At 70.2% G+C, this 54,970-nt stretch carries 54 protein-coding genes (1 of these 54 cut by a window edge); 30 read left to right on the top strand and 24 right to left on the bottom strand.

Translation table 11 applies throughout. The features are described 5' to 3' along the window. Positions 1–899 carry the 3' portion of a TRAP transporter large permease gene (locus DXK32_RS18780; RefSeq protein WP_059399705.1) on the top strand. The gene continues 385 nt to the left of window position 1, outside the view, so 899 of the gene's 1,284 nt are visible here — the last part of the coding sequence; its start codon lies beyond the left edge, outside the window; it ends in the stop codon at positions 897–899. Between the two features lie 72 nt (positions 900–971). Here DXK32_RS18780 and mgrA read toward each other — a convergent pair whose 3' ends face one another. Together mgrA and DXK32_RS18770 are read right to left on the bottom strand one after the other, a co-directional pair. Next, positions 972–2,012, bottom strand: a complete 1,041-nt coding sequence (gene mgrA / locus DXK32_RS18775) for an L-glyceraldehyde 3-phosphate reductase (protein ID WP_114859917.1) — start codon at positions 2,010–2,012, stop codon at positions 972–974. Between the two features lie 94 nt (positions 2,013–2,106). After that, entirely contained in the window at positions 2,107–2,913 is an 807-nt protein-coding gene (locus tag DXK32_RS18770) for a GntR family transcriptional regulator (protein ID WP_247877229.1), read from the bottom strand. A 260-nt stretch (positions 2,914–3,173) separates the two neighbouring features. On the opposite strand from DXK32_RS18770, the gene DXK32_RS18765 reads away from it, so the two are divergent. The 3 genes from DXK32_RS18765 to DXK32_RS18755 all read left to right on the top strand — a co-directional run bounded on the left by DXK32_RS18765 (position 3,174) and on the right by DXK32_RS18755 (position 6,919). Further along, positions 3,174–3,608, top strand: a complete 435-nt coding sequence (locus DXK32_RS18765; protein ID WP_014199988.1) for a methylglyoxal synthase — start codon at positions 3,174–3,176, stop codon at positions 3,606–3,608. A gap of 195 nt (positions 3,609–3,803) precedes the next feature. Continuing rightward, entirely contained in the window at positions 3,804–5,207 is a 1,404-nt protein-coding gene (gene uxaC, locus DXK32_RS18760) for a glucuronate isomerase (RefSeq protein WP_114859915.1), read from the top strand. 173 nt (positions 5,208–5,380) lie between these two features. Further along, positions 5,381–6,919: a UxaA family hydrolase gene (locus DXK32_RS18755; RefSeq protein WP_114859914.1), complete on the top strand. Its 1,539-nt coding sequence runs from the start codon at positions 5,381–5,383 to the stop codon at positions 6,917–6,919. A gap of 128 nt (positions 6,920–7,047) precedes the next feature. On the opposite strand, the gene gcvA (DXK32_RS18750) is transcribed toward DXK32_RS18755, so the two are convergent. Further along, positions 7,048–7,962, bottom strand: a complete 915-nt coding sequence (gene gcvA / locus DXK32_RS18750; protein WP_114859913.1) for a transcriptional regulator GcvA — start codon at positions 7,960–7,962, stop codon at positions 7,048–7,050. Positions 7,963–8,084: 122 nt separating this feature from the next. Between gcvA (DXK32_RS18750) and DXK32_RS18745 the strand changes: the two genes are divergently transcribed. From DXK32_RS18745 to DXK32_RS18705, 9 genes are all read left to right on the top strand, one after another. Beyond that, complete coding sequence (locus DXK32_RS18745; protein ID WP_247877228.1) at positions 8,085–8,837, top strand: TSUP family transporter; 753 nt, start codon at positions 8,085–8,087, stop codon at positions 8,835–8,837. 501 nt (positions 8,838–9,338) lie between these two features. Continuing rightward, positions 9,339–10,310 carry a Bug family tripartite tricarboxylate transporter substrate binding protein gene (locus DXK32_RS18740; RefSeq protein WP_114859911.1) on the top strand — a complete coding sequence of 324 codons (972 nt, stop codon included), beginning with the start codon at positions 9,339–9,341 and terminating at the stop codon, positions 10,308–10,310. Positions 10,311–10,371: 61 nt separating this feature from the next. Continuing rightward, positions 10,372–11,349: a Bug family tripartite tricarboxylate transporter substrate binding protein gene (locus tag DXK32_RS18735; protein WP_114859910.1), complete on the top strand. Its 978-nt coding sequence runs from the start codon at positions 10,372–10,374 to the stop codon at positions 11,347–11,349. 69 nt (positions 11,350–11,418) lie between these two features. After that, entirely contained in the window at positions 11,419–11,907 is a 489-nt protein-coding gene (locus DXK32_RS18730) for a tripartite tricarboxylate transporter TctB family protein (protein WP_114859909.1), read from the top strand. A 27-nt stretch (positions 11,908–11,934) separates the two neighbouring features. Beyond that, on the top strand, positions 11,935–13,479 hold the full coding sequence (locus tag DXK32_RS18725) for a tripartite tricarboxylate transporter permease (protein ID WP_114859908.1): 1,545 nt from the start codon (positions 11,935–11,937) through the stop codon (positions 13,477–13,479). A gap of 27 nt (positions 13,480–13,506) precedes the next feature. Next, positions 13,507–14,178 (top strand): TerC family protein, encoded by a 672-nt coding sequence (locus tag DXK32_RS18720; protein WP_114859907.1) that lies wholly within the window; start codon positions 13,507–13,509, stop codon positions 14,176–14,178. Positions 14,179–14,191: 13 nt separating this feature from the next. Then, entirely contained in the window at positions 14,192–15,070 is an 879-nt protein-coding gene (locus tag DXK32_RS18715; protein ID WP_114859906.1) for a universal stress protein, read from the top strand. Positions 15,071–15,108: 38 nt separating this feature from the next. After that, positions 15,109–15,783: a response regulator transcription factor gene (locus DXK32_RS18710; protein WP_114859905.1), complete on the top strand. Its 675-nt coding sequence runs from the start codon at positions 15,109–15,111 to the stop codon at positions 15,781–15,783. Further along, positions 15,770–18,295 (top strand): sensor histidine kinase, encoded by a 2,526-nt coding sequence (locus DXK32_RS18705; protein WP_114859904.1) that lies wholly within the window; start codon positions 15,770–15,772, stop codon positions 18,293–18,295. Before DXK32_RS18710 ends, DXK32_RS18705 begins: the two co-directional genes overlap by 14 nt. A 70-nt stretch (positions 18,296–18,365) precedes the next feature. On the opposite strand, the gene DXK32_RS18700 is transcribed toward DXK32_RS18705, so the two are convergent. Then, positions 18,366–18,941, bottom strand: coding sequence for a hypothetical protein (locus DXK32_RS18700; protein WP_114859903.1), 576 nt, complete (start codon positions 18,939–18,941; stop codon positions 18,366–18,368). A 597-nt stretch (positions 18,942–19,538) separates the two neighbouring features. On the opposite strand from DXK32_RS18700, the gene DXK32_RS18695 reads away from it, so the two are divergent. The 5 genes from DXK32_RS18695 to DXK32_RS18675 all read left to right on the top strand — a co-directional run bounded on the left by DXK32_RS18695 (position 19,539) and on the right by DXK32_RS18675 (position 24,654). Beyond that, entirely contained in the window at positions 19,539–19,946 is a 408-nt protein-coding gene (locus tag DXK32_RS18695; RefSeq protein ID WP_114859902.1) for a glycine-rich domain-containing protein, read from the top strand. A gap of 158 nt (positions 19,947–20,104) precedes the next feature. Further along, positions 20,105–21,160: a helix-turn-helix transcriptional regulator gene (locus DXK32_RS18690; RefSeq protein WP_114859901.1), complete on the top strand. Its 1,056-nt coding sequence runs from the start codon at positions 20,105–20,107 to the stop codon at positions 21,158–21,160. A gap of 181 nt (positions 21,161–21,341) precedes the next feature. Then, a complete protein-coding gene (locus DXK32_RS18685) occupies positions 21,342–22,898 on the top strand; it encodes an ABC transporter substrate-binding protein (RefSeq protein ID WP_114859900.1) in 1,557 nt (518 codons plus the stop codon). Then, a complete protein-coding gene (locus DXK32_RS18680) occupies positions 22,895–23,845 on the top strand; it encodes an ABC transporter permease (RefSeq protein ID WP_114859899.1) in 951 nt (316 codons plus the stop codon). The genes DXK32_RS18685 and DXK32_RS18680 overlap by 4 nt, the downstream gene beginning before the upstream one ends. Further along, complete coding sequence (locus DXK32_RS18675; protein WP_114859898.1) at positions 23,842–24,654, top strand: ABC transporter permease; 813 nt, start codon at positions 23,842–23,844, stop codon at positions 24,652–24,654. The genes DXK32_RS18680 and DXK32_RS18675 overlap by 4 nt, the downstream gene beginning before the upstream one ends. Positions 24,655–24,662: 8 nt before the next feature. On the opposite strand, the gene arsB is transcribed toward DXK32_RS18675, so the two are convergent. Together arsB and arsC are read right to left on the bottom strand one after the other, a co-directional pair. Then, positions 24,663–25,745: an ACR3 family arsenite efflux transporter gene (arsB, locus tag DXK32_RS18670; RefSeq protein ID WP_247877227.1), complete on the bottom strand. Its 1,083-nt coding sequence runs from the start codon at positions 25,743–25,745 to the stop codon at positions 24,663–24,665. After that, positions 25,742–26,194 carry an arsenate reductase (glutaredoxin) gene (gene arsC / locus DXK32_RS18665; RefSeq protein WP_114859896.1) on the bottom strand — a complete coding sequence of 151 codons (453 nt, stop codon included), beginning with the start codon at positions 26,192–26,194 and terminating at the stop codon, positions 25,742–25,744. The genes arsB and arsC overlap by 4 nt, the downstream gene beginning before the upstream one ends. A gap of 125 nt (positions 26,195–26,319) precedes the next feature. Between arsC and DXK32_RS18660 the strand changes: the two genes are divergently transcribed. After that, on the top strand, positions 26,320–26,655 hold the full coding sequence (locus DXK32_RS18660; protein ID WP_114859895.1) for an ArsR/SmtB family transcription factor: 336 nt from the start codon (positions 26,320–26,322) through the stop codon (positions 26,653–26,655). Between the two features lie 7 nt (positions 26,656–26,662). Here the strand turns inward: DXK32_RS18660 and DXK32_RS18655 are convergent, their stop codons facing one another. The 10 genes from DXK32_RS18655 to DXK32_RS18610 all read right to left on the bottom strand — a co-directional run bounded on the left by DXK32_RS18655 (position 26,663) and on the right by DXK32_RS18610 (position 36,363). Continuing rightward, positions 26,663–27,442 carry a GntR family transcriptional regulator gene (locus DXK32_RS18655; RefSeq protein WP_114859894.1) on the bottom strand — a complete coding sequence of 260 codons (780 nt, stop codon included), beginning with the start codon at positions 27,440–27,442 and terminating at the stop codon, positions 26,663–26,665. A gap of 81 nt (positions 27,443–27,523) precedes the next feature. Next, positions 27,524–28,795, bottom strand: a complete 1,272-nt coding sequence (locus tag DXK32_RS18650) for a TRAP transporter large permease (protein WP_114859893.1) — start codon at positions 28,793–28,795, stop codon at positions 27,524–27,526. A 29-nt stretch (positions 28,796–28,824) separates the two neighbouring features. Next, positions 28,825–29,427 carry a TRAP transporter small permease gene (locus DXK32_RS18645; protein ID WP_114859892.1) on the bottom strand — a complete coding sequence of 201 codons (603 nt, stop codon included), beginning with the start codon at positions 29,425–29,427 and terminating at the stop codon, positions 28,825–28,827. Between the two features lie 14 nt (positions 29,428–29,441). After that, the gene (locus DXK32_RS18640) at positions 29,442–30,830 is read right to left on the bottom strand and encodes an amidase (protein ID WP_114859891.1); all 1,389 of its coding nucleotides are present in this window, start codon (positions 30,828–30,830) and stop codon (positions 29,442–29,444) included. Beyond that, on the bottom strand, positions 30,827–31,036 hold the full coding sequence (locus DXK32_RS18635; protein WP_114859890.1) for a hypothetical protein: 210 nt from the start codon (positions 31,034–31,036) through the stop codon (positions 30,827–30,829). Before DXK32_RS18635 ends, DXK32_RS18640 begins: the two co-directional genes overlap by 4 nt. A 75-nt stretch (positions 31,037–31,111) precedes the next feature. Continuing rightward, positions 31,112–31,876, bottom strand: a complete 765-nt coding sequence (locus DXK32_RS18630; protein ID WP_114859889.1) for a GntR family transcriptional regulator — start codon at positions 31,874–31,876, stop codon at positions 31,112–31,114. Continuing rightward, positions 31,873–33,078 (bottom strand): CaiB/BaiF CoA transferase family protein, encoded by a 1,206-nt coding sequence (locus tag DXK32_RS18625; protein ID WP_114859888.1) that lies wholly within the window; start codon positions 33,076–33,078, stop codon positions 31,873–31,875. The genes DXK32_RS18630 and DXK32_RS18625 overlap by 4 nt, the downstream gene beginning before the upstream one ends. 100 nt (positions 33,079–33,178) lie before the next feature. Further along, complete coding sequence (locus DXK32_RS18620; protein ID WP_051140958.1) at positions 33,179–34,354, bottom strand: acyl-CoA dehydrogenase family protein; 1,176 nt, start codon at positions 34,352–34,354, stop codon at positions 33,179–33,181. 23 nt (positions 34,355–34,377) lie between these two features. Beyond that, complete coding sequence (locus DXK32_RS18615; protein WP_114859887.1) at positions 34,378–35,784, bottom strand: MmgE/PrpD family protein; 1,407 nt, start codon at positions 35,782–35,784, stop codon at positions 34,378–34,380. Positions 35,785–35,865: 81 nt separating this feature from the next. Continuing rightward, positions 35,866–36,363, bottom strand: a complete 498-nt coding sequence (locus DXK32_RS18610; RefSeq protein WP_114859886.1) for a MaoC family dehydratase — start codon at positions 36,361–36,363, stop codon at positions 35,866–35,868. A 135-nt stretch (positions 36,364–36,498) separates the two neighbouring features. Here DXK32_RS18610 and DXK32_RS18605 point away from each other — a divergent pair, with 135 nt between their 5' ends. The 3 genes from DXK32_RS18605 (at position 36,499) to dctP (ending at position 39,791) form a co-directional block, all read left to right on the top strand. Further along, positions 36,499–37,395 (top strand): HpcH/HpaI aldolase/citrate lyase family protein, encoded by an 897-nt coding sequence (locus DXK32_RS18605; protein WP_114859885.1) that lies wholly within the window; start codon positions 36,499–36,501, stop codon positions 37,393–37,395. Positions 37,396–37,449: 54 nt separating this feature from the next. Next, a complete protein-coding gene (locus tag DXK32_RS18600) occupies positions 37,450–38,652 on the top strand; it encodes an MFS transporter (protein ID WP_114859884.1) in 1,203 nt (400 codons plus the stop codon). Between the two features lie 107 nt (positions 38,653–38,759). Continuing rightward, positions 38,760–39,791 (top strand): TRAP transporter substrate-binding protein DctP, encoded by a 1,032-nt coding sequence (gene dctP / locus DXK32_RS18595; protein WP_114859883.1) that lies wholly within the window; start codon positions 38,760–38,762, stop codon positions 39,789–39,791. A gap of 79 nt (positions 39,792–39,870) precedes the next feature. Here the strand turns inward: dctP and DXK32_RS18590 are convergent, their stop codons facing one another. The 4 genes from DXK32_RS18590 to DXK32_RS18580 all read right to left on the bottom strand — a co-directional run bounded on the left by DXK32_RS18590 (position 39,871) and on the right by DXK32_RS18580 (position 44,810). Continuing rightward, positions 39,871–40,572 (bottom strand): SDR family oxidoreductase, encoded by a 702-nt coding sequence (locus DXK32_RS18590; protein ID WP_205215763.1) that lies wholly within the window; start codon positions 40,570–40,572, stop codon positions 39,871–39,873. 138 nt (positions 40,573–40,710) lie between these two features. Continuing rightward, positions 40,711–40,836: a hypothetical protein gene (locus DXK32_RS33520; protein ID WP_257722163.1), complete on the bottom strand. Its 126-nt coding sequence runs from the start codon at positions 40,834–40,836 to the stop codon at positions 40,711–40,713. A gap of 207 nt (positions 40,837–41,043) precedes the next feature. Then, complete coding sequence (locus tag DXK32_RS18585) at positions 41,044–42,174, bottom strand: glycosyltransferase family 9 protein (RefSeq protein ID WP_114859928.1); 1,131 nt, start codon at positions 42,172–42,174, stop codon at positions 41,044–41,046. Then, on the bottom strand, positions 42,171–44,810 hold the full coding sequence (locus tag DXK32_RS18580; RefSeq protein ID WP_114859881.1) for a tetratricopeptide repeat protein: 2,640 nt from the start codon (positions 44,808–44,810) through the stop codon (positions 42,171–42,173). The genes DXK32_RS18585 and DXK32_RS18580 overlap by 4 nt, the downstream gene beginning before the upstream one ends. A gap of 269 nt (positions 44,811–45,079) precedes the next feature. Between DXK32_RS18580 and DXK32_RS18575 the strand changes: the two genes are divergently transcribed. Genes DXK32_RS18575 through DXK32_RS18565 form a run of 3 tightly spaced genes read left to right on the top strand, consistent with a single transcriptional unit; the run spans position 45,080 to position 46,544 of the window. Next, positions 45,080–45,652 (top strand): RNA polymerase sigma factor, encoded by a 573-nt coding sequence (locus DXK32_RS18575; RefSeq protein WP_114859880.1) that lies wholly within the window; start codon positions 45,080–45,082, stop codon positions 45,650–45,652. After that, positions 45,649–46,080 (top strand): hypothetical protein, encoded by a 432-nt coding sequence (locus tag DXK32_RS18570; RefSeq protein WP_114859879.1) that lies wholly within the window; start codon positions 45,649–45,651, stop codon positions 46,078–46,080. The genes DXK32_RS18575 and DXK32_RS18570 overlap by 4 nt, the downstream gene beginning before the upstream one ends. Continuing rightward, positions 46,077–46,544: a periplasmic heavy metal sensor gene (locus DXK32_RS18565; RefSeq protein ID WP_114859878.1), complete on the top strand. Its 468-nt coding sequence runs from the start codon at positions 46,077–46,079 to the stop codon at positions 46,542–46,544. Before DXK32_RS18570 ends, DXK32_RS18565 begins: the two co-directional genes overlap by 4 nt. Here the strand turns inward: DXK32_RS18565 and DXK32_RS18560 are convergent. Further along, positions 46,541–47,083, bottom strand: coding sequence for an ankyrin repeat domain-containing protein (locus DXK32_RS18560; protein ID WP_114859877.1), 543 nt, complete (start codon positions 47,081–47,083; stop codon positions 46,541–46,543). The two genes, DXK32_RS18565 and DXK32_RS18560, sit on opposite strands and share 4 nt — an antisense overlap. A gap of 29 nt (positions 47,084–47,112) precedes the next feature. After that, on the bottom strand, positions 47,113–48,033 hold the full coding sequence (gene gcvA / locus DXK32_RS18555) for a transcriptional regulator GcvA (RefSeq protein WP_114859876.1): 921 nt from the start codon (positions 48,031–48,033) through the stop codon (positions 47,113–47,115). A gap of 117 nt (positions 48,034–48,150) precedes the next feature. On the opposite strand from gcvA (DXK32_RS18555), the gene DXK32_RS18550 reads away from it, so the two are divergent. Next, positions 48,151–48,375, top strand: a complete 225-nt coding sequence (locus tag DXK32_RS18550; RefSeq protein WP_114859927.1) for a DUF1127 domain-containing protein — start codon at positions 48,151–48,153, stop codon at positions 48,373–48,375. Between the two features lie 7 nt (positions 48,376–48,382). Here the strand turns inward: DXK32_RS18550 and DXK32_RS18545 are convergent, their stop codons facing one another. Next, entirely contained in the window at positions 48,383–48,766 is a 384-nt protein-coding gene (locus tag DXK32_RS18545) for a hypothetical protein (RefSeq protein ID WP_114859875.1), read from the bottom strand. A 191-nt stretch (positions 48,767–48,957) separates the two neighbouring features. On the opposite strand from DXK32_RS18545, the gene DXK32_RS18540 reads away from it, so the two are divergent. Genes DXK32_RS18540 through DXK32_RS18530 form a run of 3 tightly spaced genes read left to right on the top strand, consistent with a single transcriptional unit; the run spans position 48,958 to position 51,573 of the window. Further along, positions 48,958–49,353 carry a VOC family protein gene (locus tag DXK32_RS18540; protein ID WP_114859874.1) on the top strand — a complete coding sequence of 132 codons (396 nt, stop codon included), beginning with the start codon at positions 48,958–48,960 and terminating at the stop codon, positions 49,351–49,353. A 53-nt stretch (positions 49,354–49,406) separates the two neighbouring features. Continuing rightward, on the top strand, positions 49,407–49,973 hold the full coding sequence (locus tag DXK32_RS18535; protein ID WP_247877226.1) for a Twin-arginine translocation pathway signal: 567 nt from the start codon (positions 49,407–49,409) through the stop codon (positions 49,971–49,973). A 28-nt stretch (positions 49,974–50,001) separates the two neighbouring features. Beyond that, the gene (locus DXK32_RS18530; RefSeq protein WP_114859872.1) at positions 50,002–51,573 is read left to right on the top strand and encodes a GMC family oxidoreductase; all 1,572 of its coding nucleotides are present in this window, start codon (positions 50,002–50,004) and stop codon (positions 51,571–51,573) included. Between the two features lie 83 nt (positions 51,574–51,656). On the opposite strand, the gene DXK32_RS18525 is transcribed toward DXK32_RS18530, so the two are convergent. Further along, entirely contained in the window at positions 51,657–52,049 is a 393-nt protein-coding gene (locus DXK32_RS18525) for a ribbon-helix-helix domain-containing protein (protein ID WP_114859871.1), read from the bottom strand. Between the two features lie 575 nt (positions 52,050–52,624). Between DXK32_RS18525 and glf the strand changes: the two genes are divergently transcribed. After that, entirely contained in the window at positions 52,625–54,928 is a 2,304-nt protein-coding gene (gene glf / locus DXK32_RS18520) for a UDP-galactopyranose mutase (protein ID WP_114859870.1), read from the top strand. Positions 54,929–54,970 lie beyond the last annotated feature (42 nt).

Raw genomic sequence — 54,970 nt, 5'->3', positions numbered from 1 at the left:
GCTACCACGCCGACTACGCCGTCAACGTCACCACCCACGCCGCCCTGGTCGGCGCGCTGATGCCGACCAGCCACAACATGATCATCTACGCGCTGGCCGCCGGCGGCAAAGCCTCCATCGGCGCGCTGATCGCCGCGGGCATCGTCCCCGCCCTGCTGCTGATGGTCTGCAACCTCGGTGCCGCCTACTACGTCGCGGTCAAGCGCGGCTATCCCCCCGGCACCTTCCCCGGCTGGTCGATCCTGGGTCGCTCCTTCGCCGCCGCGGCCCCCGGCCTGCTCATCGTCGTCATCATCCTGGCCGGCATCACCTCGGGCGTCTTCACCGCCACCGAGTCCGCCTCCATCGCGGTGATCTACGCCCTGCTGCTCACCACCTTCGTCTACCGCACCCTGACCTGGGACCATTTCCTGGCCGCCGCCGCCAAGACGGTCAAGACCACCGGCGTCGTCCTGCTGCTGATCGGCGTCTCCACGATGTTCCAGTACATCATGGGGCTCTATCAGGTGGCCGAGATCACCGGCGAGCTGATGGCGGGCATCTCGACCAACCCGCTGGTCATCTTCCTGCTGATCAACATCATCCTGTTCCTGCTCGGCACCTTCATGGACATGGCCAGCACCATCCTGATCTGCACGCCGATCTTCCTGCCCATTGCCATGCAGTACGGCATGGACCCGGTGCAGTTCGGCATCGTCATGCTGATCAACTGCGCGCTCGGCCTCAACACCCCGCCGGTCGGAACCACCCAGTTCATCGGCTGCGCCATCGGCGAGATCTCCGTCGGCCAAGTCATGCGCTCCATCCTCCCCTTCTATGGCGCCCTCTTCGTCACCCTTCTCCTCGTCACCTACGTCCCGGCCTTCTCCCTCTGGCTCCCCCACCTCCTCATGCGCTGATGCACACAGGGTTATGAAAAGGGCCGCGCCGGCATCCCCGGCGCGGCCCTTTTCATGTCGGCTTTCGGCGGCTCAGCCGGCTTCGGCGTTCGAGGAGTTCTGCCACAGGTTCAGCCCGCCATCGACGGCGTGGCGGTCGATCTCGGCCAGCTCCTCCGGCGTGAAGGCGGTGTTCTTCAGCGCGTCGAGCGAGTTGTCGAGCTGCTCGACGTTGCGGGCGCCGACCAGGGCGGACGTCACGCGCGGGTCGCGCAGCACCCAGGCGATTGCCATCTGGGCCAGTGTCTGGCCGCGCCGCGTGGCGATGGCGTCCAGGGCGCGCACGCGCTCCAGATTCTCCGGCGACAGGAAATGCGCCTTCAGCGTGCCGCCCTTGGCGGCGCGGGCGTCGGTGGGCTGGCCGTTCAGGTACTTGGTGGTCAGCATCCCCTGGGCCAGCGGCGAGAAGGCGATGCAGCCGATCCCGGTCTCCTCCAGCGCGTTGAGCAGCCCGCCCTCGATCCAGCGGTTCAGCATCGAATAGGACGGCTGGTGGATCAGGCAGGGCGTGCCCAGCTCCTTCAGGATCGCCGCCGCCCGCCGAGTCATCTCCGGCGAGTAGGAGGAGATGCCGACATAGAGCGCCTTGCCCTGCCGCACGGCGTGGTCGAGCGCGCCCATCGTCTCCTCCAGCGGGGTGCGCGGATCGACGCGGTGCGAGTAGAAGATGTCGACATAGTCGAGCCCCATGCGCTTGAGGCTCTGGTCCAGGCTGGCCGTCAGGTACTTGCGCGAGCCCCAGCTTCCATAGGGGCCGGGCCACATGTCGTAGCCGGCCTTGGTGGAGACGATCATCTCGTCGCGGTGGGCCTTGAAGTCGGTCGCCAGGACGCGCCCGAAATTCTCCTCCGCCGAGCCCGGCGGCGGGCCGTAGTTGTTGGCGAGGTCGAAATGGGTGACGCCGCGGTCGAAGGCCCGGCGCAGCACGGCGCGCCCGGTCTCGAACACGTCGGTGCCGCCGAAATTCTGCCACAGCCCCAACGAAATGGCCGGCAGGTCGAGCCCGCTCCGCCCGCTGCGGCGGTAGGTCATGGCGGTGTAGCGAGCCGGATCGGCGCGGTAGTGCGATTGCATCGCGGTCTCCTGGGTGTCTTGCGCGGTGTTGGGAGGATTGTGACTGATATATTAGAAATCAGCCACGATCCAAAGCCAAGAGCGCAAAACGGCGTCAGACCGGCTCGGCCTCGTCTTCCGAGGGGGTGGTGAAATAGAGCGGGTTGGCCTTCTGCGCGTCGGCGATGGTGACCTGGAGATAGTCCAGATGCAAGTCGATGGCTTTCGCCGCCGCCTCCGGGTCGTTGTTGGCGATGGCCTCGATGATGACCGAATGTTCGGCGATCACGTCCGGGACGCGGCCCAGCACCGGCAGGGTCAGCAGGCGGTAGCGGTCGACCTGCACCTTCACCTGCTGCGTCAGGTTCCAGAATCCCGGATAGCCGGCGGTTTCCGCCAGCAGCGCGTGAAAGGTCTCGTCGGCCTGATGGAAGCCTTCGAAATTCTGGGCGGCCTCCATCTCGCGCTGGAGTTCCAGGTTGGCGCGCAGCTTGGCGATCTGACTGCGGGTGGCGCGCTTGGCGGCGTAGCGGACGGTCGCCTCCTCCAGCGCCTTGCGGATGGCAATGGCTTCCGGCAGGGCGCCCAGCGGGATGCGGGAGACGAAGGTGCCCGACTGCGGGAAGATCTCGATCAGCCCCTCGTCAGCCAGACGCAGCACGGCCTCGCGCACCGGTGTCCGGCTGACACCGTAATCCTGGGCGATCACCTTTTCCGCGACCGGCTCGCCCGGCTTGCGGCGGAGCGAGACGATCTCGTTGCGCAGATCGCGGTAGATCGTCGCGGCCACGGTGGTGCCGCGCTGGGCCGGACGGGCGACCGCCGCCGCCGTGCGGCGCCGGGCCCGCGCCTTGACGCCCGACGCCTGTTCCGAATCCGCCGTCGATGAATCCACCGTCGATGTCTGCGCCGACTTTTTCAACACCCGCTCCTGCCAGGAAAATCCAGGGCGCCGGTGCTCCGGGATGCCGGCGCCGAACCCGCTGGTTCCCGCCGCAGACGGTCCGCCCTTCATCGCAATATACTAATACCCGGCGGGGTGGGTCAAACGCCTTCACCCCGCGCGGCGCCCCGGTTCCGCGCCAGTTTGTCCCATCGGGAAGCGCGTTGCGCCACTCAACAGTATACTAGTATATTGAAAAAAGCTCCACCGCGGAGCGCACAGCCGCAAGGACCGTCACCGTGGACCGCAAACGCATCGCCCTCGTCGCCCACGACGCCCGCAAGCCGGACCTCATCGGCTGGCTCGGCGCCAACATCCACGCGCTGGAGGGGAACGTCTTCTGGTCCACCGGCACCACCGGCCGATTGGTCCGGGAGGCCCATCCCCAGCTGGACATCACCTCGCTGAAGAGCGGTCCGCTGGGCGGCGACCAGCAGATCGGCGCGATGATCGCGGAGGGCCGGATCGACCTGCTCGTCTTCTTCGTCGACCCGATGACCGCCCAGCCCCACGACGTGGACGTGAAGGCGCTGACCCGCCTCGCCACGCTCTACAACATCCCGATGGCCTGCAACGAGGCGACCGCCGACATGGTGATCTCCTCCCCCCTCTTCACCAGCGGCTACCGCCCGCGGGCCGTGGACTTCGCCGCCCACGATTCGCGCCGCCTCTGACGGGCGCCCTCTTGAATTGCGCGTTCCGGCGACAGAATTGTGGGCGGGACGCACAAAGTCCTTGCATTCGGAACTGATATATTAATATATTCCGATGTGCGGGGCATGACCGGCGCGGCACCGCGCCATACCCGAACCACCCATTCAAATGGGCACCGGACCCCGGTCCGGCATCCCTCTTTCCGGAGATGAACGATGCTCCACCCCGACCGCCTCTTCCCCAGCGATCCCACGCAGCGCGACATCGCGCGCCGGCTGTACGCGGAGGTGGGCCACCTGCCGATCATCAGCCCGCACGGCCACACGGACCCGTCCTGGTTCGCCAAGAACGAGGCGTTCCCAAACCCGGCGGCGCTGTTCGTGGTGCCCGACCATTACGCCTTCCGCATGCTCTACAGCCAGGGCGTGACGCTGGAAAGCCTGGGCGTGCCGCGCAAGGATGGCGGGGCGGTGGAGAGCGACCCGCGCAAGATCTGGCGCCAGTTGGCCCAGAACTGGCACCTGTTCCGCGGCACCCCGACGCGCATGTGGCTCGACCACGCCTTCGAGACGGTGTTCGGCGTGACGGAGCGTCTGAGCGGGGCCAGCGCCGACCGCATCTTCGACCAGATCGACGCCTGCCTGCAGAAGCCGGAGTTCCTGCCGCGCGCCCTGTTCGAGCGCTTCAACATCGAACTGCTGGCGACCACCGAGTCCCCGCTCGACACCCTGGAGCATCACCGCGCCATCCGCGAGAGCGGCTGGAAGGGCCGCGTCATCACCGCCTTCCGCCCCGACCCGGTCGTCGATCCGGAGTTCGAGGGTTTCCAGGCCAATGTGGAGACGCTGGGCGCGCTGTCCGGTGAGAACACCGGGACCTGGGCCGGCTACCTCGCCGCCCTGCGCAACCGCCGCCAGTATTTCAAGGAGGTCGGCGGCGCCACCTCGACCGACCACGGCCACGCCACGGCGACCACCGCCGACCTGTCGGACGCCGACGCCGAGCGGCTGTTCGAGAAGGCGCTGCGCGGCACCATCACGGCGGCCGAGGCGGAGATTTTCCGCGGCCAGATGCTGACCGAGATGGCCAAGATGAGCCTGGACGACGGGCTGGTCATGCAGATCCACCCGGGCAGCTTCCGCAACCACAACCCGGGCGTCTTCGAGCGCTTCGGCCGCGACAAGGGCGCCGACATCCCGACCGGCACCGAGTATGTGCGGGCGCTGAAGCCGCTGCTCGACCGCGTCGGCAACGAGCGCGACCTGACCATCATCCTGTTCACGCTCGACGAGACCAGCTACGCCCGTGAGCTGGCGCCGCTGGCCGGCCATTACCCGGCGTTGCGCGTCGGCCCGGCCTGGTGGTTCCACGACAGCCCCGAGGGCATGCGCCGCTACCGCGAGATGATCACGGAGACGGCGGGCTTCTACAACACGGTCGGCTTCAACGACGACACGCGCGCCTTCTGCTCCATCCCGGCCCGCCACGACGTGGCCCGCCGCGTCGACTGCGCCTTCCTGGCCCGGCTCGTCGCCGAGCACCGGCTGGAGGAGGACGAGGCCGCGGAGCTGGCGGTGGATCTCGCCTACACGCTGGCGAAGAAGGCCTACAAGCTCTGACGTGAAACCCCTCTCCCGCCCCGGGAGAGGGTGCCCGCGAAGCGGGCGGGTGAGGGTAAGGCCAAGGATCAAAGCCGCCTTTCTTGCCGGCACCCTCACCCTCCCGCCGCTTTCGCGGCGGGCCCCTCCCTCTCCCGGGGCGGGAGAGGGAACTTCAGGAAAAGGACCACCCCATGGCATCGCTGACCATCCGCCTGCATCCCGCGGACAACGTCGTCGTTGCCGGCGCCGACCTGCCGGAGGGCACCACCCTGCCCGACACCGGCCTGCCCGACACCGGCGTCGTCGCCCGGACCACGATCCCCTCCGGCCACAAGGTCGCGGTGCAGGCCATCGCGGTCGGCGAGCCGGTGCGCAAGTACAACCAGGTCATCGGCTTCGCGACCGCTCCCATCGCGCCGGGCGACCATGTCCATGTCCACAACATCGGCGTGGGCGACAGCTTTGAGCGCGATTACGCCTTCGGCGCCGACGTCCACCCCACCGACCTCGCGCCGGAGGCGGAACGCGCCACCTTCCAGGGCATCGTCCGCCCGGACGGACGCGTGGCGACCCGCAATTACATCGGCATCCTGACCACGGTGAACTGCTCGGCCACCGCCGCGCGGATGATCGCCGATCAGTTCCGCGGCGACGCGCTGGCCGCCTATCCCAACATCGACGGTGTGGTCGCGCTGACCCATTCCTACGGCTGCGGCATGGGCTCGCAGGGCGACGCCATCGACGCCCTGCGCCGGACCATCGCCGGCTACGCCCGCCACCCGAACTTCGCCGCCGTGCTCGTGCTCGGCCTCGGCTGCGAGGTGAACCAGATCGACAAGCTGGTCGAGGTCGAGGGGCTGACCATCGGCGACACGCTGCAGACGCTGGCGATCCAGGAGAGCGGCGGCACCGCCGCCACCGTGCGGGCGAGCGTAGAGCGCATCCGCGCCCTGCTGCCCCGCGTCAACGACGTGAAGCGCGAGACCGTGCCGGCCAGCCACCTGATCCTGGCCCTGCAATGCGGTGGGTCGGACGGCTATTCCGGGATCACCGCCAACCCGGCGCTGGGCTTTGCGGTGGACCTGCTGATCCGCAACGGCGGCACCGCGGTGCTGAGCGAGACGCCGGAGGTCTACGGCGCCGAGCATCTGCTGACCCGCCGCGCCGTCAGCCCGGCGGTCGGCGGGGCGCTGGTCGAGCGCATCCGCTGGTGGGAGGACTACACCAGCCGCACCGGCGGCGAGATGAACAACAACCCGTCGCCCGGCAACAAGAAGGGCGGCCTGACCACCATCCTGGAGAAGTCGCTGGGCGCCGTCGCCAAGGCCGGCACGACCAACCTCGTCGAGGTGGTGCGCTACGCCGAGCCGATCACCGGGCCGGGCCTCGTCTTCATGGACACGCCGGGCTACGACCCGGTGTCGGCCACGGGCCAAGTGGCGGGCGGCGCCAACGTGCTGTGCTTCACCACCGGGCGCGGCTCCGTCTTCGGCTGCAAGCCGACGCCCTCGCTGAAGCTCGCCACCAACACGGCGCTGTTCCGCAGGATGCCCGACGACATGGACATCGACTGCGGCCCCATCGCCACCGGCGACGCCACCATTGAGGAGGTCGGGCGGGCGATCTTCCAGCTCATCCTCGACACCGCCTCGGGCAAGAAGACCAAGAGCGAGGAGCTGGGATTCGGCTCCGACGAGTTCACGCCCTGGCAGATGGGCGCCGTCATGTGAGCGAAAGGGCTTGCGCCTGGAGTGATATACTAGTATAAGTGTTTTCGTTCGGTTATCCTTTGAAACCCAGTCGGCAGGCCGCGCCGTGCACGTGGTTCCGCCGAGTGACGTTTCTCCAAAGTGCGACTTCAGACCGCCGGGGCACGCTCTGGCGGTCTTTTCTTTTCGGAGTCGGCTGATCCGACGGCGGCGCGCAGCCAGTCCCGGAAGGTGGTGAAGCCCGCCTCCCGGTGCCGCGCCGGGCGCGAGACCAGATACCACGCCCGCCCCATCGGCACGGCCAGCGCGAAGGGCGTGACCAGCCGGCCCGCCGCCAGATCGTCGGCGATGTAGAGCCGCGCCCCCAGCGCCACCCCCACCCCGTCCGCCGCCGCCTGCAAGGTCATGGCGTAGCTGCCGAAGGACAGCCCCTTCACGGCCGGCGGCGCCAGCCCCGCCGAGGCGAACCAGTGCGGCCAGTCGTCCGCCCAGTGCGACACCGACAGCAGCGTCGCCGACAGCAGATCCTCCGGATGGCGCAGGGTCCGCGCCAGGGCCGGCGCGCAGACCGGCAGCATGTCGGCGGTGAACAGCGCCTCCACCTCGTAGCCCGGCCAATGCCCGTCGCCCAGCAGCAGGGCGCAGGTCCAGTCCTCGCGGATCGGCGCGCCGGCGCCGCCGGTGGCGATCCGCACCTCCACGTCGGGGTGGCTCTCGTGGAAGGCCGACAGGCGCGGGATCAGCCAGCGCACCGCGAAGGTGGCGCCCACCCCCAGGGTCAGCACCGGGCCGTCGCGCATGGCGGCGACCCGTTCCACGCTGTCGGCAATCGCGTCGAAGGCGCCGGTCAGGCCGGGTTGCAACGCCCGCCCACGGTCGGTCAGCTCCAGCGCGTTGGCCCGCCGCTCGAACAGCGGGAAGCCCATGCGCTCCTCCAGCAGGCGCACCATGCGGCTGACCGCGGCCTGCGAGACGTTCAGTTCACCCGCCGCCCCGGTGAAGCTGCCGTGCCGGGCCGCGGCCTCGAACGCCCGCAAGGCGTTCAGCGATGGCAGGCGGCGCATCCGATCCCTCCCCTACACCCCAACATTTCCTGGGGGTCAGCATCAGACAATCCCGTTTGCGGGGCAAGCCCAACAGAGCCATCATGCCCTCCACAGCCAAAGAAAACTTTCGGATGAGCGGGATGCTGACGGTTCCCCTGACTCTCGGACTCGGCCTTGCGGCGCTGGTGACCTCGTTCCTGTCGGGCCTGTTCGGCATGGCCGGCGGCATGGTGCTGATGGGGCTGCTGCTGGTGCTGCTGCCGGTGTCCTCGGCGATGCTGCTGCACGGGATCACGCAGATGACCGCCAACGGCTGGCGGGCGTGGCTGTGGCGGCGGCACGTGCAATGGGGGATCGTGGTGCGGTTCCTGTTGGGCGGGGCGGTGGCGGTCGGCGTCTTCACCCTGATCCGCTACGTGCCCGGCAAGGCGGAATCGCTGATCCTGCTCGGCCTGTCGCCCTTCATGGCGATGGCGGTTCCGTCGCACTGGTCGCCGAACGTGTCGCGGCGCGGCCACAGCGCGCTGGCCGGCCTGCTGTGCATGGGCGTGCAGCTGATCGCCGGCATCTCGGGGCCGCTGCTCGACGTGTTCTTCGTGAAGTCCAGCCTGTCGCGGCAGAGCGTCGTCGCGACCAAGGCGACGATGCAGGTCTTTGGCCATCTGTTCAAGACGGTCTATTTCGGCTCCCTCGTCGCGGCGTCGGAGGCGGAGGCGCTGGACATCCCGGTGACGGCCCTGTGCATCGGCATGGCCGTCCTGGGGACGAACCTGTCGCGCCGCGTGCTCGACGCCATGAGCGACGCCCAGTTCCGCAGCTGGAGCCAGCGTCTGGTCGCCTTGACCGGCACCGTCTATCTCGGCCAGGGGCTGTTCCTGCTGGTGGTGCGGTAGGTTCCGGGGGTGTTTGCCCCCACCCCGGCCCTCCCCCGCTGACGCAGGGGAGGGAGCACTCAATCCCCTCCCCTGCGTCAGCGGGGGAGGGTCAGGGAGGGGGCAAAGCGCTCACCCCCCATCACCCCGGCGGGGGGGGGAAAAACCGCCACGAACCGGTCTCCGCCTCTTCCGGGTGGAGCGCCGAAATTTTGCGTGCCTGGGTGGTGGCTGACAGGTTCATGACAGGTTCGCCTGTTAAACAGTTGGAACAACCAACCACCGTTCCCGGAAGCTCCACCATGGCGACCGACTCCGCAGCCCGAAAGCCGGCGGAACCCACGGCGAAGACCGCATCGGCGGACGAGCGGACCCCGCTCTTTTATGGCGCCGCCTGCGGTGCGGGGGCCGGCGGCTCCGTCCTCCTCTACGAGGCGCGTCCGCAGAAGTCCGCAGCCAAGGCACCCTAAGGCGCAGCAAGCGCCGTCCAAAAAGCAAAAAAGTCCACTCGGAGGAAACACCATGAGCCTCGGCAACCCTACCAAGGGGGTGCTGGCGGCGGCCGTGCTGGCCGCTGCCGCCCTGTTCGCCGCTCCCGCGTCCGCGGAGATCAAGAACCTGGAGATCATCGCCCCCGCCAACGCCGGCGGCGGCTATGACCAGCACGCGCGCGCCATGCAGCAGGTGCTTCAGGAGCACAAGCTGGCCTCCAGCGTCCAGGTGGTCAACATCCCGGGGGCCGGCGGCACCATTGGCCTCAGCCAGTTCGTCACCGCCAAGAAGCGCAACCCCGGCCTGATGATCTCCGGCCTCGGCATGATCGGGGCGATCCTGATCAACAAGTCGCCGGTGTCGCTCGATCAGGTGACCCCGCTGGCCCGCCTGACCGGCGAATACCAGCCCATCGTCGTGGCCGCGGACTCGCCGCTGAAGACGCTCGACGACCTCGTGAAGAAGTTCAAGGCCGACCCCGGCTCGGTCTCCTGGGGCGGCTTCGCGGTGGGCAGCCCCGACCACATCCTCTACGGCCTGCTGGTCAAGGCGATCGGCGGGGACGTGTCCAAGATGAACTACATCGCCGCCGGCGCCGGTGGCGAGATGATGGCCTCGGTGCTCGGCGGCCACATCACCGTGGCGACCGGCGGCTACAACGAGATGGCCTCGCAGCTCCAGGCGGGAAAGCTGCGCGCCCTGGCGATCTCCGCCCCGCAGCGCCTTCCCGGCATCGACGTCCCGACCTTCAGGGAGCAGGGCGTGGATGTCGAGCTGGTGAACTGGCGCGCCGTGATGGCGCCGGGCAACCTGAAGGCGTCGGAGAAGCAGGTCCTGGACGACGCGGTCGGCGCCATGGTCCGCACCGACGACTGGAAGCGCATCGCCGCGGAGCGCGGCTGGATCGACCTCTACCTGCCGCCCGACCAGTTCGCCGCCTTCGTGAAGGACGAGCGGACCCGGATCGAAGGCGTCCTGACGGAACTCGGCCTCGTCAAGTGACCGACAGCCGGCGGTGATCCGCCGGGTCTCAGAACAAAACACACCCATGGAGCGAAGCGTCATGACCATCCGCATGCCGGGCGCCGTGAAGGGCGTCCTGACCGCCGTCGTCCTCGCCACGGCCGCCCTCGCCGCCACCCCGTCGCTGGCCGAGATCAAGGGGCTGGAGATCATTGCCCCGGCCAGCCCCGGCGGCGGCTGGGACCAGCACGCCCGCACGCTCCAGCAGGTTCTCCAGGATCAGAAGCTGGCGTCCGGCATCCAGGTCGTGAACATCCCCGGCGCCGGCGGCACGGTCGGCCTCGCCCAGTTCGTCACCGCCAAGAAGCGCTCGCCGACGATCCTGGTCGGCGGCCAGATCATGCTGGGCGCCATCGTCACCAACAAGTCGGCGGTGACGCTCGACCAAGTGACCCCGCTGGCCCGGCTGACCGGCGAATACACCGCCATCGTCGTCCCGCCGGATTCGCCCATCAAGACCTTCGACGACCTGATCAAGAAGTTCAAGGCGGACCCCGGCTCGGTCTCCTGGGGCGGCGGCTCGGCGGGCGGCAGCGACCAGATCCTGGCCGGGCTGATCGCCAAGGCGGTCGGCGTCGATCCCAACAAGGTCAACTACGTCGCCACCGCGGGCGGCGGCGAGCTGCTGGCCTCGGCGCTCGGCGGTCACGTCACCCTCGGCATGGGCGGCTACAGCGAGTTCGCCCCGCAGTTCCAGGCGGGCAAGCTGCGCGCCATCGCCGTCTCCGCCCCGCAGCGCCTGCCGGGCTCCGACACGCCGACCCTCAAGGAGCAGGGCGTCGACCTGGAGTTCGTGAACTGGCGCGGCGTCTTCGCCCAGTCCTCCGCCAAGCCGGCCGAGCTGAAGGAACTCCAGGAGGCCGTCGCCAAGGCCGTCGCCAGCGACGAGTGGAAGCAGGCCGTGAAGCAGCGCGGCTGGATCGACCTCTACCAGCCCTCCGCCGAGTTCGCCTCCTTCCTGAAGCAGGAGCGCGCGCAGATCGAAGGCACGCTGAAGGACATCGGCCTCGTGAAGTAAGGACCGCAAGGGGTGGGCGCGGTCGCCGCGCCCACCGGTCCGCAAAAAACAGTCTGGGAGGATGAACCAATGACCACCGGTCGGAGCATGCGCGCCGGAGAGGCGGTGCTGGGCGGCGGGCTGATCGCCCTGGGGGGCCTGATCGCGGTCGAGACCATGCTGACGCCAAGCGTCGGCCGGGCGGTGGTCGGCCCCGCCCTGTTCCCCTACCTGATCTCGGGCGGCCTCGTCCTGGTCGGGCTGTCCCTGCTGCGCGAGGCCTTCGCCGGGGCCATCGCCCACGCCGAGGGGCTGGAGCTGGACCTCTGGGCCGTGGCGCTGGTCGCGGCCGGGCTGGCCGTTCAGTTCCTGCTGCTCGACACGCTGGGCTGGATTCCCTCCACCACCATCCTGTTCGCCGCGGTCTCCCGCGCCTTCGGCGGCCGGCGGCTGATGGTCAATCTCGCCATCGGGCTGGCGCTCGCCGCCTTCACCTTCGTGGCCTTCAATTACGGGCTCGGCCTGAACCTGCCCGAGGGCAGCATCGTCGAACGGCTCACGTCAGCCGACGCCGAATAAGCCCCGCTTCGGGAAGGAAACTGCACCATGGACACCCTTGCCGCCCTGGGCCACGGCTTCCTCGTGGCGCTGACCCCCTACAACCTTCTGTGGTCGGCGATCGGCGTGACGGTTGGCACCGCGGTCGGCGTGCTGCCCGGCATCGGCCCGGCGCTGACCGTGGCACTGCTGCTGCCGGTCACCTACGGGCTGGAACCGACCTCCGCCTTCATCATGTTCGCCGGCATCTATTACGGCGCGATGTACGGCGGCTCGACGACCTCCATCCTTCTGAACGCGCCGGGCGAGTCCGGCAGCATCGTCACCGCCATCGACGGCCACGCCATGGCCCGCCAGGGCCGCGGCGCCCAGGCGCTGGCGACCGCCGCCATCGGCTCCTTCATCGCCGGCACCATCGCCACCGCGGCGCTGACCTTCGTCGCCCCGCTGATGGTCAAGATGGCCCTGCTGTTCGGCCCGGCCGAGTATTTCGCGCTGATGGTGCTGGCGCTGACCACCGTCACCGCCGTGCTGGGCAGCTCGCTGGCCCGCGGTCTGGCGAGCCTGTTCCTCGGGCTTGCCCTGGGTCTGGTCGGCATCGACATGCAGACCGGTCAGGCGCGGCTGGCCTTCGGCGTTCCGGAGCTGCTCGACGGCATCGACACGGTGGTCGTCGCGGTCGGCCTGTTCGCGGTCGGCGAGACGCTCTACGTCGCCTCCCGCCACCGCTTCGAAACGGAAGAAATCTACGCGCTCAAGGGCTCCAAATGGATGAGCCGCGAGGACTGGGCGCGCTCGTGGAAGCCGTGGCTGCGCGGCACGCTGCTGGGCTTCCCCATCGGCACCCTGCCGGCCGGCGGCAGCGAGATCCCGACCTTCCTGTCCTATCTGGTCGAGAAGCGTCTGGCGAAGAAGCCGGAGGAATTCGGCAAGGGCGCCATCGAGGCCGTCGCCGGTCCGGAGGCCGCCAACAACGCGTCGGCCGCCGGCGTGCTGGCGCCGCTGCTGTCGCTCGGCCTGCCGACCTCGGCGACCGCCGCCATCATGCTCGCCGCTTTCCAGCAATACGGCCTGCAGCCCGGCCCGACGCTGTTCGACAACAACCCGGAGCTGGTCTGGGGCATGATCGCCAGCCTCTACATCGGCAACGTGCTGCTGCTGGTGCTGAACCTGCCGCTGGTCGGCTTCTGGGTGAAGCTGCTGCTGATCCCACGGCCCTGGCTGTACGCCGGCATCCTGGTCTTCTCGTCGCTGGGCGCCTACACGCTGAATAACAACGTCATCGATCTGGTCATCCTGTGGGTGATCGGGCTGCTCGGCTTCGGCATGCGCGTTCTGAACGTGCCGGTGGCGCCCTGCGTGGTCGGGCTGATCCTGGGGCCGCTGGCCGAACAGCAGTTCCGCCGGGCGCTGGCGATCAGCCAGGGCGACCCCTCGGTCTTCCTGACCCACCCGATCTCGGCGGCCCTGCTGATCATCGCCGCCCTGCTGGTGATCGGCCCGATGGTCCTGCGCTACCGGAGCAACGGCGCGGCCAAGGGTGCCGGCAAGGGCGACAACGCCTCGCCGTCCGGCAGCCATCCCGCGACGTAAGACCGCCATCCCGCGAAGGACTTCTCCATGGAAAGCGTCGATCTCTGGTCGCAGCTCGCCGCCCTCGGGCAGGTGGTCGCCATCGACCTCGTTCTGGCCGGCGACAACGCCATCGTCGTCGGCATGGCCGCCGCCGCGGTGCCGCTGGCCCAGCGCCGCAAGGTGATCTTCTGGGGCATCGGCGCCGCCATCGTCCTGCGCATCGTCTTCGCGCTGATCACCACCCAGCTCCTCGCCATCATCGGACTGACCCTGGCCGGCGGTGTTCTGCTGCTGTGGGTCTGCTGGAAGATGTTCCGCGAACTGCGCTCCCACGGCACGGACGAGGTGGCGCCCGACGAGGCGATGGAGGCCCCCGACACGCCGGTGGGGGTGTCCGGAAACGCCGCCGCCGGTGCCGCGGTCGGCGGCGTCACGGTGGGTGCGGCGATCTGGCAGATCGTCGTGGCGGACGTGTCGATGTCGCTCGACAACGTGCTGGCGGTGGCCGGTGCGGCCAAGGACCATCCCACCATTCTGGTCATCGGCCTGCTGCTGTCCGTCGTGCTGATGGGGGCGGCGGCCAACATGATCGCGCATGTCCTGCACAAGCACCGCTGGGTCGGCTGGGTCGGTCTCGCCATCATCACCTATGTGGCGCTCGACATGATCTGGCGCGGCAGCAACGAAGTCCTCACGCACACCTCCTGGCTATCGTGACGGAGCGCATCCGATGATCAAGAAGGTTCTCGTTCCCCTGACCGGACGGCCGCTGGACCGCCGCGCCATCGCCACGGCCTTTCTGCTCGCCGACCGCTTCCGCGCCCATGTGGAGGGGTTGAGCGTCATGCCGCAGGTCGAGATCCGCACCTCCGTGGAAAGCGCCGCGATCCCCAAGGCGCTGGTCGAGCAGCTCATCCGCATCGGGCAGGAGGATCAGGCGCGGGTGGTCGATACCGCCCGGGAGCTGTTCGAGGAGTTCCGCGGCCGCTTCGCCGCCGCCGAGGCGGACAGCCTGACCGGCGGCGCCGTGGGCACGGAGGGTCCGACCGCCTCCTGGCAGCAGGCCACCGGCCCGCTGGCCGAGACGCTGGCGGAGGAGGCGCGGCTCGCCGATCTGGTGGTGATCGCCCAGACCTCCGACGGCACCAACGCCATGGGTCCGGCCATCGAGGCGACCCTGTTCGGCTCCGGCCGCCCCCTGCTGCTGGCCCCGGCGGGCGAACCGGCGTCGGTCGGCTCCGCTGTCGCCGTGGCCTGGGACGGCGGGGCGGCCGCCGCGCGGGCGATCGCGGCGGCGTTGCCGCTTCTGCAACGCGCCGGCAAGGCGGTCATCCTGTCGGCCGAGGTCGCCGACCCCGGACGCGCGTCCGACCCCGACCGCCTGTCGGCCTACCTCGCCCTGCACGGCGTCGCCGCGTCGATCCGCCGGGTTTCCGCGTCGGGCCGGGCGGTCGGGCGGGCCTTGCAGGAGACGGCGGCGGAGGCCGGCTGCGACCTGCTGGTGATGGGCGCCTACGGCCACAGCCGGGTCCGCGAACGGGTGTGGGGCGGCGTGACATTGGACGTGCTGCGCGAGCCGCCCGCCATTCCCATCTTCATGGCGCACTGATTTGTGCATTACGGTGCCCCGGCACCGGGAGACGGACCATGCGCATACTCGTCGTCGAGGACACCGAGGATCTGGCCGACGCCATCGTCCACCGGCTGCGCAAGCTGGGCTACGCCGTCGACTGGGCGCCGACCGGCGACGAGGCGGAGGAGCTGCTGCGCCAGGAGGCGTACCAGCTCGTCCTGCTCGACATCATGCTGCCGGGGGTGGACGGACAGACCCTGCTGAACCGCCTGCGCCAGCGCCGCGACGCCACGCCGGTCCTGGTGATGACCGCACGTTCGCAAGTGAATGTGCGGGTCGACCTGCTCGACCTCGGCGCCGACGACTTCATCGTGAAGCCCTTCGACCTGCGGGAGCTGGAGGCCCGCTGCCGCGCCCTGCTGCGCCGCTCGCACGGGCTCGCCTCCTCGCGCGCGCAGTTCGGCAATCTGGTCTTCGACGCCGCGGCCAAGAAGGTGCTGATCGACACGCGTCCCGTCGATCTCGGCGGCCGCGAGTTCCGCCTGCTGGAGCTGTTCCTCAGCAACCTGAACACCGTGCTGTCCAAGGAGGACCTGATGGACCGGCTGTTCAGCCTCGACCAGCCCACCGCGCTGAACGCCATCGAGTTGTATGTCTCCCGCCTCCGGCGCAAGCTGGAGGGCGCGTCGGTGGAGATCCGGACGGTTCGGGGGCTGGGGTATGTGGCGGAAGTGTGTGCCGAAGGCTGAAGGATTCTCGCTGCGGCGGCGGCTGTTCATCCGGCTGCTCGGCGTGCTGGCCGTCCTGACCGCCGGGCTGTTCCTGTTCATCAGCGCCTACGCCCAGCGCGCCGCCGACGCCGCCTTCGACCGGCTGCTGATGGCGTCGGCCCTGTCGATCTCCGACACGGTGCGGGTGGAGGACGGGCGCTTCTCCGTCGACCTGCCCTACTCCTCGCTGGGCATCCTGGCCCAGGCGCGGCGCGACCGCGTGTTCTACCGGATCACCGCCCCGGACGGCGCGCTGGTCACCGGCTATCACGACCTGCCGGTGGCGCCCGCCAAGGCCGGGGTCGCCGGCGCGGCCGGCAGCGACCCCGCCACCCGGTTCGAGAACGCCAGTTTCCGCGGCATGCCGGTGCGGATCGCCGTCCTGAAGCGCTTCGCGGCGCAGCCGGAGCTTGGCGGCTGGATCACCATCGCCGTCGCCCAGACGCGGGAGGAGCGCGGGGCGCTGGCCCGCGACATCCTGGCGAACGCCTTCCTTCCCATCGCCTTCACCGTGGTCGCGGCGGGCGGGCTGATCTGGTTCGGGGTGCGGCAGGCGCTGGCCCCGCTGGGCTCGCTGGAGCGGATGATCCGCGAGCGGCAGCCCCACGACTTCTCCCCCATCGCCATGCCGCCGCCGCAGGAGGTCTCGCAGCTCGTCCAGGCGATCAACCAGCTCATGGCCCGGCTCCAATCCAACCTCGACACCATGCAGACCTTCCTGGCCGACGCCGCCCACCAGATCCGCACGCCGCTGGCCAGCCTGCGCCTGCAGGCCGAACTCGCCATCGACGAGGACGACCCCGATGCCCTGCACCGCATCGCCCAGCGCGTGCACCGCAACGCGGTGGAGGCCAGCCAGCTGACCAGCCAGCTCCTCAACCACGCCATGGTGATCCACCGCAGCGAGGCGCTGAAGCCGGAGGATGTCGACCTCGGCGCCCTGCTGGAGCAGGTGTTCCAGCGCGCCCGCGCGGTGGCCGGCGACACGGCGATCCGCCTGGACATCGACCGCGCGGCGGAGCCGGCCACCGTCCCCGGCGACGCCATCAGCCTGCGCGAGGCGCTGACCAACCTGCTCGACAACGCGGTGAAGTACGCCGGCCCGTCCGGCCCCATCGACCTGACGCTGACCCCTTTGCCAAACGGGCGCGGCCTGCGCGTGGAGATCGCCGACCGCGGTCCCGGCGTGCCGGACGCCGAGAAGCGTCGCGTGCTGGAGCGGTTCGGGCGCGGCAGCTCCGCCGCCGGGGTGGCGGGCAGCGGTCTGGGCCTCGCCATCGTCACCTCGGTGGTGGAGGCGCATGGGGCGGATTTCGCGCTGCTCGACCGCCCCGGCGGCGGGCTGATCGCGCGCATCGACTTCCCGGAGGCGGGCGCCGCCGCCCCGGCGGGCGGAGGCGCCGCGCGGGCCCTGCTGCCCCTGCTCGTCTTCTGCGCCCTGCTCTGGTCCAGCTGGGCGCAGGCGGCACAACTGCTCACCTACCCCGCCCCCGGCGGCGAGCGCGAGCGGCTGCGCATCCATTCCGCCACCGACCGGCAGGCCATCGAGCCGCTGGTCCTCGACTTCCAGCAGCTCCGTCCCGACGTCACCATCGAATACAAGGACATGGACACCGCCGACCTCTACGCCGAGGCGGTGGCCGTGCCGGCCAAGGGGGGTGCGGCCAAGGGGACAGCGGAGACGCCCGACCTGCTCATCAGCTCCGCCTCCGACCTGCAGGTGAAGCTGGTCAACGACGGCTACACCCAGCCCCACCGCTCCGCCCTGACCGACGCGCTGCCGGACTGGGCGAACTGGCGGGACGAGGCGTTCGGCTTCACCTTCGAGCCGGCGGTGATCGCCTACAACCGCGACCTTCTGCCGGACGCGGAGGTGCCGCGCACGCGCCCGGCGCTGATCCGGCTGCTGCGCGACGACCCGGTGCGCTTCGGCCGGCGCGTCGCCACCTACGACACCGCCACCAGCGGCATCGGCTATCTGCTGGCCTCCCACGACGCTCTGCTGTTCGGCCAGTACTGGCAGCTCGTCGCGATGATGGGCAACGCCCAGGCGCGGCTGGCCTGCTGCTCCGGCGACATCCTCGACATGGTGGAGCGCGGCGAGGTGCTGATCGCCTACAACGTCCTCGGCTCCTACGCGCGGGCGCGGGCGGCGGCGGGCGGCCCCGTCGGCATCGTGGTGCCGGAGGACTACACGCTGGTCATCTCCCGCGTCGCGGTGATCCCCCGGACGGCGCCCCGCCCCCAGCTCGCCGGGGCGTTCATCGACTATCTGCTGTCACCGCGCGGGCAGGAGGTGGTGGCCGACCGCTCCGCCCTCTACGCCATCTCCTCCGGCATCAAGCGGGAGGCGTCGGCGTCGGGCCTGCGCTCCAGCACGGCGGCGCCGCTGCACCCCATCGCCCTCAGCCCGGCGCTGCTGGTGTTCCTCGACCGGCTGAAGCGGGAACGCTTCCTGCAGCAATGGCAATCGGCGATCCTGCTGCCCTGAGCCGGGAACCTCCCGAAGGGACCTCCCGAACCGAAGGGACCTCCCGAAGTCCGCCGTAGCGCGCGGCGGCTCACCCGTTCCACCCCCCCGGGGGCAGCGGCGCCCGCAGCGCCATGCCCATGCCGTGCAGCCGCGCCCGACGCTTGTCCACCGGCAAGGCCGCCAACCCGAGCAGCACCGTCGTCGCGGCGTCCAGTCCGCCCGGCGGGGCAAGCGCCTCGGCGCCAAACGCGCCGGCGCCAAGCGCTTCGGCACCAAGCGCTTCAGCAAGGGCATCCGACCGCCCCGCGTCCGGGCTTTCGGCGGCGGCCAGCAGGCGCTCCGCGGCGGCGGCGCGATCCGGCATCATCCCTCGCCCCCCCGTCCTCTTCAACACGGCCTTCACCCGCTGCCGCTCGGCGCGATCCTGGAAATGGCCGTGCCGCTGCATCAGCCGCACCGCCTCCACCATGTAGTCGGCGAAGCTCCGCACGTCCCGCGCCACCCGATGAGCGGGCTGATCGCGCGCCTCCGCCACCGCCCGGCGCAGCCAGCCGCTGGCCCGCGCGGCGGGGACGATCGCATCGACGCGTGGCGGTGCCGCGGCGGCGAAAAGGTCCGCAAGGATCAGCGCATCCTCGGCGCCATCGAGAACCGGACGCTGCAAAGCCTCTGCGAGCAGTCCATTGAGCCATGGCGAAGAAAAAGGACGGGCTCGCCGGTCCTGCATCCGAACCCCCGTGACGTCATGATGAATTGCAACCTCTCGCAGAAGATACCAACTCCTCCGCGGATATCAATGCAAACGATTCAATCAAGTGAGATATCACATACGATAAGACCGTGACTTTATCGAATTTGATTGCATACGTATGCGATCGAAAGGACGCTGTGGTTCAGATTCAATGCAAATTTACGATATCCACTTGAGCACTTGCACAACCGCCACTAAGATACACTCGGGTATGCAGGAGGGGCGCATGACGGGCCTGTTACAGGAGCGTACGGGACGCGCGGCGCACGCGAACGCAGCCTTGGCGGCTTGCCCACGGCGTCAGCCGGATCAAGCCGACCGGATCAAGCCGAACGGTGCCACGCACAGGCACCGGCCGGCGGGACACCGCCGGTCAGGACACCTCTGGCCTGAATCCTGCCGGATGCCACCGCGGGCAAAGTTTTCCCGCAAGGCACGGGCCGGCTTCATCGGGCGGAGGTCTTCGAGGACCGAAGTGAACCTCATTCCCTTCTGAAAGGACCATCGAGAATGAACGACAACAACGAACGCGTCTCGTCCGTGCAGCCGGCGAACCTCGACCTCTCCTTCATCAACAAGCGGCTCGAGATGGCCGGCTACACGCCGGAGCAGGCCGCGGAATCGGTCGAGGCCTACCGCCAGTTCCTCGTCGTGGTCGCGGCGAAGCCGAACCTGATCCTGGTGCCGACGAAGGCGGCGGACGCGGCGTGGCACGAACACATCCTGTTCATGGACCGCTACGAGGCGGACATGATGCGGCTGGTCGGCGCCCGGGTCCATCATCACCCGGACGCTCCCGACGCCACCGCTTGGCAGAAGGCCGTCGCCAACACCCAGGACGCCTTCCGGACAACGCTCGGCGTGGAACTGCCGACGGAGGAACTTGCAGGCTGCTTCCTCACGGTCGAGGCGGCCTGAGCATCATACGATCGTATTGATCGTTGCATGACGCGGTGCGTTTGCTGCTAAATTCGTTCGACTGGCAGCGCGTTTCGTGGACATCCCCTGAGCGACGGCCCAGGCCCCGTTCAGGGGGTGTCCGTCACTCCCGGCAGTGAGAGAAAGAGGAGGGATTGATGTCCGATCTGGTCCACGATCTTTCCGGCCGCGCCAGGGATATGAACGCCGGGCTCGCCATCTTCGACAGAAGCGACACGCTGCTGGCGACCAACGACAAGCAGAAGACGATCTATCCCTTCATCGACTATTCGCGGGCGGTCACCTTCCGCGACATCGTGTGGGAATGCGTAAAGCACAAGAAATTCGGTTCCGACACCATCTATTCAGACCCGGACCGGTGGATCGGCTACGCCGAGAATCTGCGCCGATTCAACCGGTTCTGGCAGTCCTTCACGCTTCATTCCGATGGACGGGTCATCCAGATCACCTATGAGCGGTTGGATGACACGGACGGCTGGTGGTACCAGATCCGGCGCGACGTCACCAGCAACGTCCTGGAGAATTTCCGGAACGGCGTCGACAGCCTGATCTCACTCAACGGCGGCGGCGTCCTGCCGCAGCCGGCCCAGCCCGCCTTCGTCGTCCGGCTTCTCGACGCCCTGCCCTATCCGGCGGCGTTGCTGACTCCGCGCTGCCAGATCATCGACGGCAACACGTCCTTCGCCTCCATCCTGTCGCGGGGGGACGGGTTGTCCACGGCCGGTGGCCGGCTGTGCATCCCGGATACGCCCACCGAACAGGCGGAGCTTTCCAAACGGGCCGCCGGCTTCTTCCGCCGCCGCACCCGCACGCCGGTCACGCTGCGCGTGTCGCGCCAGGACCAGCCGTCACCCTATTTCGCCACCCTGTCGGAGCCGCCGGCCCAAAGCCTCGGAAACGGCGCGCCGATGACCGGCATCCTCCTCCTGACCCTCGTCGATCCGGACGTGCTGCCCACCGTGTCGGTGCGCGCCGTCGCCGAGCTTCTCCAGATCACCGGCTCGGAAGCCGAGATCGCGTTGGCCCTGTGCTCCGGGCGGAGCGTCGACGAGATCGCCGAGGACCGCGGGGTGGAGCGGCGGACCGTCTACAATCAGGTCTCGTCGATCCTGGGCAAGACGGGGCTGCGCAACCAGGCGGGAATCGTGCGGCAGGTGACGACGATCTGCTGGCATTTCGGGTCGCGCATCTGATCGAATCCGGGTATGGTTCCTGACGCATCGCCGGCAGCGCGAATACCTGGATATGAACGCACTCTTGTGCATACATATGGCGGACGTCCGGCGCGGTTCCGGCTCCGCTCTGGCCGGAGGCTGTGAAGGAGGCAGGGGCGTCTGATTTCCCATCCCCGGTCCCCCTGCAACGTTCCGCACCATGCCCTTGCTTGCCGCCCTCCGCCTTCTTCTGACCGTTCTGGCCATCGCGGCCGGTGTCGCCGTTCCGGCGATGGCGGGAACCTTGCGGGCCAGCCTGTCCGACGATCTGACGACCATCGACCCGTTCGCCTTTCCCGGAGTGATCTCGTCCGGCGTCCTGCGGCAGGTCTATGAGGGCTTCACCGCCATCGACGCCGCCGGGGACGCCGTTCCGGCGCTGGCCACCCGATGGGAAACGCCGGACGGCGGGCGGACGTGGCGCTTCGCCTTGCGCCCGGACGTGCGGTTCCATTCGGGACGCCCGTTCACCGCCGCCGACGTCCTGTGGACCTGGGAGCACCATCTGACGCGCAAGCCCCAGCCCGGCTACAGCGCCTTCTACCTGCGCGGCATCGAGGGGGCCGCGGCGCTGCAGCAGGGGACCGCAACCGCGCTGTCCGGCGTCGCCATCCCCGACCCCCACACCCTCGTCGTGCGGCTGACCGAGCCCGACGCGCTGTTCCCGCTCTATCCGTTCCTGTTCGTCGATCGCGGGATGGAGACCGAGTTCGGACCGGCGTGGCACGAGCGGGCGTCCGGCGGCACCGGGCCGTTCCGGCTCGTGTCCTGGCGGCACGGCGAGTCCGTGCGTCTGGAAGCCCATGCCGGCTATTGGGACGGCGCCCCCGCCGTGGACGCGGTGTCGCTGGTGGTGCTGCCCGACCCCAACACGCTGATGGCGCGCTACGACGCGGGCGAGCTGGACGTGGCCCCCCTGCCCGAAAACGCCGTGCGGACCGTGGTCCGCCAGCCGCGCTACGACGGGCAGATCGCCGCCTTCGCCCGCGCCCAGGTGCGCTATCTCGCCCTGAACCAGGATCTGTACCCGCCCTTCCGCGACCGGCGCGTGCGCGAGGCGTTCGGCCTCGCGCTGGACCGGGTCGCCACGGTCAACGGACTCCACGCCGGGCGGGCGGCGCTGACGAACGGATTCGTCACGCCCGGCCTGGGTGGCTACCGGCCCGACGCGGTGCCGTTGCACCCGTTCGATCCGGGCCGGGCCAAGGCGCTGCTGGCGGAGGCCGGCCATGCCGGCGGGCGCGGCCTGCCGCCGCTCCAGGTCGCCGGCGGCCCCAACGTGCGCGAGGAAGCCACCTATTTCGCCGCCCAGCTCACCGCGGTGCTGGGGATTCCGGTCGGCGTGCGCATCCAGGAGCGGGCGGCCTTCGTGGCCGCGATCAACGAGGGGCGCGAGGCGCTGTTCATCAACGGCTGGACGGCGGATTTCCCCGATCCCATGGACCAGCTCGCCACCCAATGGCACAGCGCCAGCCCGACCAACCGCACCCACTGGCGCAACCCGGACTTCGACCGGCTCATGGAGCGGGCCCGCGGCCTTGCCGACCCTGACGCCCGCGATGCGCTCTACCGGGACGCCGAAGCCCTGCTCCGCGAAGAGGCGGTGGCGCTGCCGCTGCCGACGCCGCAGTTCGTGGCGCTGGTGCGGCCGGGGGTGACCGGCGTGGTCATCCGGCCCGACGGCACGACGGACTACCACGCCGCCCGGTTGCCATGACGGGACGCCGGCCCGGCCGCCGCGGTCTGTCCTGGCGATTGCCCTGGCGGCTGACCGGGCGGCTGACCCGGCGCCTGCCCGGCCTTGTTCTTCTGGCCGGAGCCGCCGTGCTGGCGAGTTTTCTGGCGTCCCACGCCCTTCCCGGCGATCCGGTCATGCTCATGGTCGAGGGGCGGGCCGCGGACCCGGCGATGATCCGCCGGCTGCGGGAAGACGCCGGGCTGGACCAGCCTCTGGCCGTTCAGTTCCTGTCCTACGCGCTGGACCTGATGCGTGGCGACCTCGGCCAATCGCTGCGCTACGGCGGCGTGCCGGTGACGGCGCTTCTGGGCGACGCCCTGCCGATGACCCTGCGACTGATGGCCGGCGCGGCGGCGCTCGCCCTGCCCCTCGGCATCGCGCTGGGGCTCGCCGCGGCCGATCTCCGGCGGGCATGGCCGGGCACGGCGCTCACCATCGGGTCGGTGCTGGCCCTGTCGGTGCCGCCGCTGGCGCTGGCGACGTGGCTGATGCTGGCGGGCTCCGGCACCGCGCCCTGGGCAATGGCGGCGCTCGCCCTGCCGGCGGCGGCGATGATCGCCCGACTGACGCGGACCCAGGTGATGGAGGTGCTGGGGCACGACTTCATCCGCACCGCCCGCGCCAAGGGGCTGGGTCGGATCGCCGTTCTGCTGCGCCACGCCCTGCCCAACGCCCTGGTGCCTCTGGCGGCGGCGGTCGGATCGCTGGCCGGGACGATCCTCACCACCACGGCGGCGGTGGAGACGGTCTTCGCCCTGCCGGGGATCGGGCGGCTGACCGTCCAGGCGGTGCTGGCCCGCGACCACACGGTCGCCGGGGCCGCCGTTCTGGTCTTCGTGCTGCTGCAGGTCGCCATCAGCCTGACCGTCGAACTGCTGATCGGCCTCGCCGACCCGCGGCTGCGCGACGACGGGGAGGCGTTGTGATCGCGGTCCGCTCCCTCGCCGGGCGCGCCGGGCTGCTGCTCGCGGCGGCGCTGGCGATGCCGCTGGCCCTGGCCGTTCTTCTGCTGCCGCTCGACCCGGCCGCCATGGATCTCGGGCAGGCCTGGGCCGGGCCGTCCGCCGTCCATCCGCTGGGCTGCGACGGGCTGGGCCGCGACATCGCCGCCCGGCTGATCGCCGGGACGGGAACCTCCTTCGCCATCGCCGGGCTGGCGCTCGCGCTGGCGGTGGGGCTCGGCGTCGCGTCGGGCGGGGTTGCGGGCTGGGTCGGCGGACGCACGGACGCCGTGGTCCTGCGGCTGGCCGATCTGCTGCACGGCTTTCCCGAGCTGTCGCTCGCCATCGTCGCCGCCGCGCTGCTGGGTCCGGGCACGGAGGCCATGGTGCTGACACTCGCCCTGGCGGCGTGGCCCTCGCAAGTCCGCTGGTGCCGGGCGCTGGCCCTGTCGAACCGCACCGCCGAGCATGTGCGGGCCGCCGCCGCCCTGGGCGCGGGACCGCTGCACACCGTCCGCCGTCATCTGCTGCCGGCGGTCGCCGGGCCGGTCGCCATCCGCGCCGCCCTCTCCATCGGGCCGGTCATGGTGGCGGAGGCGACGCTGAGCGGTCTCGGCCTGGGCATCCAGGAGCCGGCGGTGTCGCTGGGCACCCTGATCCGCGACGGGCTGGCCGACCTGCGCGACGCCTCCCACCTGATCGCCGCGACGACGATCACCGTCGCCGCCGTCGCGCTGGCCGTCAACCTGCTGGCCGAGGGTCTGCGCGAAAGTCTCGACCCGCGCCGGCGGTAGCGGCCGCGTCATCCCCGCCCGGCGGCGGCCCCGCGCTCGTACCAGCCGCGGGTCCGCTTCACGATCCGGACCACCGACAGCATCACCGGCACCTCGACCAGCACGCCGACCACGGTGGCCAGCGCGGCGCCGGAGCCCAGCCCGAACAGGCTGATGGCGGCGGCCACCGCCAGCTCGAAGAAGTTCGACGCCCCGATCAGCGCCGCCGGAGCCGCGACGCACCAGGCCACGCCGAACCGGCGGGACAGCCAGTAGGCCAGCCCCGCGTTGAGATAGACCTGGATCAGGATCGGCACGGCCAACAGCAGGATGACCAGCGGCTGCGCCAAGATCGCCTTCCCCTGGAAGCCGAACAGCAGGACCAGCGTGGTCAACAAGGCCAGCAGCGACATCGGCTGAAGCACGCCCAGAGCCCGCGTCAGCGCCCCCTCGCCGCCCGAGGCCAGCAGGGCGCGCCGCCAGAGCTGGGCCGCCGCCACCGGGATGACGATGTAGAGCAGCACCGACAGCAGCAGCGTGCCCCACGGCACGGTGATCGAGGCGACGCCGAGCAGCAGGCCGACCAGCGGCGCGAAGGCGAAGACCATGATGAGGTCGTTCAGCGCCACCTGGCTCAGCGTGTAGTGCGGCTCCCCCTCGCACAGGTTGGACCAGACGAAGACCATCGCCGTGCAGGGCGCGGCGGCCAGCAGGATCAGCCCGGCGATGTAGGAGGGGATCTGGTCCTGCGGCAGCAGCGGCGCGAACAGATGGCCGATGAACAGACTGCCCAGGAGCGCCATGGAGAAGGGCTTGACCGCCCAGTTGATGAACAGCGTCACGCCGACGCCGCGCCAATGCTCCCGCACGCGGCCCAGCGCGCCGAGGTCGATCTTCAGCAGCATCGGCACGATCATCAGCCAGATCAGCACCGCCATCGGCAGGTTGACCTGGGCCAGTTCCGCCGCCGCGATCGCCCGGAACAGGCCCGGCGCCACGGAGCCGAGCGCGATGCCCGCGACGATGCACAGGGCCACCCAGACGCTGAGGTAGCGCTCGAACAGCCCCATCGCCGGACGGGGGACCGGCTCCCGATGAACGTCCGCGGTCATGCCGGGCCATCAGCGCGCCGGGCCTGGCCGATGGGCCGTCCGGAACCGTCCACCACCGCCTCGCCGTCCTCCTTGGCGAAGGCGCCGCGCTGCGGGTCGGGGAGGATGTCCAGCACCCGCTCCGACGGCCGGCACAGCCGCACGCCGAGCGGCGTCACCACGATCGGCCGGTTGATGAGGATGGGGTGGGCGATCATGGCGTCGAGCAGCCGGTCGTCACCGAGCGCCGGATCGCCGAGGCCGAGTTCCGCGTAGGGCGTGCCCTTCTCGCGCAGCACGGCGCGCACCGGCACACCCATGCGGCGGATGAGGTCGGCGAGGTCCTGGCGGCTCGGCGGCGTCTTCAGATACTCGATGACGACCGGCTCGACGCCGCTGTTGCGGATCATGGCCAGCGTGTTGCGCGAGGTGCCGCAATCCGGGTTGTGGTAGATGGTGATGGCGGTCATGGGAATGTCCGACAGGGCCGTTGAGGCCCTCATATTTCCATATTTGCCAAAATATGGAAGAGTGGATTCGTGGAGGACCGGCGGCGCCCTTGCTGGCGGGGTGCCGGTCCGATAGGCTGCGCCCCATGAACGTCAAGGATGTCATCGCCGGGCTGGGAGCGCTGGCGCAGGAACACCGGCTGGCCGCGTTCCGGGAGCTGGTGCAGCAGGGGCCGGACGGTCTGCCGGCGGGCGTGCTGGCGGAACGGCTGGGTCTCGCCCCGGCGACCCTGTCGTTCCACCTCTCGCAATTGAGCAACGCCGGGCTCGTCGCGTCGCGCCGCCAGGGCCGGCTGATCATCTACAGCGTCGATGTCGAACGCTTCCAGGCGCTGCTCGGCTTCCTGACCGAGAATTGCTGCCAGGGAAACCCGGACCTCTGCCGGCCGCGCCCCGGCGGCTGCGCGCCCGAAAGCGGCTGAGGCGCGGTCAGCGCCGCTGCAGGGCCATGGTGTAGCGGAAGCCAGCGCCCGGATGGGTGTTCACCGCGATCTCCACCAGACGCCCGTCCTCGGTGAAATAGCGCCGGGTGATGACCAGGATCGGCGACTGCGGCGGCACATGCAGGCGCGAGGCGACGTTCAGGCTGGCCGGGGCGGCCTCGATGTCCTGCATCACCTCGGCGATGCGGACGCCGTAGCGCTGCTCAAGCACCCGGTAGATGGCGTACTGCACCACCTCCAGATTGCGCACGACGTCGGAGAAGGCAGCGTCGATGTAGACCTCGACGTAGGAGAAGGGCTCCGACGTTTCGCGGGTGCGGCGCAGGGCGCTGACGCGGAACCACTGCGTGTCCGGGCGGCAGCCCAGCCGGCCGGCCAGTTCCTCCTCAACGATGATGCGGTCCACCGAGAGGATTTCCAGCCGGGTCGAGGTCGCGTACTGGACCAGCTCGTCCAGGGAACTGATCGAATTGACGAAGCGCCCGTCAGCGCGGCGCGCCGCCAGGACAGACCCCGATCCCTGGCGGCGCAGGATGTAGCCCATCTCCTGAAGCCGGCGCAGCGCCTCGCGCACCGTGTGGCGGCTGACGGCGAAGCGGCTGCACAGCTCCTGCTCGGTCGGCAGGCGGTCGCCGACGGCGTAGGCGCCGGCGTCGATCTCCTCCAGCAGCTTGCGGACGATCTCCTGGTAGAGCGGGGTCTCCCCCCGCTCCACCACGCCGTCCGTGCCGCTGGTTTCCTTCAGGCTGTCCGCTTCGTCCGACATCGCATCCCTCATGATGCCGGAAGATGGACGAGCCGGGGCGCCGATGCAACCGGCGTACGAGGATGATCCGCGCGGGGCGGCTTACTTCAGCAGGACCAGCGACAGGGCCGGGAAGGCGTTGATGACGAGCAGGGCCACGACCCGCATCCCGTAAAAGGGCAGCACCCCCTTCACGATGGAGTGGAGCGGCATCTTGGTGATGCGGCTCATCACGAACAGGTTCAGGCCGACCGGCGGCGTCAGGGTCGCCACCTCCACCAGAGCGGTCATGATGACGGCGAAATGGATCAGGTCCACCCCCACGGCGTGCGCCATCGGGAACAGGATCGGCGCCAGCAGCACGATCATCGACACGCCGTCCAGGAACATGCCGATGACGAGCAGCAGCAGATTGACGGCCACCAGGAACTCGAAGGGGGAGACCTGCGCCTCCTTCAGCATGGCGGTCAGTTCGGCGGACAGGCCGAGGCGGGTCAGCACCGCGGTCAGCAGGCCGGAACCGAGCAGCACGCCGTAGATCATCACGGTCTGGAGCACCGACTCCCGCGCCGTCTCCCACACCGCGGCGAGGTTGGCCGTGCGGTAGACCACAGTCACCAGGATCACCGCGTAGATGGCGGCCAGCGCCGACACCTCGGTCGGGGTGAACCAGCCCATGTAGATCGTGCCGATGATGAGCACCGGCATCATCAGCGCCCCGGCGGCACCCGGCAGGCGCTGGCCGAAGCCCTTCCAGTCCGGACGCTCGCCGACATGGCCGTAACCCTTGAGCCGGCTGACGATCAGCGTGGTGAGACCGAGCAGGAACGCCTCGAACAGGCCGGGCACGATGCCGGCGATGAACAGGTCGGTGATCGGCAGCCCGACGATGGAGCCGATCAGGATGAAGGTCAGCGACGGCGGGATCATCAGGCCCAGCGTGCCGCAGACCGCCACCAGCGAGGCGGCGAAGCGGGGCGGGTAGCCCTCCTTCGGCATCAGCTTCACCGCCGCCGGGCCGAGCGCCACGGCGCAGGCCACCGACGAGCCGTTGACCGCCGCGAAGAACACGCTGGACATGGCCAGCGCCAGGGCGATGCCGCCGCGGAAGTAGCGGATGATCGTTCCGACCAGTTCCAGGATGACCAGCGCGAGGTTGCCGCGCGACATCAGGTTGCCGGCGAAGATGAAGAACGGGATGCAGACCAGCGCGTATTTGTCCACGGAATCCCAGGCCATCTGCGCGACCAGGACGACCGGGATGTTGAAGTTGAAGGTCAGCAGGCCGACCGCGATGACGCCCAGCGCCAAGGCGATGTGCACGCCCGCCGCCACAAAGAACAGCAGGCTGACGACGGCGATGATGGTGGTCATGGTGTTTCCTCCCCTTTTTCAGCCGTCGTTCAGAGATTCTCGCCCTCGACGGGCGGATCGGGGTCGTGGCCGCGCAGCAGCAGGACGATGTTGCCGACGAAGGCGAAGCCGTAGAGCACCCCGCCCAGCGGCAGCACCAGCCGGACCGTCCACAGCGGCAGGTCGAGGTTGGATTCGGTGAACATGCCGATGGCCTGGAGATGCGCGACCTCCTGGAACCCGGCGATCACCAGAAGCACGCTGAAGGCCAGCCCGATCAGGCTGTTCAGCCAGGCGAAGGCCAGCCGCACCCGGTGCGGCAGCATGTTCAGCAGCAGGTCCATGCGGATGTAGTGGCCGTGCCGCGTGCCGACGCCCAGCGACAGCAGGACGCTCCACACCACCAGGAAGCGGACCAGCTCCTCCGCCCACCAGTGGCTTTCCGACAGGAGGGAACGGCTGGACGCCTCGTAGAACATGATGCCGATGGCCGCCATCATCAGGATCGTGGCGATGTTCAGGAGGAGACGGTCCTCGATGAAGCTCCACCAGCCCGGCAGGCCGCGGCCCGGCGGCAAGGCGTCGTCCACCGCCTGGGTCTGGGGGGGCGCCGCGGGGGGTGCCGCGGAGGTCAAAGTATCGGTTCCCGGCATGGGTGGAACTCCCTTCACGAGAAGACCTGTGTCTGGGGGGCGCGGCTCAACCAGCCGGTGGCGCGCTCGTGGGCGTCGGCGATGCGCAGCAGCGTGGCCTCCGCCTGCGGGCGGGCGATGAGCTGCATGGCGATCGGCATCCCGTCCGGATCGAAGCCGGCGGGCGTGACGAGCGCCGGCAGGCCGAGGTAGGAAACCGGGCGGGTCAGCGCCGCCACCCCGGCGACCACCGCGGCCATCGCCGGCCCGGCCCCCACGTCGGTCTGGGCGGCGGTCGGCACCCGGCCGCGCAGGGCGGGGACGAACAGCGCGTCGCATTGGGCGAAGGGGCCGTCGATCATCGCCCGGAGGTGAAGCGCGCGAAGCTGCTTCGCCTGGAGGTAGGAGGCCGCCGGCACCATCAGCCCCTGCAAAAGCCGCGCGCGGACCTGCGGGCCGTAGTCCTGCGGACGCTCGCGCAGCCAGGGCGCATGGACGGCCGCCGCCTCCGGCGTGAAGACGAGGTTGGCGAGGTCGCCGTAGGGCTCGTGGTCGGGGATGTCCACGTCCACGACGCGGGCGCCGGCGCGCTCCAGCACCGCCCGCGCCCGCTCCAGCGTGGCGGCCACGGCGGGATCGACACCGTCGTAGTAGAATTGGCGCGGGATGCCCAGCCGCAGCCCCTCGACCCCCTGGCCAATGCCGTCCGCGGCGTCCGCCCGCCCGGTGATGACCGAGAACAGCGTCGCCGCGTCCTCCGCGCTGCGAGCCAGCGGGCCGACGCAGTCCAGGCTCTCCGACAGCGGCATCACGCCGTCCATCGGCGTCGCCCCTTGCGTCGGCTTCAGCCCGACCACGCCGCACAGCGCCGCCGGAAGCCGAACCGACCCGCCGGTGTCCGAGCCCAGCGAGCCGAAGGCCAGCCGCCCCGCCACCGCCGCACCGGAGCCGGAGGAGGAGCCACCGGTGATGCGGTCGGGGTCCCAGGGGTTGCGGCAGCGCCCGAGATGGGCGTTGTGCCCGGTCGGTCCCATGGCGAACTCGGCCATGTGCAGCGTGCCGAGCGTCACCGCCCCCGCCGCGTCCAGCCGCTCCAGCACCGTGGCCGTCCGCTCCGGGCGGAAGCCGCCGCGGATCGTCGGGGAGCCGCAGGTGCAGCGCTTGCCGGCGCGGTGGAACATGTCCTTGTGGGCCAGCGGCACGCCGTGCAGCCGCCCGCGCAGCCGCCCGGCCCGAACCTCCGCATCGGCGGCACGGGCGGCGGCCAGCGCCTCCTCCGGCTCGACCGACAGGAAGGCGTTGAGCGTCGGGTTCAGCCGGGCGATGCGGTCCAGGCTGGCGTCGGCTAGGGATTCCGCTCGCAGCGCGCCGTCGCGGACCGCCCTTGCCGCCTCCGTCAGGGTCAGCGATGTGGGATCGGTCATGCCCGCTCCCCGGCGATGAGCGCAGCATGGGCGCCCAGCGGCACGTCGAACAGCGAGCCGCCGGGATGCGCCGCCGCCAGCAGACCCGGCACGGCGGCCAGCAGGCGCCCGCACAGGGCGGCGTCGGCATCGTCCAGGGTCACGCCCTGGATCCTGGCCAGGGTCCGCGCGCAAGCCGCGGCGTCCCCGATGAGGTTTTCCGTCATTCCTTCCCTCCCTTCCGGTGCTGTCCCCGCGCGGCTCTTCCGGCCGTTCGCCGCGGGCAGGGCTTCAATGCCCCCTTACCCGGATCGTTGCAGCGTCATTTCATAGCGGTATCGTCCGGCCGCGTGGCTGCTGACCGCCACCTCCAGCGCGTTTCCTTCGGCGTCCAGATAATGGCGGATCACCACCAGGATCGGGGTGCCGACCTCCACCGACAGGCGGGACGCGAGATTGGCGTCCGCCGAGGTGGCCTCGATGGACTGCACGACCTCCTCGATGCGCAGGCCGTAGCGGCTTTCCAGCACCGCGTAGACGGCGACCGGAAAGGTACCGATGGCCTGGGCCACGTCGTCGAAGGCGGCGGGCAGGAACACCTCGGTGTAGCAGAGCGGCGTCCGCTCCCCCGGCTGACGGCGCAGCGCCACCACCCGGACCCAGGGCGTGTCCGGCTGGGAGCGCAGAAGCTCCGCCGTCCGCCCCTCCACCAGGATCTTCTCCACCGCCAGCACCTCCAGCCGGGTGGAGGAGGCGTACTGCCCGATCTCCGCGAGGCTGGACAGCGTGTTGTGGAACCGCCCGTCGGGCCGGGCGGCGGTCACCACCGACCCCGAGCCCTGGCGACGCGCGATCAGGCCGAGATCCTGGAGCCGGCGCAGCGCCTCCCGCACCGTGTAGCGGCTGGCGGAGAAGCGCAGGCACAGCTCCTGCTCGGTCGGCAGCCGTTCGCCCACCCCGACCCGCCCGTCCGAGATGTCGGCGCGCAGCGCCTCCAGGATCTCCTGGAAGCGCGGCCCCTCCGCGGCGGACGGGCGGACGGAGGCCGGGCGAACGGCGGCCTTCACAGCGCCCCCTGCTCGCGCAGCGCGGCGATGCGCTCCGGCCCGATGCCGATGCGGCCGAGCACGTCCTCGGTGTCGGCGCCCAGCGCCGGGGCGGGGCGGGTGGGCAGCGTCTCGCCGCCGATGCGCACCGGCCCGGTCAGCATCCGCACGTTGCCTTTTCCGTCTGGGGCGGCCCCGTCCGGATAGGCGAAGTCGGCCACCCGGTCGCTGTCGCGGACGAAGGGATTCTCCAGCGACTGCGCGATGTCGAGGACCGGAGCGGCGGGAACCGCGCCGCCGAGGATCTCCACCCACTCCGCCGTGTCGCGCTGGCCGAGCACCTCGTCCAGCAGGACGGTGAGCAGCTCGCGGTTGGCGAGCCGGTCCTTGAAGCTGCGAAAGCGCGGGTCGTTCCCCCATTCCGGCTTGCCGATCTTGTCGCAGAAGACCGGCCAGAACTTCTCCTTGTTGCACATCACGAACAGCCAGCCGTCGCGCGTCCGGTAGAGCTGCGACGGGGTCAGGGACGGATGCGCGGAGCGCGGCTCCCGCCCCTGGTTGTGGCCGCCGTTGAGGTACCAGGTGGCGAGGTAGGTCATGTTGTGCAGCGCCGTGTCGAACAGACTGACGTCGACGTCCGAGCCCTTGCCGCTGGCCCGCGCCCCGACCACGCCGGAGACAAGGCCGAAGGCGGTCATCAGGCCGGTCATCATGTCGACCACCGACATGCCGAAGCGGGCGGGAGGGCCGTCCGGCTCGCCGGTCACCGACAGGTAGCCGGCCTCCGCCTGCATCAGGTAGTCGTAGCCCGGCCAGGCCCGCCGCGGCCCCGTGCGCCCGTAAGCGGACAGGTGGGCGCAGACGATTTTCGGGTTGACCGCCTTCAGATGCTCGTAGGTCAGGCCGAGCTTGTCCGGCAGGTCGCCGCGCAGGTTGTCCAGCACGGCGTCGGCGTGGCGCACCAGCTCGTGCAGCACCGCCATGCCCTCGGGGTGCTTCAGGTTGAGGGTGATGCTGCGCTTGTTGCGGTTGAAGGACTGGTAGAAGTGGCTGTTGCCGGGGCCGAAGAAATGGGGGCCGACATGGCGGCCGACCTCGCCGCCTTCGGCGGGATTCTCGACCTTGATGACTTCGGCCCCGAGATCGGCCAGCAGCATGGTGCCGAACGGGCCGGCGCCGTATTGCTCCACGGCGATGACGGTGACGCCTTCGAGGGGTAGCACGCGGTGTCTCCCTGATGGGGGTGTGCGGGGTGTGTGGGGAGTGGTTGCAGCGGGCCCCCACCCAACCCTCCCCCGCTTTCGCAGGGGAGGGCTTTTGTCCTCACACCGGGTTCTGCTCGATCAGCCGCTTGGCGATGATGATGCGCTGGATCTCGTTGGTGCCCTCGCCGATGCACAGCAGGGGGGCGTCGCGGTAGAGCCGCTCCACCACGAACTCCTTGGAGTAGCCGTAGCCGCCATGGATGCGCATGGCGTCCAGGGAGTTCTCCACCGCCGCCTCGGAGGCGAAGAGCTTGGCCATGCCGGCCTCGTAGTCGCAGCGCTCGCCGCGGTCGAGCGCCTTGGCCGCCTGCTGCACGAGCAGCCGCGCCGCCGAGACGCGCGTCGCCATGTCGGCCAGCTTCATCGCCACGGCCTGATGCTCGTGGATCGGCTTGCCGAAGGTCTTGCGCTGCTGGCTGTACTTCACGGATTCGTCCAGCGCCGCCTGGGCGACGCCGACGCCGCGCGACGCCACGTTGACGCGGCCCAGCTCCAGGCCGGAGATGGCGCAGGCCATGCCGCGGCCCTCGACCCCGCCGATCAGCCGGTCGGCCGGGACGCGGTAGTCCTCGAAGACCAGCTCGGCCGAATCGATGCCCTTGTAGCCCAGCTTCTCCAGCTTGCGGCTGACCTTGAAGCCCGGCCCCTTCTCGGCCAGGAACATCGTCATGCCCTTGTGGCGGGGCTGCGCCGTCGGGTCGGTCTTGACCAGCAGGGCGAAGCAGCTTCCCTGGATGCCGTTGGTGATCCAGGTCTTCGAGCCGTTGATGACGTAGTCGTCGCCGTCGCGCTTGGCCACCGTGCGGATGGCCTGGAGGTCGGTGCCGCAGTCCGGCTCGGTCAAGGCGAGGCCGCCGCGCAGCTCGCCGGTGGCGAAGCGCGGCAGGAAGGCAGCCTTCTGCTCCTCCGTCCCCGTCTTGGTGACGATGAAGGCCATGATGAGGTGCGAGTTGATGATGCCGGACAGCGACATCCACACCGACGAGATGCGCTCGATCATCTTGGCGTAGGTGGAGGGGCGCAGGCCGAGCCCACCGTATTCCTCGGGGATCGTCGCCCCGAACAGGCCCAGCTCCTTCATCCGCTCGACGATCTCGTCGGGGTAGGCGTCGTCATGCTCCAGCTTCAGGGCGACCGGACGGACGTGGCGGTCGAGGAAGCGGTCCACACTGTCGAGGATCAGGCGGTCCTGCTCGTCGCGTTCCGCGTCGGTCATGGTGTTGGCGTCGCTCATGGCGTGTTTCCCGGATTGGATGGTCAGCGGACGGACGGCGACAGCACGGACAGCGAGTCCGCCGCGCGCGGGCTGGCGTCGAGGCCGAGGACGGCGTCGGCGATGCGCGCCGCGGCGGTTTCGTTCACCGCCATGGCGGCGTTGCCGCAGTACTTGTCCACGATCTCGGCGTTGGACAGCGGGCGGTCGGCGGCGCCGCGGTTGATGTGCTCGCGGTGGCGCAGCTCGCGCCCGTCGTCGAGCGTGATGACCAGCTCGCCCGAATAGGCCTTGGGGAAGGGCGAGTCGGGGTCGTGGCGGTAGGACACCTTCGACGCGATGTCGAGGATCGCCGCGTCGCCCAGCGCGTCGTTCTCCAGCTCCGCCAGGGTCAGGCGCCCGCGCACCAGCGCGGCGGCGACCAGGAAGGGCACGCTGAACTGCGCGTCGTAGGAGTTGGACGGCCGCTTCTTGTTGGCCTCCGGCTCGCACACGGTCTTGACCACCTGCTCGGGCACCAGCGCCTCGATGCGGCGGATGCGCGCGAGGTCGAGGCCGTCGCGGCGCAGCTCCAGGGCGGCGTCGACGCAGGCGTGGGTGAAGTGGCAGGCCGGGTAGGGCTTGATCGCCGTCGCCATCAGCTCCCACGTCTCGCCGAGGCCGGCGGTGGCGATGCCCAGATCCGCGCGCCCGGCCTCCTTGCCGAGGTAGGCGTTGAACAGGCCGAAGCGGCCTTCGTAGGGGCGGGTGACCCCGGTGAAGCCCTCGCGGGCCAGCGCCGCCGCGGTGATGCCCGCCGCCGCCGCCCAGCCGGGATGCAGGCGCTTGTTCCAGGCGCCGTCCTCCAGGAACTCCAGGCTGCCGCTCGCCATCGACAGGGCGATGCCCTGGGCGGCGGCGAGCTGCGCGCGGGTCAGGCCGAGCAGACGGCCGGCGGCCAGCGCGCAGCCGAACACGCCGATCATGCCCGTCGGGTGGAAGCCCACCTGATGGAAGCCGCCGCGCGCCACCGCGCCGAGCCGGGCCGCCACCTCGACGCCCAGCACATAGGCGGTGACCACGGAACGGCCGTCCGCCCCGGTCATCGCCGCCGCCGACAGGACGGCGGGCATCACGCTGGCGGTCGGGTGGATGACGCCGCCGATGTGGGTGTCGTCGTAGTCGAGGCCGTGGCAGAGCAGCCCGTTGACCGTCGCCGCGTCGCGGGCGGGCAGCGAGGCGGGCATGCCGATCACCGGCACCGGCCCCTCCCCCGCCAGCCCGCGCAGGGCGGTCAGCGTCTTGTGGGCGAAGTCGTAGCGCGTCGAGGCGAGCGCGATGCCCACGGCGTCCAGCATGTGGTGCGGCGCGCGGGTGCGGACCTCCGCCGGGATGGCGTCGTCGGGGGTGTCGGCGACGAAGGCCGCCAGCGTGGCGGCGATGGACGTGGTGGTCGGATCGGTGGCGGGCATGGTTCCTCCCTCTTGTTCTTCTCGGGCCATCGGGTCGTTCCGGATTGTCCGGATCAGTCGTCCCGGATCGGGCGCCCCGGATCAGTCGCCGATTCCGTGGCCCCGCTTGGGCACCAGGCTGGCCCGCTCGAAGGTCACGAAGACCGTGCCGTCGGCCTTGTAGCCCTCAGTGTAGGTGGTCACGATGCCCTGGGTCGGGCGCTTCTTAGATTCGCGGACGTCCAGCACCTTGGAGCGCGCGTAGATCGTGTCGCCGGGGAAGACCGGGGCGACCAGCTTGATCTCCTTCCAGCCGAGGTTGGCGACCGACTTGTAGGAGACGTCGTCCACCGTCATGCCCAGCACCATGGCCAGGGTCAGGCCACTGTTGACCAGCGGCTTGCCGAATTCCGACTTCTCGGCGAAGGCGTGGTCGCAGTGCATGGGGTGGCGGTTCATCGTCAGCAGGCTGAACTGGATGTTGTCCGCTTCGGTGATGGTCCGGCCGGGGCGGTGCTCGTAGACATCGCCGACGGTGAAATCCTCAAGGTAGCGGCCAAGGTCGGCGACGATGGTCCGCGGTTCCTGAATGTCGGGCATGGGCGGGCGTCTCTTGTCTGCGTGTCGGAGGGGTGAATGCGGGGCGCCGATCATTTCAAGGTGACATGTTCAGCGCGTGTGATAGCATGTTGTACGTACAAATAACACGCCCCCTCACCCTTGGAAAGCGTTTTCATGATCAACAATCCGCAGAACGCAGCAACGGCGCCGGAATCGCCGGTCCGCCGCTCCTACCTGTTCGTTCCCGGCGCTCGCCCGGACCGTTTCGCCAAGGCCCTGGGCGCCGGCGCCGACGCGGTCATCATCGACCTGGAGGACGCGGTGGCCCCCGGCGACAAGGACAGCGCCCGCGCCGCCGTCTGCTCCTTCCTACGGGAGCCTGCCGACGCGGGCGGCCCAGCGGTTTTCGTTCGAACCAATTCGGTGCGCAGCCGCACCGGCCTGCTCGACATCCTCGCTTTGACCGATCTTCCGGACGGCACCGCGCCGCGCTGGGTGGGACTCCTGCTGCCGAAGGTGGACGGGGCCGAGGACGTCCGGCTGGCCACCGGGCTTCTCGACGAGCGCAATCTGCCCGGCGCGCTCGGCGCGCTGATCGAGAGCGCCGACGGGCTGGAGAACGTCATGGCGATCGCCGCGGCCTCCCCCCGCCTGTCCTTCCTGATGTTCGGCGGGGGCGACCTGTCGGCGGAGCTGCGCGTGCCGCTGGCCTGGGAGCCGCTGGTCCAGGCCCGCACGCGAGTTGTGCACGCCGCCGCCCGCTTCGGGCTGGACGCGCTGGACATGCCGTGGATCGCGCTGGACGATGAAGAAGGCTACCGCCAGGAGCTGGCGCGCAGCGTCCTGCACGGCTTCACCGCGCGCTCGGCCATCCACCCCAAGCAGATCGCCGCCATCCACGACGCCTACACACCGTCGCCGGACGCGGTCCTCCGCGCCGGGCGGGTCCTGGCCGCCTTCGAGGCGGCGGGCGGCGGGGTCTGCGTGTTGGACGGCAGGCTGGTCGAGCGCCCCCTGGTGCTGGGGTCCCATCGAATCCTGGCATTGGCCCGGCGGGCCGGAATGCTGTAGGCCAGAAATCGACCGTTCACGCGCACCGCGCCACCGCCACTTGTACGGACCCCCATGACCACGCAAGAAACCCCGCCCGCCCCCTTTCCCCTGTTGCTGGCGGAGGTGACCAGCGTCCAGACCGTCGCCACCCTGTCGGTCCTGACGCTGGCGACGGTCGCCCCGCTGGCCGCGGCCTCGCTGGGGGTGGGGTCGGAGGCGGTCGGCTACCAGATCAGCGTCATCTACAGCGCCGCCGCCCTGGTGTCGGCCTTCGCCGGTCTGGTGGTCCGCCGCTGGGGCGCCGGGACGGTGGGTGTCCTGGCGCTGGCGCTGGGGCTGGTGGGCTGCCTGGGCATCGCCACCGGCTCGCTGTGGGTCGCGGCGCTGGCGTCGGTGCTGCTCGGCATCGGCTACGGGCTGGTGAACCCCTCCTCCTCCCACCTGCTGAACCGCTTCACCCCGCCGGCCCGGCGCAATCTGGTCTTCTCGCTGAAGCAGACGGGCGTGCCGCTGGCCGGCGTGCTGGCCGGGCTGACCCTGCCGGGAATCGGCGAGATCGCCGGCTGGCGCGGGGCGGCGCTGGCGGTGGCGGCCATGTTCGCGCTGCTGCTGGTCCTCTTCGCGCCGGGGCGCCGGGTGTGGGACGACGACCGCAGCCCCGGCCTGCCGATCCGCGGCAACCTGATGGAGGGGCCGCGGCTGGTCTGGCGGGTACCGGCGCTGCGCGGCTTCGCCCTGATGGGCTTCTTCTTCTCGGCGATCCAGCTGTCGCTGATGGCCTTCACGGTGAACATGCTGGTGCACGACCTGCACTGGTCCATCGTGTCCGCCGGGCTGGCCGTGTCGGTGATGCAGGCGGCGGGGGCGGCGGCGCGAATCGGCTGGGGGCTGCTGGCCGACCGGCTGCGCTCCGGCGTGGCGGTGCTGGGTGGCATCGGCGGATTGTCCGCCGCCTCCGCCCTGGCCACCGCCGGGCTGGGACCGAGCTGGCCGGCGCCCGCGGTGATCGGCGTGCTGACGGTGTTCGGCATCGCCGCCATCGGCTGGAACGGCGTGTTCCTGGCGGAGGTGGCGCGCGTCGCCCCGAAGGGCACGGCCAGCACGGCGACCGGCGGCGCGCTGATGTTCACCTTCTCCGGCGTGGTCGTCGGACCGGCGCTGTTCGCCACCCTGTTCAACACGGTTGGCAGCTACGGCGAGACCTTCGCCCTGATGATGGCCTTCCCGCTGGCCGGGGCGGCGGCCGTCCTGTTCTGGTCGCGCCGCAAAAGCTGACGACGAGTTGTCCGTACAATAATGTTGGCATGCCGCACTGTTTTCCCCTATGATCGTTCGGACAAGCGGGCCAGAAGCGTCCGAACGCAGTCATGGGAGGGAAGCCAATGTTGAATCCGTCACTCTTCAGGCCATTCTGGGCGAAGACGCTGCTGATCGGCATGACCGTGGCCGGGCTGGCCGCCGGATCGCCGGGCCAAGCCCGCGCGCAGGCGGCGCCGGTCGAGATGGTGATGACGGACGAGATCGCGACGTCCCACTGGACCGCCAAGATGATGGACGAGTATGCGGCCCTGATCGAGGAGCGCTCGAAGGGCCGCATCAAGCCGAAGGTCTTCCATTCCGGCACGCTCTACAAGGACAAGGACGCCGTCGCCGCCCTCGGGTCGGGCGCCGTGCACATGGTCTGGCCGGTCAGCGTGCAGCTTGAGAGCATCGCCCCGCAGTATGGCGTGGTGAACCTGCCCTTCGCGGTCACCGACGCGGCGATGTCCAAGCCGGAAACCGCGCAGGAGGTCTCCAAGCTGCTGTCCGGGCTGGTGTCCGACAAAGGCATCCGCGTCATGGGGCTGATGCGCACCGCCGACCTGATCTTCCTGTTCAAGGACAAGGAGGTCGCCTCGGTCGGCGACCTGAAGGGCAGCAAGATCCGCCTGACCGGCGGGCGCGTCCTGCAGCTTCTGATGCGCGACTTCGGGGCCAGCCCGGTGTCGATGCCCGCCTCCGAAATGGCGGCGGCGCTGATGCAGGGAGCCATCGACGGCATCTACACCTCCGCCGGCGGCTGGGAGATGGTCGGCACCAACGCCGCCAAGGTCGCCTCGCTGGTGCCGGGCATGAGCCTGCTCACCTACTCCGTCCTGGTGGACGACAAGTGGATGAAGGGCCTGCCCGACGACCTGCGCCAAGTGGTGGAGACGACCACCAACGAGATCATCGCCAAGCAGTGGCAGCGCGCCATCGACGCCGACAAGAAGACCATGGACCAGATGATCGCCCAGGGCGGGCGGCTGGCCGTGGCTCCCGAGGCCGAGCAGGCGAAGTTCCGCGAGATCGCCAACAAGGTCAACCAGGACTACGTCCGGCGCTACCCCGAGATCTGGAAGCAGTATCAGGCCATCGTCGGCGAAAAGAGCTGAGGCGATCCCCCTCGCTTCACCTCGCGGTGCGGGCGGCGTTCCGGAAGGAGCGCCATCCGCACCGTTTTTTTATGCGTGCTCAGACCGACCGCATGAGGCCGCCGTCCACCCGGATGTTCTGCCCGGTGATGTAGCCGGCCCCGTCGGAGGCGAGGAAGGCGACGGTCGCCGCGATCTCCTCGCTCTTGCCGTAGCGGGCCATCGGCACGCCCTGGCGCCGCTCCTCGGTCGCCGGCAGGCTGTCGATCCAGCCGGGCAGCACGTTGTTCATGCGCACATTGTCGGCGGCGTACTGGTCGGCGAACAGCTTGGTGAAGGAGGCCAGCCCGGCCCGCGCGACGGCGGAAGTCGGGAACATCGGGCTCGGCTCGAAGGCCCAGGCGGTCGAGATGTTGATGATCGTCCCGCCCTTCTGCCCGACCATGATCGGGGTCACCAGCCGGACCGCCCGGACGACATTCAGGAAATAGACCTCGATCCCCTTGTGCCAGTCCTCGTCGGTCAGTTCCAGCAAGCCTTTTCGCGGGCCGTGGCCGGCGCTGTTCACCAGCGCGTCGACGCGGCCCCAGCGCTCCATCGTCCGGGTCACCAGACGCTCCAGATCCTCGGCGGACTGGTTCGAGCCGGTCACGCCGATCCCGCCCAGCTCCTCGGCCAGAGCCTCGCCCTTGCCGGAGGAGGACAGCACCGCGATGTTGAATCCGTCCGCCGCGAGGCGCCGCGCCGCCGCGGCCCCCATGCCGCTGCCGCCCGCGGTGATGATGGCAACCTTATCGCCCATGATTCGTCATCCCTCTGCTGCCGGAACGGTTCGTCCGTTCCTTCTCTCCTCCTGTATCGCACCGGACGCAGGACGGGGCCAAGGGAAGCGTGCGCATGCCGTCGGGCGCCGACAAGGACGGCGCCGATTCAAAGCCGGTCAGAGGGTGAGGAGGAAAGCCAGCGACGCGACCGGAGCCGCCGTGACGAAGCCGACGGCGACGAAACGCTCGACCGGGCTCCAGGACGCCCAATCCCGCTGAAGCGAGGACAAGAACGACTTCATGATCCCTCACGGACCGGGTGATGTTGCAATGCATATAAGATACGGTTTCCGGGGGCGTTCGTGCCAGGGGCGTGGCTTCCGCATCGCGAAATATCGGGGGGTGATGCAGCGTTGCCACAGGCCGGAAAGCGGCACTCCGAAAGGGCTTCGCCGGGGCGGGGCCGTCTAAGGTTGCCCATCGGCCACAGGCAGCGATGGGCGGACGGGTCAGGGCGACGCGCTGTCGCTCTCGCCGAACAAGGCGAGGATGCGCGCCGCCGCCAGTTCCGGCGGGATCGAGGCGATGCAGTGCGCCTCCGCCGCCGTGCAGCTTTCCGGCGGACAGGGCGCAAGCGCCGCCGCGGGCCGCAGCACCAGCGCCCGCGCGCACCAGGGGCGGAAGCGCTCCGGCGCGTGGAAATGGTTGGGCTCCCCGCCCTCCGGATGGCAGGAGAAGACGGCGACCGGCACGCCCACGGCGGCCCCGAGATGGGCCGGGGCGGAATCCATGGCGATCAGCCCCGCCGTCCGCTCGATCACCGCCGCCGCCAGCCGCAGGCCGGTCCGTCCGGTCAGGTCGGTCACCCGCCCCGGCAGGGCCGCGGCGATCCGTTCCGCCGCCGCCCGCTCCAGCTCCGTGCCGAGAACCGCCACCCGCGCGCCGAGCGCGACCGCCACCACGGCGACCACCGCCGCCAGCCGCTCCGGCGGGTATTCGCGGCGCGAAGCCGCCGCCCCCGGCGCCACGGCGATGATCCGCTCCCCCGCCGCATCGGCCAGCCGGCGGGCGGCCTCCGCCCGGTCCTCCGCGGTCAGGTGCAGTTCCACCCCGTCGCCGTCCGGAACCCCGCCGGCGAAGCGCAGCAGGGCGAGGTTCTGCTCCACCTCGTGGCGGCCGGGCGGGGGCGTCAGCCGGTGGGTGTAGGCGCGGTCGAAGCCGGCGTTCCCCGACGCCTTCCATGGCGTGACCGTCTCGGAGAAACCGACCACGGCGCGGGCGCGGCTGTTCGCGGCGAGCGCCGTGGCGCCGTGGCGGTCGAAATCGTAGCGGGGGACCAGCGTCAGGTCGAAGCCGGCGCGGAACGCCTCCGCGAAGGCCGCCGCGCCGCCGGGCGTGACGCCGCGCAGATCGATGCCGCCGCCTGGCTTCGGGTGCGGCGCCACCACCGCGTCGACGTGGGGGCAGGTCTCGGCAAGATCGGCCACGGCGGGGCGCACCGCCAGCACGATGCGCGCCTGTGGCGCCGAGGCCCGCAGCCCGCGCAGGAAGGGCGTGGCGAGGACGAAGTCGCCCGCCTCGTCCAGCTTCACCACCAGGATGCGCCGGGCGGACGAAAGGTAGGGGACGGCGTCCGTCATGCCGCGCTCATGTCGATGCGGGCGGGCGGGAAACCGGCGCACCAGCGCCGCCACGCCATGCGGTAGCCGGCCTCGACCGCCCGGACGTACCCCGTCTCGTCCATCAGGGGGGAGCGCGCCATCCGCTCGCGCAGGCCCGCGCGCTGCGCCGCGAGGAAGGCGCGGTCCGTGGCCAGCCGGACGGCGAGCGCCACGTAGTCGTCCGCGCGCTCCACCACCAGCCCGCCCAGCCCGACGCTGCCGAGCATGGTGGCGCCCCAGCGGGAGATCATCGCCTCCCCGGCGATGGACAGCACGGGAACCCCCATCCACAGCGCGTCGCAGGTCGTCGTCCCGCCGTTGGCGAAGACGGGGTCCAGCGCGCAATCGAGCAGCCGGTAATCCTCGTAGGGGTCCGGGGCGGTGCCGCGCAGCAGCAGCCGCGACTCCTCGACTCCATGGGCGGCGAAGGCGTCCAGCACCCGCCGCGCCACCCCGCCACCGGACAGCCCCCGCCATTTCAGCATCAGCCGCGCCTCCGGCACCGCCGCCAGCACCCGCCCCCACAGCGCCAGCGTCGAGGCGTTCAGCTTCGTCAGGTTGTTGAAGGAGCCGAAGGTGAACACCCCCGCCGTCTCCACCGGCGGACGGTCCGGCGGCACGGCGGCGGACTCCGCGGGGCGGTAGCACAGCACGCTGCCCGGCAGACGGATCAGCGCTTCCGTGTGCAAGGCGTCGGCGCTCGCCGCGGCGAAGCGGTGGTCGGAGAACTGGTAGTCCATCGCCGTCAGCCCCGTCGTGTTCGGGTAGAGCGGCAGGCTGACCTGCACCGGCACCGGGCGGCGGATGAACAGCGGCATGCGGTTGCGCGACATGTGCCCGCCGCAGTCCACCAGAACGTCGATGCCGTCCGCCCGGATCAGCCGCTCCAGCTCGCCGTCCGGCAGGGCCGCGACGGGGCGCCAGCGGTCGGCCAGCGCCGCAAAGCGGTCGGTCGCCGCGTCCTTCGGCAGGTCCACGTAATAACAGATCACCTCCACCGCCGCCCGGTCGTGGCGCTCGATCAGCGGCAACAGGAAGTGATAGCCCGGCCCCGGGTAACGCTGAAAATCCGGCGAGAGGTAACCGACGCGCAGGCGGCGCTCCGGGTCGCGATTCACCGCGTCGAAGCGCGGGGCGGCGGGCGGCACCGGCATCACCGCGCGTTCGAACCGCCGGTGCTCCCCGAACACCGCGCCGAGGTCGGCCTCTTCGGCGAAGCACAGGCAGAACAGCAGGTTGGAACGCACCTCCGCGTCCTGCGGCGCACGCTCCAGCGCGGCACGCAGGGCGGACACCGCCTCGCCATGACGGCCCAGCGCCATCAGCGCGACGCCCAGGTTGGAGCTGGCCAGCGCCTCCCGCTCCGCCGTGCGCAGGGCCAGCGCCCGCCGCAGCAGGGTCAGCGCCTCGTCGAAGGCGCCCGCCTCGATGGCGTGGGTGCCGAGGTTGGTCCAGCCGGCGGCGCCGTCGGGCTGCAGGGCCAGCGCACGCCGGAACCACGCCCACGCCGCCTCGGGGCGCTTGGCCCGGTGCTGGACGGCCCCGGCGTTGAGGGCGTGGCCGGCCTCCTCCGGGTCGGCGCGGACGGCGCGGCGGGCGGCGGTCGCGGCCTCCTCCATCGCACCCAAAGCCGACAGCGCCATGCCCAGTCCGGTCAGCGCCTGGGCGGAGTCCGGGGCAAGCGCCAGGGCGCGCCGGTAGCAACGCGGCGCCAGCGCGGGATGCCCCTGTTCCTGCCACAGATTGCCGAGCACCAGCAGGGCGTCGGGGGCCGGGGCCAGCGCCGCCGCCCGCTCCAGCCACGCCGCCCCCTCGCGCCAGGGTCCCGCCGCGGCCAGCGCCGCGCCCAGGATCTTAGCCCCCTCGCCGTGGCCCGGCTCCAGCGCCATCAGCCGCCGCCCCGCCTCGGCCGTACCGCCCATGTCGCCCAGCGCGTGGCACAGGCTGGTCACCTGCTCCCGCGCCTGGACCAGCAGAGGCGCCAGGGCGGCGGCGCGGCGGAAGGCGGCGAGCGCGTCGCGCGGGCGCCCGGAGTCGCGCAGCGCCGCCCCCTGGTTGTAAACGGGCAGCACCTCGGCGGGGGCGAGCGCCGACGCCCGCCCGTACCAGTCCGCCGCCGGGCCGGGCCGCCCCAGATCGTACAGCGCGTCGGCCAGCGCGTTGGCGGCCTTGCCATCCTCCGGCGCCACCGCCAGCAGGCGGCGGAAGGCGCGCGCCGCAGCCTCCCCCCGGCCCAGCTTGGCGTGGGCGGCGGCCTCCAGCCGGTGATGGTCGGGGACCAGCGGGGCGAGGCGGGCGGCGTGGCCGTAGGCGTCCGCGGCCTCCGCCCAACGCCCGACCGCCTCCAGCACGCGGCCCAGGTTGAGGCGGAAGACCGGCTGGGCGCCATCCTGCGCCACCGCCTTTCGGATCAGCGCGATCCCGGAGTCCGGATCGCCGGTCTGCGCGGTCAGCAGGCCCAGAAGATGCAGCGCGTCGCTCTGCTCCGGCATCTGGCGCAGCACCCGCTCGTAGAGGGGCCGCGCCTCCGCCAGCCGTCCATTCTGGTGGTGGACGACGGCCTGCGTCAGCGTTTCCTGGAGCGTGGCGGGGGAGGAATCGCGGCTGGCGCTCATGACGGTCCGTGTGTCTGGCCCGCGGCCGGGTTCGGGGGGCCTGGGCTTCGAGGGACGGGCAGTGTAGCGCGCCCGCGCCGCCGCGGGTACGAATGCCTTGAGACGGCGGGGATCGGCCAGCCACAAATTTTCGGCTCACAAATTTTCGGGCTGGACCGCGCAGGAGCATCCCGACCAGCCACGTATCACTGACAACAAGGCCCACGGAACCGGATGAGCCGCGTTGGACCGGCCGGGTCCGGAACCGGAAAGGAGCAGAGGATGGCCGCGTGGCGGTGATCGACGAGGATGACGACGAATCGCTGATGGCCGAAACGGCCGCGGGGAACCGGGCGGCCTTCGACCGGCTGACCCGCCGTCACCTGCGCCGGAGCCTCGCGCTCGCCCACCGGGTGGTCGGCAACGCGAGCGACGCGGAGGAGGTCGTGCAGGACGCCTTCCTGCAGATCTGGACGCACGCCGACCGCTGGCGCGGCGACGGCACCCGCTTTTCCACGTGGCTCTACCGCATCGTCGTCAACCGCTCGATCGACTACCGCCGCCGCAGAAGCTTCCAGCCTCTGGACGACGCGGTGGAGGTGGCCGACCCGGCCATCGGCGCCGACGGGCTGCTGGCGGAACGCCAACTCGGCGCGGCGGTGGACGCGGCGATCGCCGCCTTGCCGGAACGGCAGCGGGCGGCGCTCAGCCTGTGCTACTACCAGGAGATGAGCTGCGCGGAAGCATCGGAGGTTCTGAACGTCTCGGTCTCGGCCATGGAAAGCCTGCTGGTCCGGGCGCGGCGTATGGTCCGCACCCGTCTCAACTCCCTGATCCGTCAGAAGGACGGCGACGAGAAATGACACTCAAAGAGTTCAAGCGCTTCGCCGACCTCTACGGCGGCGACATCGACCGCTGGCCCGTGACGGACGGCGTCGATGCCCTGACCCTTCTCGAAAATTCCGCCGAGGCGCGGGCCATCCTGGCCGACGCCGCGGCGCTGGACGCCCTGCTCGACCGCGCTGCCCCGGCGGTGGACGAGGACGGCGTGCGGCGGGTACTGAACGGCATCGCGGCCCGGCTGGACGCGCCGCCGGTGGAGCGTGCCCCCGCCCCCTGGACCCTGTCGGCGCCGCCCATCCGCTTCTGGCCGACCGCGGGATTCCTCGCGGCCATGGGGATGGCGGGTTTCCTCGCCGCATCCCAGGGGGTCCTGCCGGTGCAAGGCGCCCAAGCGAACGGTTACGCGGAGGTGGTGGTGAACAGCAGTTATCTGGGGGCGATCCGATGAGCCGCCCCATCGGCGGCCCCGCCGCCCCGCGCCGTTGGCCCTGGTATCTGATGGTCGGCTCGCTCGGCATGAACATGCTTTTGGGCGGCATCCTCGCCGCGCAGGCGCTGCACCTCATGCCTCCACCGCCGCCGCCCGATCCCGGCCAGGGAATCGCGCGCTTCGTCGAACGGGCCGAGCGCGAGCTGTCCCCCGCCGATGCAGCCATCCTGCGGCGCGGCTACGAGGCGGAGCGCACGTCGATCGAGCGCATGCATCAGAACATGGAGGCGATGCGCCACCAGATCCGCGAGAGCATAAAAGCTCCGACCTTTGACCCGGACGGCCTGCGCCGTTCGCTCGAACAGGCCCACGCGACCGAGGCCGACCTGCGCGGCCGGATGGACAGCCGCGTGATCGAGGTGCTCGGCCAACTGTCGCCCGAAGGGCGCCGCAAGCTGATGGAAATGGGTCCGCCCCGTTAAACGGTCTGGCCGCCGGGCGCCAGCCGGGCGGCGGCGTTGGCGGCGCCCATGGCGAGCGCCGCCTCGTGGGCGGTCAGGCCGCGGGCGTCCCGCGCGTCGGGATCGGCGCCGCGGGCCAGCAGAAACTCAACCATCGCGACGCGGTCGAACATGGCGGCGGTCATCAGCGCCGTACGCCCGTCCGGCCCGCAGCCGTCCACGGCGGCCCCCTCCTCCAGCAGGACGCGCAGCACCGCCCCATCCCCCTTGAAGGCGGCGGCGGCCAGCGGCGTCTGCCCGCGGTCGTTCGCCAGCTCCGGATCGGCGCCGTGGCGCATCAGGTTGCGGGCCAACTCGGCGTGGCCGTGGTAGCTGGCCAGCATCAGCAGGCTGTCGCCCTTGTCGTTGCGCAGGTTGGGCGGCAGGCCCATTTCCAGCAGCTCGGTCAGTTCGGCGGTGCCGCCCGACCGCGCCCAGTGGAACAGCTTTCCAGCGAAGGCGATGGTGTCCTCGTCGAGGTCCGGGCGCGGCCCCCGTTGCGGCTCTCCCTGCGCTTCCATGGCGGCGCTCCCCCGGTCAAGGTTTCGGCTCAAACCGGGGAAACAACCGCCGCGGCGCTTTGTTGCGCCGTCTCGCCGCGCGCCTCCTCCAGCAACCAGCCGCGGAAGGCGGCGACGGCGGGGCGGTCCTGCATCCCCTCCGGGCAGACGAACCAATAGCTGCCGGACGACGCCTCGATCTCCGGGAAGGGCAGGACGAGGCGGCCCGCCGCCACATCCTCGGCGCACAGCATGCGGTCGGCGACGGTGGCGCCCATGCCGGCGGCGGCGGCCTGCATCGCCGGGTCCATGGCGTCGAACACCGCACCCTGGCGCAGCGCCTCGAAGAAGGGCAACCCCGCCGCGGCCAGCCAGGCCCGCCAGTCCTGCCCCTCCGAACAGCCGTGCAGCAGCGGGATGGCGCCGAGGTCCATCGGCACCCGCAGCCGCTCCGCCAGGGCCGGCGGGCAGACGACGGTCAGGCGCTCCGGCAGCACCTCCGCGGCGGAGACGCCGGGCGGCACCTCCCGGCAATAGGGGATGGCGGCGTCGAACTCCTGCGGGTCGAACTCCAGCCCGCTGGTCCAGGCGACGGTCACCCGCACCTGCACGTCGGGGTGGCGCGCCTGGAAGCGGACCAGCCGCGGCATCAGCCAGCGGATGCCGAAGGAGAAGGCCACCCTGATCCGCAGATCCCGCCCCCGCGCCGCCAGCCGCGCCGCCGTGCCGGCGATGCGGTCGAAGGACTCCGACAGCACCGGCAGCAGGGCGCGCCCGTCGTCGGTCAGCTCGACCCGGCGGGTCAGCCGCCGGAACAGCGGCACGCCCAGCCACTCCTCCAGCCCCATGATCTGCCGGCTGACCGCGCCCTGCGTCACGCACAGCTCGTCCGCCGCCTTGGAGAAGCTCTCGTGGCGGGCCGCCGCCTCGAAGGCGCGCAGGGCGTGAAGGGGCGGCAGGGCACGCCGCATGGGACGCTCCATGGATGACTCTGGCTCATCCATCCTATGAGAAAGCATGGTTTGTCGTCCACGCCCCGACGGGCGATTTTCCGGCTTCGAGGAATGACCGACCGGCGGGAGGGCCGCATGACGAGCATGAGCGGAACGCACGACAAGCGGAGCGGCGGGATGACCGCCGGCCCCACCGCCAACCCCACGGCCGGCTCCTGGCTCGATCGCCTGACCAGCTGGCGGGAGCGGCGGGCGCTGCGCCGCGCCCTGGCCCGCATGGACGCCCATCTCTGGGCCGACCTCGGCTTCGACGAGGCGGCGGCGCGCGAGGAGATGGACAAGCCCTTCTGGAAAGGATGACGTCCGTCTACTCCATGGGTTGATCGAGCGGGCGGCCCATCGCACCACCCGCCGCAGCCCCCAGGGCGCAGCCCAGCGCCGCGGCCGGGCCGGTCGCCAGCAGGGCGGCCCCACCGGTCGCCGCGCCCGCAGCGACGGCGCCCGTTGCCCCCACCGCACCGCCGGCCAGACAGCCGAGCGTCAGCCCCGCCACCGTATGCCGGTTCTGGTACAGCAGGGCGCCGCCCAGGATGATCGCGCGCTCCGCCCCGTCGCGCAGCCCGCCCGCGCTGTCGGACAGCCAGCCACGCCATTCCGATGTCGGCGATGCGGCGTTCGCCGTCGGTGCGGCCATAAGCACCAGCGCGGCAAGGCCCGCCACGACGAGGGGTCGGCCCGTCCTGTGTCGCATGGGAAGCTCCTTTTCCAGGCCGTGAGGATACGCCATCGCGGCTGGAACGCCGTCCCGAAAGCAGGGATGAGCGACCACCGACCGGGCTACCCCCTTCGCGTCGCGCTTGTAGTAGATACTTACTGCCAACCAAACAATCAGCGCCACTAACATTCATGCTGGAGCCACCAACCGGAACGGAGCCAGCCCCCATGGCCAAGGCCATCCACATGATGATCCGGGTCCTCGACGAGGAACGGTCGCGGGACTTCTACGCCCGCGCGTTCGGCCTGGAATGCGCCGACCGCTACGCCTTCGACGGCTTCACCCTGGTCTATCTGCGCAACGCCGAAAACGACTTCGAGATCGAGCTGACCATCAACCACGGCCGCGGCGAACCCTACGCCCACGGCGACGGCTACGGCCATCTGGCCGTCTGCGTCGACGATCTGGACGGGGAACACCGGCGCTTCACCGCGCTCGGCTACGGCCCCAATCCGATCAAGGAGTTCGCGCGGGACGGCGCGCTGATGGCCCGCTTCTTCTTCGTCCAGGATCCCGACGGCTACAAGATCGAGGTCCTTCAGCGCCACGGCCGCTACCGCTGACACAGGCGCGGCCCCTTCGAAGCAAAAATCATAATCGGTCTTGGGAGGAAGCGATGCGTTCTCCGACGAGCACAACAGCAAAACCCACCCCCAATCACACCATGCACCGGCGCGCCTTCCTGGCGGCCTCGGCCACCGCCGCCGCGGCGACGGCCATCCTGGTGTCGGGCGGGGCCATCCTCTGCCCGCGCGAGGCGTGGGGCTATGAGACCAAGGCGCTGGCGCCCGACACCATGCGCTCGCTGATCCGGGTGTCGCGGGACATCTACCCGCACGACCGGCTGGCCGACCGCTTCTACGCCGTCGCCATGAAGGCGCAGGACGAGAAGGCGGCCGCCGACCCCGCCCTGAAGGAGCTGTACGAGTCCGGCATGGCGAAGCTCGACCGCCTGGCCAAGGCCAAGCACGAGGCGCCCTACGCGGAGGTCGGCTGGGAGGCCGACCGGGTCCGGCTGCTGCACGAGATCGAGGCCGATCCCTTCTTCCAGACGGTGCGCGGCGGGCTGGTCACCGGGATCTACAACAACCAGGAGGTCTGGCCGCTCTTCGGCTACGAGGGCGAGAGCGCGGCCAAGGGCGGCTACATCGACCGCGGATTCAACGACATCGAGTGGCTCTGACCACCGTCCCAGGAAGGATGTTTCAGCCATGGTAGCGAAATTCGACCTGAACGACGACAGCGTCGTGGTGATCGTGGGCTCCGGGGCCGGCGGCGGCACGCTGGGCACCCAACTGGCGCTGAAGGGCATCAAGACGGTGATCCTGGAAGCCGGCGGCCGCCACAACATGGAGGATTTCCAGAACGACGAATGGGCCAGCTTCGCCCAGATCTCCTGGCTCGACCCGCGCACCACCTCGGGAAGCTGGCGGGTGTCGCGCGATTTCCCCGGCCTGCCGGCCTGGATCGTCAAGGCGGTCGGCGGCTCCACCGTGCATTGGGCGGGTGCCGCGCTGCGCTTCCAGCCGCACGAGTTCAAGACGCGCACCGCCTACGGCGACGTCGCCGGCGCCAACCTGCTCGATTGGCCGATCACGCTGGAGGAGCTGGAGCCCTGGTATGCCAAGGCGGAGGACCGCATGGGCGTCACCCGCACCAACGGCATCCCCGGCCTTCCCGGCAACAACAACTTCAAGGTCCTGAAGGCCGGCGCCGACAAGATGGGCTACACGGAGTGCCACACCGGCAACATGGCCATCAATTCGGAGCCCCGCGATGGGCGCGGGAGTTGCCAGCAGATCGGCTTCTGCTTCCAGGGCTGCAAATCCGGGGCGAAGTGGTCGACCCTGATCGCCGAGATCCCCAAGGGCGAGGAGACCGGCAAGCTGGAGGTCCGCGCCAACGCCCAGGTGCTGAAGATCGAGCATGACGCCAAGGGCAAGGTGACCGGCGTCGTCTACGCCGACAAGGATGGGGCGATCCAGCGCCAGAAGGCCCGCATCGTCGCGGTGGCCGGCAACTCCATCGAAAGCCCCCGCCTGCTGCTGAACTCCGCCTCCTCGATGTTCCCGGACGGTCTCGCCAACTCCTCCGGACAGGTGGGGCGGAACTACATGCGGCACATGACCGGCTCGGTCTACGGCGTGTTCGAGAAGCCGGTGCGCATGTACCGCGGCACCACCATGGCCGGCATCATCCGCGACGAGGCGAAGAACAAGCCCGACCGCGGCTTCGTCGGCGGCTACGAGATGGAGACCCTGTCGCTCGGCCTGCCCTTCATGGCCGCCTTCCTCGACCCCGGCGCCTGGGGGCGGGAGTTCACCTCGGCGCTCGACGGTTACGACCATATGGCTGGCATGTGGCTGGTCGGCGAGGACATGCCGCAGGAGAGCAACCGCATCACCCTGCACGCCGACAAGAAGGACAAGTACGGGATGCCCGTTCCCAACGTCCATTTCGACGACCACCCCAACGACGTCGCCATGCGCCAGCACGCCTACCGCCAGGGCATGGCGCTGTATGAATCGGTGGGGGCGACCCGCAGCTTCCCGACGCCGCCCTACCCGTCCACCCACAATCTGGGCACCAACCGGATGAGCGAGAAGGCGCGCGACGGCGTGGTGAACAAGTGGGGACAAACCCACGACGTGGCGAACCTGTTCGTCTCCGACGGCTCGCAATTCACCACGGGCGGGGCAGAGAATCCCACCCTGACCATCGTCGCGCTGGCGCTGCGGCAAGCCGACTACATCGCCGGCCAAATGGCCAAGAACGCGATCTGATCCCGCACTGTCCCATTATTCGGGACGCCACGCTGATTACAGCCCCTCTCTTCCGGACGGAGGAGGGGGGCACTCTTTTGCGCTCAGGCCGTCTCGCGTTCTTTTTCCGGAGCGGTGACGGCGGCCGAAATCCGCGCCGGAAGACCGGCGGCGGCCACCGCGGCGAAATCGGTGCGCGCCTCCCGCTCCAGCTCCTCCACGCAGGGGCGGTGGCCCTTCACCTCCTGGGCGTAGGTCAAGCAGGCGCAGCGCAGCAGGCCGGCGAAGTTGCGCCGCTCCACCCCGCGGGCCAAGACTTCGTCGTGCAACTTTGACAAGAAGCGGCCCAGCGAGACGCCCTGCATCGCCGCGATTTCCTCCAGCGCGTCCCAGAAGGCCGCTTCCAGACAGACGCTCGTCGAGTGACCGCTGAGGCGGACCCGCCGGGTTACCATGCGGAAGCGCTCCGGGTCCTGACCGGCAAAAATTCGGCACATCCCTCGTCTCCTTCCAAACTTCCCCAACTCCTTGAATGCATTATGACCTGAAAATCAGTAAAGCGCATTAATTTCCAGAAGACGGAACCCGCTCAGGTCGAGTGAAGCGAGAGAAACATCACCAAATCCGCGCGCATCGAAAAGCACTGGAGACGCGCAGTCTTCCCCGGACGCCACCCCCGCCCGCTGAAATATGCGCTTACCCCAGCCAACCCGGCGCAAAAGAACGAGCGTTGAAAAATCGGGGAACCGTTTCCGCAGCGCATTTCTGTCACGGAACCCACCCCGGCCGACCCCGTTGTTGGTTTCCGGTTTTCGACGCCACTCCGCTGCGCCGCAAAAATCCACTGTATTCGTGGCGAATTCCCGGTGGCAACCCGACGGTACGTCATTGATGAGAGGATGGAAACATGAGTTGGGCCGGCCAACACCAGTTCCCAATCGGCAGAAACCGAAAAAGAACACGTCCGACCGCCGACTCTCCACACTCCGAGATCACCGCTCCACCCTCGCAGACCCTGATCTGCTTCTCGCACCTGCGCTGGAGCTTTGTTTATCAACGCCCACAACATCTTATGTCGCGATTCGCGCGTGACCACCGCGTGCTGTTCGTCGAGGAGCCGATCCACAACGACACGCCCGAGCCCTGGCTGGACGTGCGCGAGGATGAGGGCGTCCATGTCCTGGTGCCCCGCCTGCCCGCCGGCCTGGACGGCGAGGCGGCCGTCACCGCCCAGCGCCAACTGCTCGACCGTTATCTGGCCGAGGAGGGGGTGACCGACCCGATCCTCTGGTACTACACGCCGATGAGCCTCGGCGTGTCCGGCCATCTGCGCGGCGCGCTGGTGGTCTACGACTGCATGGACGAGCTGTCGGCCTTCCACGGCGCCCCGCCGGAGCTGGTCGAGCGCGAGCGGCAGCTGATGGCGCGGGCGGACGTGGTGTTCACCGGCGGCGTCAGCCTCTACGAGGCCAAGCGCACCCTGCACCCCAACGCCCACGCCTTCCCCAGCAGCGTCGACGTCGCCCATTTCGCCGCCGCCCGCGGCATCGTCGAGGAGCCCTCCGATCAGGCGGCCATCCCGCACCCGCGGCTTGGTTTCTACGGCGTCATCGACGAGCGGCTGGACATCGCCCTGCTGGACGCCGCCGCGGCGGCGCGGCCCGACTGGCAGTTCGTCCTGGTCGGCCCGGTGGTGAAGATCGACCCGGCCGACCTGCCCCACCGTCCGAACATCCACTATCTCGGCCCGAAGAGCTACGACGACCTGCCACAGTATCTGGCGGGCTGGGACGTCGCCCTGATGCCCTTCGCGCGCAACCAGTCCACCCGCTTCATCAGCCCGACCAAGACGCCGGAATATCTGGCCGCCGGGCGCCCGGTCGTCTCCACCTCGATCACCGACGTGGTGCGCGGCTATGGCGACAGCGGCGTCGTGCGCATCGCCGACGCGCCGGAGGATTTCGTCGCCGCCGTCGCGGCCGCCCTGGCCGACGCCGCCGACCCGGAACGGCTGCGCGCCACCGCCGACCACGTCCTGCGCGACATGTCCTGGGACAAGACCCAGGGCCGCATGAAAACGCTGATGGAGCAGGCCCGCCAGCGCGGACGCGCCGCCCCGCCGGCCCACCGCCCGGCGCCGGCGATCCATCCGGCCAAACACGTCAACGGGCGCGCCGCCGGCCGCCGCTCCGGCTTCGACTATCTGATCGTCGGGGCGGGTTTTGCCGGCAGCGTGCTGGCGGAACGTCTGGCGGCGGGGCTGAACAAGCGCGTGCTGCTGATCGACCGGCGCCCGCACATCGGCGGCAACGCCTACGACCACTACGACGACGCCGGTGTGCTGATCCACCGCTACGGCCCGCACATCTTCCACACCAACGCCAAGCCGGTCGCCGACTATCTGTCGCGCTTCACCAAGTGGCGGCCCTACGAGCACCGCGTCCTGGCGCGGGTGGACGAGCGGCTCGTCCCCATCCCGATCAACCGGACGACGGTCAACCAGCTGTACGGGCTGGACCTCGACGAGGCCGGCGTGGCGGAGTTCCTCAAGAGCCGGGCGGAGCCGGTGGCCGACGTCCGCACCTCGGAGGACGTGGTGGTCGGCGCCGTCGGGCGGGAGCTGTACGAAAAGTTCTTCCGCGGCTACACGCGCAAGCAGTGGGGCCTCGACCCGTCGCAGCTCGACAAGGCGGTGACCGCCCGCGTGCCGACGCGGACCAACGACGACGACCGCTATTTCGGCGACAGCTTCCAGGCGATGCCGCTGAACGGCTACACGCGGATGTTCGAGAGCATGCTCGACCACCCGAACATCAAGGTGATGCTGAACACCGATTTCGACGACGTGCGGGACGAGATCGCCTACGACCGCATCGTCTTCACCGGCCCGATCGACGAGTATTTCGGCCACCGCTTCGGCAAGCTGCCCTACCGCTCCCTGACCTTCCGGCACGAGACGGTCGACCGGGAATGGTTCCAGCCCGTCGCCGTGGTGAACGAGCCGTCGGAGGGGGTGCCCTACACCCGCGTCACCGAGTACAAGCACCTGACCGGGCAAAGCCACCCGAAGACCAGCATCACCTACGAGTATCCCTCCGCACAGGGCGATCCCTACTATCCGATCCCCCGCCCGGAGAATCAGGAGCTGTTCCGCAAGTACCAGGCGCTGGCCGACGGCACCCCGGACGTGATCTTCCTGGGCCGGCTCGGCACTTATCGCTACTACAACATGGATCAGGTGGTGGCGCAGGCGCTGGCGGTCTACGCCCGTCTGGAGAAGGAGGAGCAGCAAGGCCGTAGTCTCGCCGCCGCCGCGCGGGCCTTCGGCTCGCTGGGCGCGGAGCGGGAGGTGCGGGTCGCTGGGATGGGGGATTAGGCGCCCCCCTTGCCCCCACCCTTCCCATGCTCCGCATGGGCC

Source organism: Azospirillum brasilense (assembly GCF_003349955.1).
Lineage (GTDB): Bacteria > Pseudomonadota > Alphaproteobacteria > Azospirillales > Azospirillaceae > Azospirillum > Azospirillum brasilense_B.
Note: the sequence above shows the minus strand (reverse complement) of the source record. Positions and strands in the feature narration are given on the sequence as shown.

What these genes read in the sequence shown, in the direction of transcription:
- mgrA (WP_114859917.1), bottom strand. Translation starts at nt 2,012, where the DNA reads ATGCAATCGCACTACCGCGCCGATCCGGCTCGCTACACCGCCATGACC.
- uxaC (WP_114859915.1), top strand. Translation starts at nt 3,804, where the DNA reads ATGCTCCACCCCGACCGCCTCTTCCCCAGCGATCCCACGCAGCGCGAC.
- DXK32_RS18755 (WP_114859914.1), top strand. Translation starts at nt 5,381, where the DNA reads ATGGCATCGCTGACCATCCGCCTGCATCCCGCGGACAACGTCGTCGTT.
- gcvA (WP_114859913.1), bottom strand. Translation starts at nt 7,962, where the DNA reads ATGCGCCGCCTGCCATCGCTGAACGCCTTGCGGGCGTTCGAGGCCGCG.
- DXK32_RS18745 (WP_247877228.1), top strand. Translation starts at nt 8,085, where the DNA reads ATGCTGACGGTTCCCCTGACTCTCGGACTCGGCCTTGCGGCGCTGGTG.
- DXK32_RS18740 (WP_114859911.1), top strand. Translation starts at nt 9,339, where the DNA reads ATGAGCCTCGGCAACCCTACCAAGGGGGTGCTGGCGGCGGCCGTGCTG.
- DXK32_RS18735 (WP_114859910.1), top strand. Translation starts at nt 10,372, where the DNA reads ATGACCATCCGCATGCCGGGCGCCGTGAAGGGCGTCCTGACCGCCGTC.
- DXK32_RS18730 (WP_114859909.1), top strand. Translation starts at nt 11,419, where the DNA reads ATGACCACCGGTCGGAGCATGCGCGCCGGAGAGGCGGTGCTGGGCGGC.
- DXK32_RS18725 (WP_114859908.1), top strand. Translation starts at nt 11,935, where the DNA reads ATGGACACCCTTGCCGCCCTGGGCCACGGCTTCCTCGTGGCGCTGACC.
- DXK32_RS18720 (WP_114859907.1), top strand. Translation starts at nt 13,507, where the DNA reads ATGGAAAGCGTCGATCTCTGGTCGCAGCTCGCCGCCCTCGGGCAGGTG.
- DXK32_RS18715 (WP_114859906.1), top strand. Translation starts at nt 14,192, where the DNA reads ATGATCAAGAAGGTTCTCGTTCCCCTGACCGGACGGCCGCTGGACCGC.
- DXK32_RS18710 (WP_114859905.1), top strand. Translation starts at nt 15,109, where the DNA reads ATGCGCATACTCGTCGTCGAGGACACCGAGGATCTGGCCGACGCCATC.
- DXK32_RS18695 (WP_114859902.1), top strand. Translation starts at nt 19,539, where the DNA reads ATGAACGACAACAACGAACGCGTCTCGTCCGTGCAGCCGGCGAACCTC.
- DXK32_RS18690 (WP_114859901.1), top strand. Translation starts at nt 20,105, where the DNA reads ATGTCCGATCTGGTCCACGATCTTTCCGGCCGCGCCAGGGATATGAAC.
- DXK32_RS18685 (WP_114859900.1), top strand. Translation starts at nt 21,342, where the DNA reads ATGCCCTTGCTTGCCGCCCTCCGCCTTCTTCTGACCGTTCTGGCCATC.
- DXK32_RS18680 (WP_114859899.1), top strand. Translation starts at nt 22,895, where the DNA reads ATGACGGGACGCCGGCCCGGCCGCCGCGGTCTGTCCTGGCGATTGCCC.
- arsB (WP_247877227.1), bottom strand. Translation starts at nt 25,745, where the DNA reads ATGACCGCGGACGTTCATCGGGAGCCGGTCCCCCGTCCGGCGATGGGG.
- arsC (WP_114859896.1), bottom strand. Translation starts at nt 26,194, where the DNA reads ATGACCGCCATCACCATCTACCACAACCCGGATTGCGGCACCTCGCGC.
- DXK32_RS18660 (WP_114859895.1), top strand. Translation starts at nt 26,320, where the DNA reads ATGAACGTCAAGGATGTCATCGCCGGGCTGGGAGCGCTGGCGCAGGAA.
- DXK32_RS18655 (WP_114859894.1), bottom strand. Translation starts at nt 27,442, where the DNA reads ATGTCGGACGAAGCGGACAGCCTGAAGGAAACCAGCGGCACGGACGGC.
- DXK32_RS18650 (WP_114859893.1), bottom strand. Translation starts at nt 28,795, where the DNA reads ATGACCACCATCATCGCCGTCGTCAGCCTGCTGTTCTTTGTGGCGGCG.
- DXK32_RS18645 (WP_114859892.1), bottom strand. Translation starts at nt 29,427, where the DNA reads ATGCCGGGAACCGATACTTTGACCTCCGCGGCACCCCCCGCGGCGCCC.
- DXK32_RS18640 (WP_114859891.1), bottom strand. Translation starts at nt 30,830, where the DNA reads ATGACCGATCCCACATCGCTGACCCTGACGGAGGCGGCAAGGGCGGTC.
- DXK32_RS18635 (WP_114859890.1), bottom strand. Translation starts at nt 31,036, where the DNA reads ATGACGGAAAACCTCATCGGGGACGCCGCGGCTTGCGCGCGGACCCTG.
- DXK32_RS18620 (WP_051140958.1), bottom strand. Translation starts at nt 34,354, where the DNA reads ATGAGCGACGCCAACACCATGACCGACGCGGAACGCGACGAGCAGGAC.
- DXK32_RS18615 (WP_114859887.1), bottom strand. Translation starts at nt 35,784, where the DNA reads ATGCCCGCCACCGATCCGACCACCACGTCCATCGCCGCCACGCTGGCG.
- DXK32_RS18610 (WP_114859886.1), bottom strand. Translation starts at nt 36,363, where the DNA reads ATGCCCGACATTCAGGAACCGCGGACCATCGTCGCCGACCTTGGCCGC.
- DXK32_RS18605 (WP_114859885.1), top strand. Translation starts at nt 36,499, where the DNA reads ATGATCAACAATCCGCAGAACGCAGCAACGGCGCCGGAATCGCCGGTC.
- DXK32_RS18600 (WP_114859884.1), top strand. Translation starts at nt 37,450, where the DNA reads ATGACCACGCAAGAAACCCCGCCCGCCCCCTTTCCCCTGTTGCTGGCG.
- dctP (WP_114859883.1), top strand. Translation starts at nt 38,760, where the DNA reads ATGTTGAATCCGTCACTCTTCAGGCCATTCTGGGCGAAGACGCTGCTG.
- DXK32_RS18590 (WP_205215763.1), bottom strand. Translation starts at nt 40,572, where the DNA reads ATGGGCGATAAGGTTGCCATCATCACCGCGGGCGGCAGCGGCATGGGG.
- DXK32_RS33520 (WP_257722163.1), bottom strand. Translation starts at nt 40,836, where the DNA reads ATGAAGTCGTTCTTGTCCTCGCTTCAGCGGGATTGGGCGTCCTGGAGC.
- DXK32_RS18585 (WP_114859928.1), bottom strand. Translation starts at nt 42,174, where the DNA reads ATGACGGACGCCGTCCCCTACCTTTCGTCCGCCCGGCGCATCCTGGTG.
- DXK32_RS18580 (WP_114859881.1), bottom strand. Translation starts at nt 44,810, where the DNA reads ATGAGCGCCAGCCGCGATTCCTCCCCCGCCACGCTCCAGGAAACGCTG.
- DXK32_RS18570 (WP_114859879.1), top strand. Translation starts at nt 45,649, where the DNA reads ATGACACTCAAAGAGTTCAAGCGCTTCGCCGACCTCTACGGCGGCGAC.
- DXK32_RS18565 (WP_114859878.1), top strand. Translation starts at nt 46,077, where the DNA reads ATGAGCCGCCCCATCGGCGGCCCCGCCGCCCCGCGCCGTTGGCCCTGG.
- DXK32_RS18560 (WP_114859877.1), bottom strand. Translation starts at nt 47,083, where the DNA reads ATGGAAGCGCAGGGAGAGCCGCAACGGGGGCCGCGCCCGGACCTCGAC.
- gcvA (WP_114859876.1), bottom strand. Translation starts at nt 48,033, where the DNA reads ATGCGGCGTGCCCTGCCGCCCCTTCACGCCCTGCGCGCCTTCGAGGCG.
- DXK32_RS18550 (WP_114859927.1), top strand. Translation starts at nt 48,151, where the DNA reads ATGACGAGCATGAGCGGAACGCACGACAAGCGGAGCGGCGGGATGACC.
- DXK32_RS18545 (WP_114859875.1), bottom strand. Translation starts at nt 48,766, where the DNA reads ATGCGACACAGGACGGGCCGACCCCTCGTCGTGGCGGGCCTTGCCGCG.
- DXK32_RS18540 (WP_114859874.1), top strand. Translation starts at nt 48,958, where the DNA reads ATGGCCAAGGCCATCCACATGATGATCCGGGTCCTCGACGAGGAACGG.
- DXK32_RS18535 (WP_247877226.1), top strand. Translation starts at nt 49,407, where the DNA reads ATGCGTTCTCCGACGAGCACAACAGCAAAACCCACCCCCAATCACACC.
- DXK32_RS18530 (WP_114859872.1), top strand. Translation starts at nt 50,002, where the DNA reads ATGGTAGCGAAATTCGACCTGAACGACGACAGCGTCGTGGTGATCGTG.
- DXK32_RS18525 (WP_114859871.1), bottom strand. Translation starts at nt 52,049, where the DNA reads ATGTGCCGAATTTTTGCCGGTCAGGACCCGGAGCGCTTCCGCATGGTA.
- glf (WP_114859870.1), top strand. Translation starts at nt 52,625, where the DNA reads ATGTCGCGATTCGCGCGTGACCACCGCGTGCTGTTCGTCGAGGAGCCG.